This is a genomic window from Antarctobacter heliothermus (genome assembly GCF_900188425.1).
GTDB lineage: Bacteria > Pseudomonadota > Alphaproteobacteria > Rhodobacterales > Rhodobacteraceae > Antarctobacter > Antarctobacter heliothermus.
In genome coordinates this window covers 1-56778 of the sequence record NZ_FZON01000030.1, presented here as the reverse complement: position 1 = coordinate 56778, position 56778 = coordinate 1, and the positions used below count along the sequence as shown (strand labels likewise).

49 protein-coding genes, 1 tRNA gene and 1 pseudogene are annotated in these 56778 nt (G+C 62.2%); 24 read left to right on the top strand and 27 right to left on the bottom strand.

The window, feature by feature from the left end; all coding sequences use genetic code 11:
• Positions 1-299 (top strand): annotated as a pseudogene (locus CHB90_RS26585) (hypothetical protein); the annotation flags it as partial.
• Here CHB90_RS26585 and CHB90_RS15300 read toward each other — a convergent pair.
• From CHB90_RS15300 to cysQ, 8 genes are all read right to left on the bottom strand, one after another.
• Complete coding sequence (locus CHB90_RS15300; protein WP_089278735.1) at positions 283-1713, bottom strand: sulfotransferase family 2 domain-containing protein; 1431 nt, start codon at positions 1711-1713, stop codon at positions 283-285. The pseudogene CHB90_RS26585 and the gene CHB90_RS15300 sit on opposite strands and share 17 nt — an antisense overlap.
• Positions 1714-1719: 6 nt before the next feature.
• Positions 1720-3420 (bottom strand): DUF5927 domain-containing protein, encoded by a 1701-nt coding sequence (locus CHB90_RS15295; RefSeq protein WP_089278734.1) that lies wholly within the window; start codon positions 3418-3420, stop codon positions 1720-1722.
• Complete coding sequence (locus CHB90_RS15290) at positions 3417-4397, bottom strand: glycosyltransferase family 2 protein (RefSeq protein ID WP_170941081.1); 981 nt, start codon at positions 4395-4397, stop codon at positions 3417-3419. Before CHB90_RS15290 ends, CHB90_RS15295 begins: the two co-directional genes overlap by 4 nt.
• 82 nt (positions 4398-4479) lie before the next feature.
• Entirely contained in the window at positions 4480-5667 is a 1188-nt protein-coding gene (locus CHB90_RS15285; protein ID WP_089278732.1) for a glycosyltransferase family 4 protein, read from the bottom strand.
• Positions 5648-6631, bottom strand: coding sequence for a UDP-glucose 4-epimerase GalE (galE, locus tag CHB90_RS15280; RefSeq protein ID WP_089278731.1), 984 nt, complete (start codon positions 6629-6631; stop codon positions 5648-5650). The genes CHB90_RS15285 and galE overlap by 20 nt, the downstream gene beginning before the upstream one ends.
• A gap of 5 nt (positions 6632-6636) precedes the next feature.
• Positions 6637-7527 carry a UTP--glucose-1-phosphate uridylyltransferase GalU gene (gene galU, locus CHB90_RS15275; protein ID WP_089278739.1) on the bottom strand — a complete coding sequence of 297 codons (891 nt, stop codon included), beginning with the start codon at positions 7525-7527 and terminating at the stop codon, positions 6637-6639.
• Positions 7528-7668: 141 nt separating this feature from the next.
• A complete protein-coding gene (locus CHB90_RS15270) occupies positions 7669-8892 on the bottom strand; it encodes a glycosyltransferase family 2 protein (protein WP_089278730.1) in 1224 nt (407 codons plus the stop codon).
• An 8-nt stretch (positions 8893-8900) separates the two neighbouring features.
• Complete coding sequence (cysQ, locus tag CHB90_RS15265; RefSeq protein ID WP_089278729.1) at positions 8901-9698, bottom strand: 3'(2'),5'-bisphosphate nucleotidase CysQ; 798 nt, start codon at positions 9696-9698, stop codon at positions 8901-8903.
• A 126-nt stretch (positions 9699-9824) separates the two neighbouring features.
• Here cysQ and CHB90_RS15260 point away from each other — a divergent pair, with 126 nt between their 5' ends.
• The 3 genes from CHB90_RS15260 to CHB90_RS15250 are packed head-to-tail and all read left to right on the top strand — an operon-like array spanning position 9825 to position 11914.
• Positions 9825-10655, top strand: a complete 831-nt coding sequence (locus tag CHB90_RS15260; RefSeq protein WP_089278728.1) for an ABC transporter permease — start codon at positions 9825-9827, stop codon at positions 10653-10655.
• Positions 10656-10703: 48 nt separating this feature from the next.
• Positions 10704-11297, top strand: a complete 594-nt coding sequence (locus tag CHB90_RS15255) for a COG3650 family protein (RefSeq protein WP_089278727.1) — start codon at positions 10704-10706, stop codon at positions 11295-11297.
• A gap of 17 nt (positions 11298-11314) precedes the next feature.
• The gene (locus CHB90_RS15250; protein WP_170941080.1) at positions 11315-11914 is read left to right on the top strand and encodes an SH3 domain-containing protein; all 600 of its coding nucleotides are present in this window, start codon (positions 11315-11317) and stop codon (positions 11912-11914) included.
• Between the two features lie 45 nt (positions 11915-11959).
• Here the strand turns inward: CHB90_RS15250 and CHB90_RS15245 are convergent, their stop codons facing one another.
• A complete protein-coding gene (locus CHB90_RS15245; RefSeq protein WP_089278725.1) occupies positions 11960-12562 on the bottom strand; it encodes an alpha-ketoglutarate-dependent dioxygenase AlkB family protein in 603 nt (200 codons plus the stop codon).
• 225 nt (positions 12563-12787) lie between these two features.
• On the opposite strand from CHB90_RS15245, the gene dnaK reads away from it, so the two are divergent.
• From dnaK to radC, 3 genes are all read left to right on the top strand, one after another.
• Entirely contained in the window at positions 12788-14710 is a 1923-nt protein-coding gene (gene dnaK / locus CHB90_RS15240) for a molecular chaperone DnaK (protein WP_089278724.1), read from the top strand.
• A gap of 80 nt (positions 14711-14790) precedes the next feature.
• Complete coding sequence (dnaJ, locus tag CHB90_RS15235) at positions 14791-15954, top strand: molecular chaperone DnaJ (RefSeq protein ID WP_089278723.1); 1164 nt, start codon at positions 14791-14793, stop codon at positions 15952-15954.
• A 75-nt stretch (positions 15955-16029) separates the two neighbouring features.
• Positions 16030-16791, top strand: a complete 762-nt coding sequence (gene radC / locus CHB90_RS15230; protein ID WP_089278738.1) for a RadC family protein — start codon at positions 16030-16032, stop codon at positions 16789-16791.
• Between the two features lie 10 nt (positions 16792-16801).
• Here the strand turns inward: radC and CHB90_RS15225 are convergent, their stop codons facing one another.
• From CHB90_RS15225 to secA, 3 genes are all read right to left on the bottom strand, one after another.
• Positions 16802-18361, bottom strand: a complete 1560-nt coding sequence (locus tag CHB90_RS15225) for a phosphate ABC transporter substrate-binding/OmpA family protein (protein WP_089278722.1) — start codon at positions 18359-18361, stop codon at positions 16802-16804.
• A gap of 20 nt (positions 18362-18381) precedes the next feature.
• On the bottom strand, positions 18382-19356 hold the full coding sequence (locus tag CHB90_RS15220) for a translocase (RefSeq protein WP_089278721.1): 975 nt from the start codon (positions 19354-19356) through the stop codon (positions 18382-18384).
• Positions 19357-19527: 171 nt separating this feature from the next.
• Positions 19528-22242 carry a preprotein translocase subunit SecA gene (secA, locus tag CHB90_RS15215; protein ID WP_089278720.1) on the bottom strand — a complete coding sequence of 905 codons (2715 nt, stop codon included), beginning with the start codon at positions 22240-22242 and terminating at the stop codon, positions 19528-19530.
• 174 nt (positions 22243-22416) lie between these two features.
• On the opposite strand from secA, the gene CHB90_RS15210 reads away from it, so the two are divergent.
• From CHB90_RS15210 to CHB90_RS27340, 4 genes are all read left to right on the top strand, one after another.
• Complete coding sequence (locus CHB90_RS15210; protein WP_089278719.1) at positions 22417-23277, top strand: peptidylprolyl isomerase; 861 nt, start codon at positions 22417-22419, stop codon at positions 23275-23277.
• Positions 23278-23281: 4 nt separating this feature from the next.
• Positions 23282-24499: a bifunctional glutamate N-acetyltransferase/amino-acid acetyltransferase ArgJ gene (gene argJ, locus CHB90_RS15205; RefSeq protein ID WP_089278718.1), complete on the top strand. Its 1218-nt coding sequence runs from the start codon at positions 23282-23284 to the stop codon at positions 24497-24499.
• A gap of 63 nt (positions 24500-24562) precedes the next feature.
• On the top strand, positions 24563-24961 hold the full coding sequence (locus CHB90_RS15200; RefSeq protein WP_089278717.1) for a (deoxy)nucleoside triphosphate pyrophosphohydrolase: 399 nt from the start codon (positions 24563-24565) through the stop codon (positions 24959-24961).
• Between the two features lie 175 nt (positions 24962-25136).
• The gene (locus CHB90_RS27340) at positions 25137-25259 is read left to right on the top strand and encodes a hypothetical protein (RefSeq protein ID WP_089278716.1); all 123 of its coding nucleotides are present in this window, start codon (positions 25137-25139) and stop codon (positions 25257-25259) included.
• Positions 25260-25419: 160 nt separating this feature from the next.
• Here CHB90_RS27340 and infB read toward each other — a convergent pair whose 3' ends face one another.
• From infB to CHB90_RS15125, 14 genes are all read right to left on the bottom strand, one after another.
• On the bottom strand, positions 25420-27915 hold the full coding sequence (infB, locus tag CHB90_RS15190; RefSeq protein WP_089278715.1) for a translation initiation factor IF-2: 2496 nt from the start codon (positions 27913-27915) through the stop codon (positions 25420-25422).
• Between the two features lie 9 nt (positions 27916-27924).
• The gene (locus CHB90_RS15185) at positions 27925-28557 is read right to left on the bottom strand and encodes an RNA-binding protein (protein ID WP_089278714.1); all 633 of its coding nucleotides are present in this window, start codon (positions 28555-28557) and stop codon (positions 27925-27927) included.
• A 7-nt stretch (positions 28558-28564) separates the two neighbouring features.
• Entirely contained in the window at positions 28565-30193 is a 1629-nt protein-coding gene (gene nusA, locus CHB90_RS15180; protein WP_089278713.1) for a transcription termination factor NusA, read from the bottom strand.
• Between the two features lie 5 nt (positions 30194-30198).
• On the bottom strand, positions 30199-30777 hold the full coding sequence (gene rimP, locus CHB90_RS15175) for a ribosome maturation factor RimP (RefSeq protein WP_089278712.1): 579 nt from the start codon (positions 30775-30777) through the stop codon (positions 30199-30201).
• Between the two features lie 196 nt (positions 30778-30973).
• Positions 30974-32611 carry an alpha-D-glucose phosphate-specific phosphoglucomutase gene (locus CHB90_RS15170; RefSeq protein WP_089278711.1) on the bottom strand — a complete coding sequence of 546 codons (1638 nt, stop codon included), beginning with the start codon at positions 32609-32611 and terminating at the stop codon, positions 30974-30976.
• A complete protein-coding gene (gene malQ, locus CHB90_RS15165) occupies positions 32608-34596 on the bottom strand; it encodes a 4-alpha-glucanotransferase (RefSeq protein ID WP_089278710.1) in 1989 nt (662 codons plus the stop codon). The genes CHB90_RS15170 and malQ overlap by 4 nt, the downstream gene beginning before the upstream one ends.
• A complete protein-coding gene (glgX, locus tag CHB90_RS15160) occupies positions 34593-36698 on the bottom strand; it encodes a glycogen debranching protein GlgX (protein ID WP_089278709.1) in 2106 nt (701 codons plus the stop codon). Before glgX ends, malQ begins: the two co-directional genes overlap by 4 nt.
• A complete protein-coding gene (gene glgA, locus CHB90_RS15155) occupies positions 36695-38131 on the bottom strand; it encodes a glycogen synthase GlgA (RefSeq protein ID WP_089278708.1) in 1437 nt (478 codons plus the stop codon). The genes glgX and glgA overlap by 4 nt, the downstream gene beginning before the upstream one ends.
• A 1-nt stretch (position 38132) precedes the next feature.
• Positions 38133-39392, bottom strand: coding sequence for a glucose-1-phosphate adenylyltransferase (gene glgC / locus CHB90_RS15150; protein WP_089278737.1), 1260 nt, complete (start codon positions 39390-39392; stop codon positions 38133-38135).
• A 29-nt stretch (positions 39393-39421) separates the two neighbouring features.
• The gene (glgB, locus tag CHB90_RS15145) at positions 39422-41632 is read right to left on the bottom strand and encodes a 1,4-alpha-glucan branching protein GlgB (protein ID WP_089278707.1); all 2211 of its coding nucleotides are present in this window, start codon (positions 41630-41632) and stop codon (positions 39422-39424) included.
• A complete protein-coding gene (locus tag CHB90_RS15140) occupies positions 41629-44007 on the bottom strand; it encodes a glycogen/starch/alpha-glucan phosphorylase (protein ID WP_089278706.1) in 2379 nt (792 codons plus the stop codon). The genes glgB and CHB90_RS15140 overlap by 4 nt, the downstream gene beginning before the upstream one ends.
• 209 nt (positions 44008-44216) lie before the next feature.
• A complete protein-coding gene (locus tag CHB90_RS15135) occupies positions 44217-45044 on the bottom strand; it encodes an ATP-binding cassette domain-containing protein (protein WP_089278705.1) in 828 nt (275 codons plus the stop codon).
• Complete coding sequence (locus CHB90_RS15130; protein WP_089278704.1) at positions 45020-46090, bottom strand: ABC transporter permease; 1071 nt, start codon at positions 46088-46090, stop codon at positions 45020-45022. Before CHB90_RS15130 ends, CHB90_RS15135 begins: the two co-directional genes overlap by 25 nt.
• 133 nt (positions 46091-46223) lie before the next feature.
• On the bottom strand, positions 46224-47249 hold the full coding sequence (locus CHB90_RS15125; RefSeq protein ID WP_089278703.1) for a sugar ABC transporter substrate-binding protein: 1026 nt from the start codon (positions 47247-47249) through the stop codon (positions 46224-46226).
• 213 nt (positions 47250-47462) lie between these two features.
• On the opposite strand from CHB90_RS15125, the gene CHB90_RS15120 reads away from it, so the two are divergent.
• The 13 genes from CHB90_RS15120 to CHB90_RS15060 all read left to right on the top strand — a co-directional run bounded on the left by CHB90_RS15120 (position 47463) and on the right by CHB90_RS15060 (position 56057).
• Complete coding sequence (locus CHB90_RS15120) at positions 47463-48683, top strand: ROK family transcriptional regulator (RefSeq protein ID WP_089278702.1); 1221 nt, start codon at positions 47463-47465, stop codon at positions 48681-48683.
• A 179-nt stretch (positions 48684-48862) separates the two neighbouring features.
• Entirely contained in the window at positions 48863-48919 is a 57-nt protein-coding gene (locus CHB90_RS27020; RefSeq protein ID WP_245823262.1) for a hypothetical protein, read from the top strand.
• 459 nt (positions 48920-49378) lie between these two features.
• The gene (locus CHB90_RS15110; RefSeq protein WP_141135895.1) at positions 49379-49735 is read left to right on the top strand and encodes a hypothetical protein; all 357 of its coding nucleotides are present in this window, start codon (positions 49379-49381) and stop codon (positions 49733-49735) included.
• Positions 49736-49746: 11 nt separating this feature from the next.
• Positions 49747-50184 carry a cupredoxin domain-containing protein gene (locus tag CHB90_RS15105; RefSeq protein ID WP_089278700.1) on the top strand — a complete coding sequence of 146 codons (438 nt, stop codon included), beginning with the start codon at positions 49747-49749 and terminating at the stop codon, positions 50182-50184.
• 21 nt (positions 50185-50205) lie between these two features.
• Positions 50206-50460: a PepSY domain-containing protein gene (locus CHB90_RS15100; RefSeq protein WP_089278699.1), complete on the top strand. Its 255-nt coding sequence runs from the start codon at positions 50206-50208 to the stop codon at positions 50458-50460.
• A 102-nt stretch (positions 50461-50562) separates the two neighbouring features.
• Positions 50563-51540 (top strand): ABC transporter substrate-binding protein, encoded by a 978-nt coding sequence (locus CHB90_RS15095; RefSeq protein ID WP_089278698.1) that lies wholly within the window; start codon positions 50563-50565, stop codon positions 51538-51540.
• A 13-nt stretch (positions 51541-51553) separates the two neighbouring features.
• Positions 51554-52306 (top strand): ABC transporter permease, encoded by a 753-nt coding sequence (locus tag CHB90_RS15090; RefSeq protein WP_089278697.1) that lies wholly within the window; start codon positions 51554-51556, stop codon positions 52304-52306.
• A complete protein-coding gene (locus CHB90_RS15085; protein ID WP_170941079.1) occupies positions 52303-52920 on the top strand; it encodes an ABC transporter ATP-binding protein in 618 nt (205 codons plus the stop codon). The genes CHB90_RS15090 and CHB90_RS15085 overlap by 4 nt, the downstream gene beginning before the upstream one ends.
• Before the next feature lie 27 nt (positions 52921-52947).
• Positions 52948-53667 carry an ABC transporter ATP-binding protein gene (locus tag CHB90_RS15080; RefSeq protein WP_089278695.1) on the top strand — a complete coding sequence of 240 codons (720 nt, stop codon included), beginning with the start codon at positions 52948-52950 and terminating at the stop codon, positions 53665-53667.
• Complete coding sequence (locus CHB90_RS15075) at positions 53664-54455, top strand: ABC transporter permease (protein ID WP_089278694.1); 792 nt, start codon at positions 53664-53666, stop codon at positions 54453-54455. The genes CHB90_RS15080 and CHB90_RS15075 overlap by 4 nt, the downstream gene beginning before the upstream one ends.
• A 253-nt stretch (positions 54456-54708) precedes the next feature.
• A tRNA-Met gene (locus CHB90_RS15070) sits at positions 54709-54785 on the top strand.
• Positions 54786-55035: 250 nt separating this feature from the next.
• Positions 55036-55770: a hypothetical protein gene (locus CHB90_RS15065; protein ID WP_425426631.1), complete on the top strand. Its 735-nt coding sequence runs from the start codon at positions 55036-55038 to the stop codon at positions 55768-55770.
• Between the two features lie 86 nt (positions 55771-55856).
• Positions 55857-56057: a hypothetical protein gene (locus CHB90_RS15060; RefSeq protein ID WP_089278693.1), complete on the top strand. Its 201-nt coding sequence runs from the start codon at positions 55857-55859 to the stop codon at positions 56055-56057.
• 9 nt (positions 56058-56066) lie between these two features.
• On the opposite strand, the gene CHB90_RS15055 is transcribed toward CHB90_RS15060, so the two are convergent.
• Positions 56067-56708, bottom strand: coding sequence for a hypothetical protein (locus CHB90_RS15055; protein WP_089278692.1), 642 nt, complete (start codon positions 56706-56708; stop codon positions 56067-56069).
• Between the last annotated feature and the right edge of the window lie 70 nt (positions 56709-56778).

Sequence of the window (56778 nt, the reverse complement as noted above, 5' to 3'; positions counted from 1 at the left end):
TGGTGGACACTATCAGCCGAGGGTTCCGCTCGTCAGAGCGGCGACAGCGGACGGATACCGCGCGCTGGGGGGCGTATGCGGTTGTTGTGCGGGCCGAACGCTCACAGCACCAGAACCGTCGGCTGGCGCTTGCCCGCCTTCAGGCGCTGGCCGATGCTGACGCGGCAGAGGCACAGGCCGCGCGGGACGGACAGGCGCATTGGCTGCACCATCAGGTCCAGCGTGGAGACCCGGTGCGTGTGTTTGACGGGCCGGGTTTTGTCGAAAAGGGGCGCGTGAAGCTTATGCCCAGTCGTTGAAACCGAACATCACATAGTCGCGCTGATAGGCGTCGCGGGCCAGTGCCTCGATCTGGTTGTCGTAAATTTCCGCCAGCGAATACGGTGCGCTGTTGGCGACGGCCACCGGATCGGGCGGGTTTTCATGACCAACCTGCAGAGCGAGCGCGGGCAGATAAGCCTCCATCTCATCCTCGCGCACGATCATGTCCGGCAAGGTAAACTCTGCCATCCCCTCAAGGCATTGGGCCTGCGTGGCCCAATGGCCATCGACGCGCAACGCAGTCTGTCCATTCAGGTTTGCCCGGACCCAGGCCAGCCAGGCGCTGAACGCCTCGCGGTGGGCGGTCACGTCATAGTTCAGTCCCGGCTCTCCCTCGGGGATGGGAAAGTTATGCGCCCGGCGCAGCACCTTGCGAATACCGGGAAAGCTGCCCTTTTCCGTGGTCAGGATCTTGGAGCAAAACGCATCATGCGCGCGCGCCAGAGGATGGCGGATCACGGTAAAGCTGCGGTGGCCGGGGCGGTCGCGTTTCCAACCGCGCAGCGAGCCTTGGGTGAATTTGTCGGCCAGCTTGCCCGGTCCGACGCCGTCCAGCGCGCCCAGCCATTGCCGGACTGCGCGTTCCGGCCCGGACCGGATTGGCATATACAACAGCGGTGTGTCCCGCGCGGCGATATAGGTCGGCACCACGGGGCCGCGCCGGGGTTCGAAATTCGGCGTGCGCGACAGGTTGAACCGATCGAGCCGCGCCAGCGAGGCCGACATTTCGGCGTAGTTTTCAACCTTTTGCGCGGTAGATTGCGGGTTTTGCCGTTTCAGGGCGGTGTTCAGGCTGTCCAGTCGCGCCGAAATGCCCAGCCATTGCGCCAGCCCGTTCATGACCTCGACGTCCTGCAAATCCTCGTAGGCGACGTAAAAGGCGGTCTGGCCGGTGGTCTGCAGCGCGCGCAGCAATGTCACCTGAAATGCCTGCAATTCGGCCAGATGGCTTTCGAACTCTTCGGCGTCAAAGCGCGCCTGTGCATCCTTGCGCCGTTTGACGTTGGTCAGTTTCCACTGGCCGGTGGCCTGCGCGATCTTCCAACTGATATAACTGTCGACCGGGTTCCGAGTGAGAACGATCTTGGCGGTGCGCGGGTCCGCCAGCAGCGGGTCCAGAACACGCGGATCGTGGTCGTGGAAATAGCGAAACCCGCCCAGACCCTCTGGTGTGCCGGTGCGGATACGATCCAGCAGGGCGGCGGGATTGCGGTCACGCTCTTCCAGCGTGACGTCCAGGATATGATCGGTGTTCGGATAGCCGATGAAATGCGGGTTGAACGCCTCACCGTGGCAGGTCATCCCGTCAAAGGCGTTCAGGTTCGCCTCTAGGAAATTCGAGCCTGTCCGCATCTCGGCGAAGATCACGAAACAGTCGAAACGCTGGGACATGGGGAATCATTTCCTGACGAGATAGGGTTTTCGGGAGCTGCCGGGGCGGTTGCGGGGGATCGGGTCCACCGGGAAATCACCCATAAGATAGGGGTGCATCCCCTGATTCTTGAGGTTTTGCAGGAACTGGCCAAAGCCGGACAGGTCCACAAGGCGCGGCGCCTCTGCCAGACGGCGGGCGTTCTTTTGTCCGATCTCGTCGATCAGGGTCTGCAAGGGTTCCATCGGGGCCTCGATGAAATCGGCCATTGTCCACGTCCGGATGCGCGCCTTGACGTCGGGTTTGCGCAACTCGTCCAGCATCTTGGCCTCTATCCGTTGCAGGCGCGCGGCCTCTGCCCGGATCTCGGCAAAGTCGGAATTGGACTGATACAGCGGCACCGCCCAAGCGCCCGATATCACGCTGATCTGCGCGTTCGGGTCCAGCGTCATGTGACGCAGCACCTTTGGATTGTCCGCAGGCCCGTACTGAAAACACTGACGCTCACCGCGCGTGTTCCACAGCAGGTTTGTCAGAAACGCCTTGGGGTTGCCGTCCCGCGCCAGCGCATTGTCGGGCAAAGCCCCGGCGATAACCGTTTCGCCGCCCGCAAATTCAGCCCGGTCCGGGGCATACAGGTGGCCGTGCACCTGCGCGCCGGTGGATTTGGCCAGCCAGTCCTCAAACCCCACAAACAGCTCGGCGAAGCCTTGGAACACCGAGTATTTCCCGGCCGTGACGCCGTTTTCCCAGCCCATGCGCGGGAACCGGCTTTGCATGTACAGGCCGGGGCGGCCACGGGTCCGGCGGTCCACCGCCTTGGCAAAGATGCGGTCGATCTTGCCGGGATTGGGCTCTTGCCGTTGCTGGGCTGTGTTCGGGTCGGTCAGGAACGCCTCATAGAGGCGATTGGCCTGTGGCCAGATCTTGCGCGCGACGAAACAATCCGACCGCCGCAAAAGTTGCAGGTGATCGTCGTAAAAGATGTGCGGTTTGCCCTGAAAGTCGAATTTCGACAGCGTCAGTGACCGGCTTTCGATCTGGGTTGAGTAGAGCCGCGCAAGGGTCTGGAAATAGCTTTCGTCCGGTATCCAGACGCGGCGGAAATAGCGGTCGTGGCGCGGGCGTTCGGGGTCATTCAGGATGGCGGAGAGGGTTTTGCGCGTCAGGCACCACCACTGGCTGCCCATGTGGGGCGTCAACCCTTCGGGGATGCGGCGCGCATAGCCAGTGGCGCGTTGCAGGTCCACGAATTTGTCAAAGAGATAACGGTGTTTGCGCCAGGAAAACGGGAATTGCAGGGTAAAGCGTTCATGGTCCAGCCCGCCAACCGTCCAGGGCACATCTGCGGTTGTCGCGCTTTCGATGAAATCGGTGCGCGGGCGGTCCGCAAGGTAAGCCCGCAGTTCATCCACCGGACGCAGCGGCAGACAGGACCCGGACGACAGGTAGACATGCTGCACGTCGGCAAAACGCTCCAGCATCAGTTCGGACGCGTCCTGACTGGCGGCGACCAGCCCCCAGGTGCCCCATTCACAACGGTGGCGTCTGGAAAACAACACGTCGGGCAGATCGGCCAGCGCCTGTTGGAAGGTCCGAAAGCGGTCCTTGGGCACCTTGGCGTCGACGTGGATCACCACCGGACGGCCGCCCTGTGCCCAGTGCCGGGCCACCTGTTCGGCGCGGTCAAAGGCGGTGTGGACCAGCAGGATGACGCCCACGCTCATGCCCAGTTGCCCTTTGACATCAGGCCGAGGATCTCAAGCTGGCGCCAGTTGATGTATTTCTCTGACCATTTGCACCACAGGTCCGGTTTGTCCCTGACCGCCTCGGCATAGGCGATGTATTCGCGGCTGGCGCCGTAGTGCTGGCCGCGGTCCAGCTCTTCTTCGGCCTTTTCGGAAAAGGTCGACAGGAATTTGGTGTGCAGCAGCAGGCCGCTGGCCTTTTCGCCGCCCCATTCGTCATAGACCTGATTCAGACCGCGCGGCAGCAGGTTGTGGGTGGAGGACACATAGGCATAGCGGCGATCCCATTTCACCAGCGGGATCTTGTTCAGCGCCGGGGCCAGTTTCGGCTTGTCGGCAAAGAACACCCGCGCGCGCGGTCCGCCCTGAATCCACAGGTTGCCGAATTGCGGGTTTTTCTGAATCGAATAATTGCCAGCGTCGAACCAGCTGGCAATCTCCAGCGGGTCTTGCCCGGTGCGGTAGGGGTGCTGATCAATCCGGCCCTTGGGGTACATGTCCAGCAGCATGGCCGAGAATGATTTGATCGAAGAGGCATCCAGCCAGTCGGTCAGCGCGCTAAGGGGGCGGGTGTCGCAAAACGGGTATAAAAAGAGCTCATCCGGGTCGACGGTCAGCGCCCAATGGCCATGTGCGTGCTGCATCAGCAGCCAGTTGAGCCAGTCGACCCCAAACCGTGCGCGTTTATAGCTGGCGCGCGTGGTCCAGACAGAGACATCCGGCTGTTCGGCCAAGTAGTTGAGCGAGCCGTCCGTGCTGTCATTGTCGACAAAGAAAAAGTGGCTGACGCCCATGTCGCGGTAGTAGCGCAGGAAATAGGGCAGGCGGATGCCCTCATTGCGCTGGGTCGAAAACAGCAGGATGTCAGAAGCGCGGATCTGATCGGTTCGATTGGCGACCGGGCGCAATTCGCGCCGTTTGCGAAAGGCACGGATGCGCCAGCGTTTCCGCTGCATCCTCAGACGGTATGCCTGCCATGCGCCCAAATGTCTGCCTCATGTCCCGCGCCCCAAGGGCCGCTTTTGCGAAACGCAGCTATCAGGTCAGGGTTAAAACCGTCTTGAAATGCGCCTCCCATGTGGGGGGTGCGAAACGCAGGGCCTGTTCTGCGTCGGTCTGTCCTGCCCGATGGATCGCTGCCAATCGGTTGATTTCTTTGCGCCAAAGATAACGGTCGGAAACATTTGCGTAAACGGGAATGTCACCCAATACTTCCCGATATATTGCCAAATCGTTCACCAGAACGGGCACGCCCAGGGCTGCGGCCTCGACCGGGGGCAGGCCATAGCCCTCAGCGAAGCTGGGAAACAGCAATCCCGCCGACCCTTTCAAGAGCGCCGCGACCTGCCCGTCGTCCAGCCCGGGCAGTTCATGAATGCGCGGGGGCTTGCGGTCGAGCTGGTCAAAGACAGCGTGATTTTCCCAGCCGCGGCTGCCGCAGATCAGCAGATCGGCGTCGGGGATGTCGGCCCAGAGATCCAGCAGCAGGGCGTGGTTCTTGCGGGGCTCAATCGTTCCAAGGGTGACGAAATAGGGTTTGGCCCACGGACCCTGTGGGGCACTGGTTGGCTGTGTCAGGTCCAGACCGAGGGGGGCAGAGATCGTCGGGGGCACGCGGCCCCCCGCCAGATGGCGGCTAAGATCGGCCTCGGTCTGGTGTGAGTTGCAGATGATCAGATCGGCGCTGCCTGCGACGCGTGTCAGGAAATGGCGAAATTTCTCGACGGTGCCGGGGCGCTGGTACTGCGGCACGTCCAGCGGGATGGTGTCGTGCACAAAGACCGACACGCGCGCATCGATGCCGCGCAATGCTGACAGCACGCGGTCCGTCAGATTGGTGTGGCCGGTGTTCACATAGGTGATGCCGCGTGGCAGGTGGCGGCGCAGCATGGCCGACAGCCGGAGAGGTAGGCAGCGCGCGGTGCAGATCCGGCGCAGATCGGATTCCGCCTTCGCGCGCATCGGGTCCAGCCCGCGTTTGATCCGCGACAGCCGGTCCGCCGGTCCCCAGTCACCGGACAGCATCCGGTCCCGGAACGCGGCGCAGCCCGTGGCATCCAGCAGGACATAGCCCAGAGAGGTCCGCACCAACCCCCACAGCGGCCCATGTCGCAACAGATGGGTCAGATAGGCAAATTCGACACGGTCGACCCCGGTCAGGGGACGGCCCGCCCGGCTGGTCAGCCGGGTCAGGTCCAGAAGGCGACTACGCTGCGTAGTGACCATTCTTGTGCCAGCGCCACGCATCGGCGATCATCTGCGGCATGGTCGAACGGTGCGGCGTCCAGCCCAGCTCCTCGTCCGCGCGGGTCGAGCCGGAGACGAGTTTCGTGGCATCGCCTGCGCGGCGCGGACCATCGGTGCAGGGAACGGCCATGTTGGTGACATGGCCCGCCGCGTCGATCACCTCACGCACGGAAAAGCCGCGCCCGGTGCCAAGGTTGAAGACCCGGCTGCCCTTGCCATCTTGTAGCCACTTCAGGCCCAGCACATGCGCATCGACCAGATCCATCACATGCACATAATCGCGGATGCAGGTGCCGTCAGGCGTGTCGTAGTCGGTGCCATGCACGGTCAGGCCGGGGCGTTTGCCATCGACCGCCTCCAGCATGACCGGGATCAGGTGTGTTTCGGGGCGGTGATGTTCCCCGACCTCGCCTTCGGGATCGGCGCCTGCCACGTTGAAATAGCGAAACACCACCGATTTCAGGCCGTAGGCGGCGCCAAAGTCGCGCAGGATGTTTTCCACCGCAAGCTTTGAGGCGCCATAGGCGTTCAACGGCTCTTGCGGAGTGTTTTCGTCCAGCACGACGTTGTCATGTTCCCCATAAGTGGCGCAGGTCGAGGAGAACACGAAATCGAGACACCCGGCAGCGCAGGCGGCCTCGATCAGGGTCAGCGACCCGTCGACATTGTTGCGCCAATACAACCCCGGTTTGGCCATCGCCTCACCGACCTGGCTGAGGGCGGCGAAATGCATCACCGCCGTCGGTTGCCACTTGGCGAATACCTCGTCCAGCCGGGCGCGGTCTGTCAGGGAGCCTTGTTCGAAAGGCCCGAACTTGACCGCGTCCTGCCAGCCTGTCGACAGGTTGTCAAAGGTGACGGGCGTATGGCCCGCCGCCCTGAGCGCCTTGCACGCGTGGCTGCCGATATATCCTGCGCCACCTGTGACCAGAACATGCGCCATCTGGCCTATTCCGCCGCCTTGCGAGAAACCGCGAGTTCGTCGAGATAAGCGCCCAGATCGTCCTTGAGCTCATCGCGCGCCAGACCAAAGGCAACGGTGGCCTGCAGGAAACCGGCCTTGGACCCGCAGTCGAACCGCTGCCCGTTGAAGCGGTAGCCATACACACCGCTGGCGTTGATTTCCTTGTCGATCGCGTCGGTCAACTGGATCTCGCCCCCGGCACCAGTCTGGGGATTTTCCAGATGCTTGAACACCTCGGGGGTCAGGATGTAGCGGCCGATCACCGCCAGGTTTGACGGCGCTTGATCGGCGGGCGGCTTTTCGACCATGCCCTTGACCTTGACCAACCGGCCCATGTCCTCGGAGATATCCAGAACGCCATAGGCGCTGACACGCTCTTGCGGAACCTCCATCGCCGCCACCATGCAGCCGCCGGTCTGCTCATAGGCCTCGACCATCTGCTGCAGGCAGGGTTTTTCGGCGGCAATCACATCGTCGGGCAGCATGACGGCAAAAGGCTCATCGCCAACCAGACGGCGGGCGCACCAGATGGCATGGCCCAGACCCAGCGCCTTGTGCTGGCGGATGTAGGCAATTTCACCGCTGTCCATGTTGGTCGACAACAGGATGTCCAGCAGTTGATCCTTGCCCTTGCGACGCAGCTCTTCTTCCAACTGTGGGGCGACGTCGAAATAATCCTCCAGCGCGCCCTTGCCGCGCGAGGTGACAAAGATGAACTCTTCGATCCCGGCGGCGCGGGCCTCGTCAATCGCGTATTGCACCAGCGGGCGATCAACCAGCGTCATGATCTCCTTTGGAACGGATTTGGTGGCCGGAAGAAATCGGGTGCCAAGCCCCGCCACAGGAAAGATCGCCTTGGTGACCTTTTTTTTCATTTCAGTCTCCATCTGTTCTTGCCGTCCGGTCCCCTTGGCCGCTTATTGCGGGGGCCTTATCGAACGGGATGGCAAAAAACCTAGGTAAAAGTGTGTTCCCAATATGTCGTCTTGTCGGGTGTTTGACCCGCGAAATCCGCGCTATCCGCGCTGTTTCTGCACTCGCATAATCTCTGATGAGAGGCGAGAAGAAAAGTGCTGCAGGCGGATTGCCGGGCCATTGCGATGGCTCTGCCCAAAAAGTCCGCCAGATTGTTCCCAGACCCCTTCAGAGGTAAAGGTGACGCGATGGCGGCGGGCTGTCGGTGAAAACAGGAACAGGCTGACGATGGCGCCGTCGCGGACCGCCTTGGCCGCCTTGGCGCGCAACCGCGCGGCCTGCCACGGTCTGCCGGAAAGGCGCACACGCGGGGCGTCCGGACGTCCGGGATAGGGACGAAACCCCTGGTCGAGGTCGGGCTGGGCGAGGGTCGTTCCGAAGGCGCGGCTGGCACCGTCCTTTGCGCCGTGCTGCAAACCGCGCATCAGGCGCGCCACATCCAGCGGGTCCAGCGGGCCGCTTTGCATGAAGCGCAAAAGACGCGCACGCTGTCCGTCCGCAAAGGTCCGCCATGCGGCGGTCCTGTCGGCCTCGGGGCCATGCTTGCGCAAGAAGACCATTTGCGAGGCGCCGATCTCTGTCAGGTCGCGCGGGCTGCGGTCGCGGTCGCGTCGGGCGCTTTGGGCAAATCCGTGATGGACTTGTGCCAAGGGCACCAGCGCCGTCCGATGGCCCGCAGCGGCCAGCCGCAGGTTCAGATCGGTTTCATCCAGATAAAAGCGGAACGCCGGATCGAACCCGCCAATCGTGGACAGCACATCGCGGCGCACCGCCATGTTTGTGCCTTCGGTCTTGATCGCCTGCCCTTGCGGTGGGGCGGGTGTTGCGGGGGCATCACCGGACAGGGCCAGCGGGTGCGCCGTGCCAGTCGTGTCGACGCTGCGCGATGTCCACTGATAGGAAATGCCGTTGCGCCCGATCACATAGCCGCCGGTACAGGCCACTTGCGGATCGCCGAACGGGTCGGTCAGGTGCCGCAGCCACAGCGGTTCCGGCACCGCGTCGTCGTCGATAAAGGCCACGATCTTACCGGATGCAGCAGCACTCCCCAGATTGCGGGCGGCCGAGATGTTGGGGTCATCAAAACGGATCAGCTTGATGTGGTCGGCGTCGGGGCGGGCCGCCGTGGCATCGGCGCCTGCGGGACAGGCGACGACGATGATCTCAAACGGGGCGTAGTCCAGTTGGCCGACCCCGGTCAGGCAGCGCATCAGCGCGGCCGGTCTATCCCGGCTGACGACGACGATGCTGACCGGCAGGGTCATGTTGGGACTCAGCCCTCTTTCAGATCCACACCTGGAGCGTAGGCGATGAAGAACGGGTTGGCGAAGCCTTCCTTGCCGTAAGCCAGCGCTGTGTGATCGTCAAAGCGCACCACGCGCCCGCCTGCGCCGTTCAGCACGGCGTGGCCCGCAGCGGTGTCCCATTCCATTGTGCGGCCGAGACGCGGATACAGATCTGCCTCGCCCGTGGCGACAAGGCAGAATTTCAGCGACGACCCGGCGCTGGTCATGTCCTTGACATCGTATTTGGCGATGTAGTCGACGGTGGCCTGATCACGGTGCGATTTCGACGCCACGACCATCAGCGCCGCGTTGTCGGGATCGGTGACTTTGATCGGCGTTGTCTCGCCGCGCGTTTCAAGGTCAAAGGGGCCGGTCTCTTCGACCGATTTGCCGACGCTGTCGGTGTAGAACATGCGGCCCTTGGCGGGGGCATAGACCACGCCGCGGGTCGGCACACCGTCCTCGACCAGCGCGATGTTCACGGTGAAATCGCCGCGCCGCTTGATGAATTCCTTGGTGCCGTCCAGCGGATCGACAATCAGAAAGGTCATGGCGGTGACGTCATGGCTGTCTGCCTGTTCCTCCGTGACCAGCGCGGTGTCCGGAAATGCGGCGCGCAAACCGTCCGAGATCAGCGCGTCGGCGGCCTGATCGGCAACGGTGACGGGGCTGTCGTCGGATTTGACCATGACCTCAAAATCATCGGAGTTGTAGATCTCCATGATCTTCTCTCCGGCTTCCAGAGCCAGACGGCGCATCACGGTGGTCAGTTCGGAATAATTCATTTCATGGCTCCAAGACGCGCGGCCTGCGCGGATTTATTGATTTGAAAGCTCGCGCGCCTTATGGTGCCGGACAACAAGAACAGCAAGTGTGCGGCCTGTCGCGGGCACGCATCCGGAGCAGGCAGCATGTTTCAGGTTACTCGACCCCGGTCCCGGCTGGAATCCTTCGTCTACATCCTTGAACTGATCTATCACAATTCAGTCCGTTCAGTGCGCAAGACGCATGGCAATGCCTTCATGGCGATCTTCATGAACATGTTGCAGACGATTATCTTTGTTCTGGCGTTCTATTTCATGTTCCAGATCCTGGGGATGCGCAGCGCCGCCCTGCGCGGCGACTTCATGGTCTACATCATGACCGGCGTGTTCCTGTTCATGACCCACACCAAGACGCTGGGCGCCGTGTCCGCGTCCGAGGGACCGGCCAGCCCGATGATGCAGCACGCGCCGATGAACACTGCCATTGCCATAATCTCTGCCATGGTCTCGACGCTGTATATCCAGATCCTGTCGCTGTTCGCGATCCTGTTCGTCTACGACGTGGCCTTCAATCCCTTTGTGATGGAGGACATTCACGACCCCATCGGCTGCCTTGCCATGGTCATCCTGTCGTGGTTTTCCGGCGCCGCGATCGGGTTGGTCTTTCTGGCGGTCAAGCCGTGGTTCCCGACGCCGGTCAGCATCATTTCAACGGTGTACCAGCGCGCCAACATGATTGCCTCGGGCAAGATGTTCGTGGCCAATACGCTGCCCAGTTCCATGCTGGCGATGTTCGATTGGAATCCCCTGTTCCACACCATCGACCAGTCGCGTGGATACGCTTTTGTCGATTACAACCCCCGGAATTCTGACTGGGAATATGCATTTTATCTGAGTATCATTCTGGTGATGATTGGTCTCATGGGTGAGTTCTACACCCGCAAACACGCCTCGGCCTCGTGGAGCGCGCGCCGCTGACGCGCCCGCTTTCCCCGCGGTTTTCCGGCGGACTTAGGGAAGAGTGAAATGAATAAATTTGCAGCACTACTGATTTGTCTCGCCGGGGCGGCCTCGGCACAGGAATTTCCGGCGCTCTACCATGTCATGGGCATTGAAGAGGGCGACGTGCTGAACATGCGCACCCGCCCGACGGAAAACGGCACGGTGATCGGCGCGCTGGGGTTCGACGCCAAACATGTCGAGGTTGTCGAAGAAGACGACGGCTGGGGCCGCGTCAACGTCGAGGGCCTGTCAGGCTGGGTTCCGCTTGATTCGATGGAGCGGCAGGAAGGCACTGAGCTACCCTCTGGATACCAGTACAAATGTTTCGGCACCGAACCGTTCTGGAGCGCGACAGTGGTCGGAGAAAACCTGACATTCACCCGCCCCGACGATGACGACAAGGCGTTCAAGGTGGGTGAGCTGGCGACAGCGATCAGCCGCGACGCGCCGCACGCCCTGCTGGGCAGCAAGCTGGGGGAGAATGTCACGCTGGTCCTCAACCATACGCAATGTACCGACGGCATGTCGGATTATGTCTTTGGCTTTTCCGGCTCGGCGGTGATCGGCGGTTATGACACGCAGGTCTATACCGGGTGCTGTTCGCTCGACATGCAATGATGCGCGCGGTTGGGGTGATGCGCCTTTTGTGCGGTCTGCTGCTGCTTGGCACGGCCGCCGCCGCCCAAAGCGACTATCCACGCCTGCACGATGTTGTGGGCGTGGCGTCGAACGATGTCCTGAACGTGCGCGCGGGTCCGGGTGCCAGTCACCCGATTGTCGGGGAACTGGCCTATGACTCCCGCGCGGTCGAGGTGATCCGGGTCGAAGGCAACTGGGGGTTGGTGAATGTTCACGAGCTGCCGGGCTGGACGTCGCTGCGGTATCTTGCGCCGCGCGTGGACGGCGACATCGGCAATGTGCCGCGGCTGATCTGCGGCGGGACAGAGCCGTTCTGGGACATCGACATCCGGCCGGGCCAGAGCGCCACGGTCAAGACGCCGGTCAATTACGAGGTCGGCGACACCTTTTCCGTCGGGCTGATGAAACGGGCGTACAACCCGTTGGAGAAATGGGTGCTGCAAGGTGGCGCCGGTGCGCGCGACCTTTCGGTCGTGGTGGTCAAGGCGTATTGCGACAATGGCATGTCCGACAATGAATACGGCTTTGACGCGACAGTGATCGTGACGGGCACAGACGGCTATGTGCTGTCAGGCTGCTGCGAATTGGCAGACTAGCGCGAAACAGGCCGGGTCCACGCCGCTTTGAAGCGGCGTGCCCGCTCATGTCACCACCCGCAGTGTCAGGTTGATGCGACCGCCGTTCGGCAGCAATGTCGATGATCCGAACCGGATGCGATCAACGCCGTGATGTGCCAGTCGCGCCGCGCCGCCCATCACCACCACGTCGCCGGATTTCAACCAGATCGATTCCGTCCGCCCGCCGCGCGCGACATTGCCCGTGCGGAACAACGCGTCATCGCCCAGCGATACCGACACCACTGGACAGGACAGGTCCGCCTCGTCCTCATCCCGGTGCAGGCCCATGCGGGCGGCGCTATCGTACCAGTTGATCAGACAACATTCTGGCGCACGGGTGCAGCCCGACACCGCGTTCCAGATCGCCGTCACCTCATCGGGAATTGGTGGCCAGACCAACCCGTCCGGGTGCCGCGCATCATAGCGATAGCCGCGTGTATCGCTGATCCAGCCATAGGCCCCTGCCGCGCTCATCCGGACTGACATTGGTCCGCGTCGTGTGCGCGGCGTGAACAGCGGGGCATTGTCCAGTACCTCACGCAGCCGCACCACCAGCGCGTCTTGCGCTGCGCGGTCCAGAAAGCCGGGGTGAATGACAAAGCCCTTTTGCCGGATCGGTTCGGTCATAAGCCAGTTGTCAAGGATTGCCCTGTAGATGCCAAGCGACCAGAGACGGAAAACCGCAGAATTGCCGCCATCACGACGCTTGCAGCCTCAAGGACCCCTCCTTATATGTCCTCCGAACGCCGGGCACGCCCTTTGCGGAGTGCCCAGCGACAATCCTACGGGGCTGGATGCCGTAACGGGTCCGCGGCCTCGTGACATCGCCTTGAGAATGAAAGGGATCGAAACATGGGAAAAGTGATCGGGATCGACCTCGGCACAACCAACTCCTGCGTTGCCATCATGGACGGCAGCCAGGCACGCGTTATCGAAAACGCAGAAGGTGCACGCACTACACCCTCTATTGTCGCCTTCACAGAGAATGAGCGACTGGTGGGTCAGCCAGCCAAGCGTCAGGCCGTGACCAACCCGGAAAACACCGTCTTTGCGGTCAAGCGTCTGATCGGACGCCGCGTGACGGATGGCGAAGTCACCAAAGACAAGGACATCGTTCCTTACAAGATCGTCGATGGCGGTAACGGTGACGCGTGGGTTGAAATCCGCGGTGAGAAATACTCGCCGTCGCAGGTTTCCGCCTTCACGCTGCAAAAGATGAAAGAAACCGCCGAGAGCTATCTTGGTGAGGAAGTGACGCAGGCGGTTATCACCGTTCCGGCCTACTTCAACGACGCCCAGCGTCAGGCTACCAAAGACGCGGGCAAGATCGCCGGTCTTGAGGTGCTGCGCATCATCAACGAGCCGACGGCGGCTGCGCTGGCCTACGGCCTCGACAAGAAAGAGGCGCGCACCATCGCGGTCTATGACCTTGGCGGCGGTACGTTCGACGTGACCATCCTTGAGATCGACGACGGTCTGTTCGAGGTCAAGTCGACCAACGGCGACACCTTTCTGGGTGGCGAAGACTTTGACATGCGGATCGTCAACTACCTGGCGGCCGAGTTCAAGAAAGAGCATTCGGTCGACCTGACCAAGGACAAGATGGCCCTGCAGCGCCTGAAAGAGGCGGCTGAAAAGGCCAAGATCGAACTGTCCTCGGCCACGCAGACGGAAATCAACCAGCCGTTCATCTCGATGGGTGCCAACGGTCAGCCGCTGCACATGGTCATGAAGCTGACCCGTGCCAAGCTGGAAAGCCTTGTCGGCGACCTGATCAAGAACTCGATCAAGCCGTGTCAGGCCGCGCTGAAGGATGCTGGCATCTCCAAGGATGACATCGACGAGGTTGTCCTTGTCGGTGGTCAGACCCGTATGCCGAAGGTCATGGAAGAAGTGACCAAATTCTTTGGCAAGGAGCCGCACAAGGGTGTGAACCCGGACGAAGTGGTTGCCATGGGGGCCGCCATTCAGGCCGGTGTTCTGCAGGGTGACGTCAAGGACGTCGTGCTGCTGGACGTGACCCCGCTGTCCTTGGGTATCGAAACGCTGGGTGGCGTGTTCACCCGCCTGATCGACCGGAACACGACGATCCCGACGAAAAAATCCCAGGTCTTTTCGACCGCCGAGGACAACCAGTCGGCCGTGACGATCCGCGTCTTCCAGGGTGAGCGTGAGATGGCTGCCGACAACAAGATGTTGGGCCAGTTCAACCTTGAGGACATCCCGCCGTCGCCGCGCGGCATGCCGCAGATCGAAGTGACCTTTGACATCGACGCCAACGGCATCGTGTCGGTCGGCGCCAAGGACAAGGCGACCGGCAAGGAACAGCAGATCACGATCCAGGCGTCGGGTGGTCTTTCGGACGACGACATCGACCGCATGGTCAAAGAGGCGGAAGAGAACGCCGAAGGTGACAAGGCCCGCAAGGAACTTGTCGAGGCCAGAAACCAGGCCGAAAGCCTTATCCATTCGACCGAAAAATCGGTCGAAGAGCATGGCGACAAGGTCGATCCGTCGACTGTAGAGGTGATCGAACTGGCGCTTGCGGCGCTGCGCGATGACCTTGAAAAGGACGATATCACGGCGGACAAGCTCAAGAGCGGCATCCAGAACGTGACGGAAACCGCGATGAAGCTGGGTGAAGCGATCTACAAGGCGCAAGCCGACGAAGGCAGCGACGAACCGCATGGCGCCGATGCGTCTTCGGGTCCGGCGGGTGACGATGACATCGTCGATGCGGACTTTGAGGATCTCGACGACAACAAGCGGGCCTGAGGCCATCGCCCTCGGAACCAATCTGGGGCCGGTCCGGACACCGGGCCGGCCCTTGACGTTCCGCAATGAGGAGGACAGCCATGTCCAAACGTGATTATTACGAGGTGCTCGGTCTCCAGCGCGGCGCCTCGGCGGAAGAGATCAAGAAAGCCTATCGCGCCAAGGCGAAAGAGCTGCACCCCGATCGCAATGCCGACAAGCCCGACGCCGAAGCACAGTTCAAGGAAGCCAACGAGGCACATGAGGTCCTGAAGGACGCCGAGAAAAAGGCGGCCTATGACCGGTTTGGCCATGCCGCGTTCGAAGGCGGCATGGGCGGCGGCCCGCGTCCCGGCGGGGCAGGTGGCATGGGCGGCAACGGCGATTTCGCCAGCGCCTTTTCCGACGTCTTCGACGACCTGTTCGGCGACTTCATGGGCGGCCGTCAGGGCGGCCGTCAGGGCGGCCGTCAGCGTGCGGCGCGTGGGGCAGACCTGCGGTACAACCTGCGGGTGACGCTGGAGGATGCCTATAACGGGCTGCAAAAAACCATCAAGGTGCCGACCTCGGTGCAATGTGATGAATGCAACGGATCGGGTGCCGAAGGCGGCGCAGAGCCTACAACCTGCCCGACCTGTTCCGGCCTTGGCAAGGTGCGTGCGACGCAAGGGTTCTTTACGGTAGAGCGGACCTGTCCGACCTGTTCGGGCCTGGGCCAGATCATCAAGAACCCGTGCAATGTCTGTAGCGGTGCAGGCCGTGTGCAGAAAGAGCGCGCTTTGTCGGTGAATATTCCGGCAGGGGTCGAGACAGGCACCCGAATCCGGCTGGCCGGTGAGGGCGAGGCCGGGATGCGCGGCGGTCCTCCGGGCGACCTGTATATCTTTATCGAGGTTGAGCCACACGGGATCTTTGAACGCGACGGGGCGGAACTGCACTGCCGCGTGCCGGTCTCCATGACGGTGGCGGCCTTGGGTGGCGACATCGAGGTGCCGACAATTGACGGCGGGCGCAGCCGGGTCAAGATCCCCTCGGGCAGCCAGTCGGGCCGTCAGATGCGCCTGCGCAGCAAGGGCATGCCTGCGCTGAGGGGCGGGGCGACGGGGGACATGTTCATCGAACTGGCGGTGGAGACCCCGGTGAACCTGACCTCCAAGCAGAAAGAACTGCTGCGTGAGTTCGAATCGCTGGCCGAAGACAACAACCCGGAAAGCTCCAGCTTTTTCCGCTCGGTCAAAAGTTTTTGGGATTCGATGAAAGGCTGACGAGTCGGCCGCTGCCCGCACGAAAGCGCGGTGCTTGTTAACCTGCTGTTCACCATGACGGGCCACGATGTCACCATGACTCGTGGCCCGCATTTTTCCGACTCGCAAGCCGCCCTCTTCGATCTGGATGAGGCGGAGCGCCCCGTGCCGGGCGCGACCAAGCTGCCGTCTTATATCCGCGATCATCGGGCCCGTTTACGCGAGCGGTTCCTGATCGGCGGGTCGGATGCGTTGCCGGACTACGAAATGCTGGAACTAGTGCTGTTCAGGGCCATTCCGCGCCGGGATGTCAAACCACTGGCCCGCCAATTGCTGGAAACCTTCGGCGACTTCAACGGCGTGCTGTCTGCCCCACCGCACCGGCTGCGTGAGGTCAATGGTGTCGGCGACGCTGTGCTGACAGAGCTCAAGATCGTTGAGGCCGCAGCGCACCGTCTGGCGCGCAGCCGGGTTCTGGGCAAACAGGTGCTCAGCAGTTGGGATGCGTTGCTGGACTACTGTCAGACCAGCATGGCGCACCGGGATACCGAACAATTCCGCATCCTGTTTCTGGACCGCAAGAATGTGCTGATCGCGGATGAGCCGCAGGCGCGCGGCACGGTCGATCATGTGCCGGTCTATCCGCGAGAGGTTGTCAAACGCGCTCTGGAACTGAATGCCTCGGCGATCATCCTTGTCCACAACCACCCATCTGGTGATCCGACGCCCAGTCAGGCGGATATCGACATGACCGCGCAAATCCAGATGGCGGCGGATGCGCTGGGGATCACCCTGCATGACCACCTAGTCATCGGAAAATCGCAAGAGCTGAGTTTCCGCTCCGAAGGGCTGCTATAGCCGTCGCGACCTACTGCACCCAGACCTCGACCCGGCGGTTGACCTGCCGGCCCCATGCACTGTCGTCGCAGGCCATGGGCAGCGCCTCTCCAAATGCCTCGACCGCAATGTCGATCCGGTCCAGATCGGCAGTTTCGGCGGCGGTCTGAATCGCCTCGCGCACCGCCTCGGCCCGTCGCTCTGCTATGTCGAGGTTGGCGGAGGCGGGGCCAACCCCATCGGAAAAGCCGACAAATACCAGACGCCTGCCGTCGTAGACACCTGATTCCAGCGCGCGCGCCAGCGCCAGCACGTTTGACCGGGACTGGGCGTCAAGCCGGGCAGAACCTGCCTCGAACCGGAACGTGACTGTCAGGCGGCGCATGGGGGCCAGCGCCTGGACCATACCCTGCAAGGCAGCCAATCCTTCAGGGCCTTCGGCCACCGCCACCGCGTTGGCCAGCCGGTCCCCCTGTAGATCCACGGCGATTTCTTCAGGGGATTGATCAACAAATCCGGCGCGGCGGATCACGATCTGAGCGGGTGGGCTGTGGGTATAGGCCAGAAATTCGCGCGCCAGTCGCGGCAGGCGCCGGGCCGGGACATACAGGAACATCGGCGCGGTCAGCGGGTAATCCTCTGTCTTGATACTGCGCCGCGCCGCGCGCAGCCGGAACCCGCAAGGGCCGGTCAGCACCAGCGGCTTGGTATTGCCGATCTCCGAGTAGTTCGCCATGCCCAACCCAAAAGGATCATGCGCGACCGCCCGTGTCAGAGCGGGGTTGCTGTCGTGGCGCGTGGCCCCGGCGGCCAGCGATTGTCGGACCGGGCGCAGCAGCCGGTCCTGCAGCCCCTGCACCATGCCTGAACCATCGTCACGCAGATGCACGGTGATCGGTGCATCCGGGCCACCGAGCGCCTTCCAGTTGTCGATGCGGCCAGACAGGATCTCGGCCAGTTGGACGATGGACAGCGTGTCGACCGGATTGTGGGACGACACGATGGGCACCATGGCATCCAGCGCCAGCACGCGAGAGCGGTTGGGCTGTGTCAGGTCGCCCAGCCCCGCATTCTTGGCGGCTGTGACCTCTTCGGGGCGGATTTCACGCAGGGCCATGACAATGTCCGCATCGTCGGCCGCGAGATCGGCAAAGCCTTTGTCGGTGTTGCTGACGCGAAAGGTGAACTCCCCCACCAGCGGTCCGCCGCCCGCCTCTTGCAGGGCGTAGATCGGGTCGCCGTCCGGGGCGGTTGTGCGTCGGGCCTCCAGCCCGTTGCGCCGGGCAAACCCCTCTATCAGGGCGGGCATCAGGACACGGCCCAGCGTGGCCGACCCAGAGATGGTCACCCGCGCGACATAGCCGGTCAACGAGGGACAGCCGACACCGGTACAGGACACACCGGAGCCGTCGACCGTCAGTTCACCGAACCGCGTTTCGATCCGGTAAAATTCGCCGTCAAACCCCAGAAGCGTCCCGCTGAGCGAGATCGTACCATCCCGCGATTTCAGCGTGATGTCCTGTGCAAAAGCAGAACCGGCCTGCACCGCAAAGAAAAGTGCGGCGAAAACCGCCGCACGACCAATCCACATAAAGTCCCCGTCACCCGCTACTATCTAGCGGCGATAGTCAGGTCTTCGACGAGGTTTTTCAACACAAGAAAGTCACCAACCGCGTCGCATCCCGGCATCTCCAGCGTCAGATCATGGGTTCGCAGGGGGCCGCCTTCGCGAATTTGCAGCGTCTGCGCCTCAACTGCGGCATCGCAGTTCTTGGCCGTGACCTCGGCCTCGACCGAAAGCAGCACTTCGCCGCTGCGCTGCGCGGTTCCCGAAGGGAATGAGTACACTTCGACGACCAGCGCATCGGGCGTGTCCATCTGGCCCAGACGGGTCAGGAATCCGCCTTCGCCTTTGGCGGCGGCGGTCAGATTGCCGGCACTTGCGGCCCATATATGGCCTTCGGTGAAGTAGTCGGCAGAAAACTCGCGGGCGTGCAATTGCAGCCCTGCCTCGCCTTTCCACTGCACCGCCACGCGGTCGTAGAAGGGCAGGGAAGACACATTCGTTGTGGCCATGGCGCCGTCGCCGCTGGCGAAGGAGGCGATAAAGATTGCCTGTTCCGCAAGCGCCGGAATGCTGACTGACAGCGTTCCGTCAGGCTGCATGACATCGGAGAACATCATACCCTGATGGTGCAGGGTGACCCGCTCACTGGCGTTGCATGGGGCGGACAGGGCGACATTGACCATGGCGCCAGCGATTGGGTCGGCGGTCATGGAGATGCCGCAGTCAAAGCCGGTGTCCGCCGGGGCCTTGGGCAGGTCTGCCTCGGGCAAATCGGTTTCAACGGCGGCTTTGACCACCACTGGCGCGTCGGGCAACGGTTCGGCCATGGGCTGGTCCATCGGGATCAGCGGGACCACCACCGCCGATGAGGTCGGCGTAATCGACGAAATCTCAAGCTGGATCTCCGCAGGCGGCGTTTTGGAGTGCGGCAGGCCAAGAACGTACTGCATCACATAGCCGGTCCCCAGTGCGCAAAACAGTGTCGCGCTTCCTAGAATGTAGCTGCTTAGCCGGGCCATGACGGACTCCTGTTGCGAAAACCTTGTTTCGGAACCTGCATGGAAAACATGGCGCACTTGGGGCGCATCGGGGGAGTCATTTGGGCCAATCCGGGGCGCCGACGTGCAAAACGCGACGCAGGCCAATTGGCTTGCGTCGCGTTTTTCAGCGTGCTGTGGACCGTGCTCAGGTCAGCTCAACCGGCCGTGGCAATGTTTGAACTTCTTGCCCGATCCGCAGGGGCAGGCATCATTTCGGCCTGGAGTTCCCCAGGTTTCCGGATCGTTTTCGTCGAACCCTTCGGCGGCCTGCCCCTCTGGCGCGACGGCTTCTCCCGCAGGGGCGGGGGCGGCGGCGGCCTGTTGCAGGTTGCGTTGCATCTCTTCCTGCTGACGGCGCATTTCCTCGACCATCGCCTTTTGTTCCTCTTCGGACATCGGGCGCACTCTGCTGAGCTGTTCGGTCACCGTCTCGCGCAGGCTGTCCAACATGTTCTCGAACAGCTGGAAGGACTCGTTCTTGTACTCGTTCAGTGGATCACGCTGGGCATAGCCACGGAAGCCCACCACTGACCGCAGGTGTTCCAGCGTCAGCAAGTGGTCGCGCCATTTGGCGTCGATGGCCTGCAACAGCACCTGTTTTTCGATCTGGCGCATGGTCTTGGCGCCAAACGCCTCGGTCTTTTCATCCATCGACTTGTCGCTGGCGTCCGCAAGGCGCTCGCGCAGCACGTCCTGATCGACGCCGTCCTCTTCGGCCCAGCCGATGATCGGCAGGTCAAGATCCAGCTGTTCCATCGCAGCGGCATACAGCCCCGGCATGTCCCACTGGTCGGCGTAGGCCTTGGGCGGGGCATAGGTGTCGACCAGATCGTCGATCACCTCATGGCGCATGTCCGTAGTGATCTCGCTGACGTCGGCGGATTCCATGATCTCGCGGCGCTGGCTAAAGATCACCTTGCGCTGGTCGTTCATCACATCGTCAAATTTCAGCAGTTGCTTGCGGATGTCAAAGTTGCGGCCCTCGACCTTGGCCTGCGCGCGCTCCAGTGATTTGTTGACCCAAGGGTGAACGATGGCCTCGCCCTCTTTCATGCCAAGGCTGGACAGCACCTTTTCCAGACGCTCGGAGCCAAAGATGCGCATCAGGTCATCCTCAAGGGAGAGGAAGAAAGATGAGCGCCCCGGGTCACCCTGACGACCGGACCGGCCGCGCAACTGGTTGTCGATGCGGCGGCTTTCGTGCCGTTCGGTGGCCAGAACAAACAGGCCGCCCGCGTCCTTGACCGCCTGTTCGTCGCTCTTGTGCTGTTCTTCGATCTCTGCCCGGATCTCATCTGGGTTGCGGTCGGGATTGGCGGTGATGGCTTCCATCACCTTGAATTCCACGTTGCCGCCCAGTTTGATGTCGGTGCCGCGTCCGGCCATGTTGGTGGCGATGGTCACCGCGCCCAGCTTGCCCGCGTCGGCGATGATCTGCGCCTCTTGCTCGTGCTGACGCGCGTTCAGGACGTTGTGTTTCAGACCGGCCTGCGTGAGCATCGCGCTCAGCATTTCGGATTTGTCGATCGAGGTGGTGCCGACAAGAACCGGCTGGCCCTTTTCGTGCGACTTGTGGATCTCGGCCACGATGGCGGCGTATTTCTCGGCGCCGGTACGATAGACGGCGTCGTCGTCGTCGATCCGCGAAATCGGCACGTTTGTCGGCACTTCGACAACACCCAGACCGTAGATCTGGCCAAATTCCTCGGCCTCGGTAGAGGCGGTGCCGGTCATGCCGGACAGGCGGTCGTACAGGCGGAAATAGTTCTGGAAGGTCACGCTGGCCAGCGTCACGTTCTCGGGCTGGATGTCACAGCCTTCCTTGGCCTCGATCGCCTGATGCAGACCGTCGGACAGGCGGCGACCGGCCATCATGCGGCCGGTAAATTCGTCGATCAGCACGACCTCGTTGTCGCGGACGATGTAATCCTTGTCCCGCGTGAACAGCTTGTGCGCCCGGATCGCCTGGTTGACGTGGTGGACGATGGTCGTGCTTTCGGGATCGTAGAGGCTCTGCCCCTCTTCCAGCAGGCCGCGGCCTTGCAGTTGTTCCTCGAGAAACTCGTTCCCCTCATCGGTAAAGGTCACGTTCCGGGTCTTTTCGTCGACGGTGTAATGCTCGTCGGTCAGGTCCGGGATCAGCTTGTCGACGGCGACATACAGTTCCGACCGGTCCTGCGACGGGCCGGAGATGATCAGCGGCGTCCGTGCCTCATCAATCAGAATCGAATCGACCTCATCAACGACGGCAAAAAAGTGATCGCGCTGGAAAATCTGGTTCAGCTCGGACTTCATGTTGTCGCGCAGATAGTCGAAACCCAGCTCATTGTTGGTGGCGTAGGTGATGTCGCAGGCATAGGCCCGCTGCTTTTCGTCGTCGGGCTGGCGGGGATAGATCACACCCGTTGTCAGGCCAAGCGCGCCATAGACGTTGCTCATCCATTCGGCGTCACGTTTGGCGAGGTAGTCGTTGACCGTGACGATATGCACGCCCTTGCCGGTCAGCGCGTTGAGATAGGCCGGGAATGTGGCGACCAGTGTCTTGCCCTCCCCCGTCTTCATCTCGGCGATATTGCCCTGATGCAGAAAGATCCCGCCCATAAGCTGCACGTCAAAGGCGCGCAGGCCCAAGGCGCGTCTGGCACCCTCGCGGCAGTTGGCAAAGGCCTCTGGCAGCAGATTGTCCAGGCTTTCGCCTTTTTCGATCCGCTCGCGGAACTCTTGGGTCTTGGCGATCAGGCCGGCGTCGTCCAGGGCTGCGAACTCCGGCTCCAGCGCGTTGATCTTTTCCACCAGCGGGCGGACCGCTTTGATCTTACGGTCATTCGGGGAGCCGAATACCTTACGCGCTATTTTTCCGAGCATGGTCTGATGTACCTGTTTCCAGCGTCAAGTGCGGCATCTGCTTGCCCGCCTCGCACATGAGCCATATGACGGAACGAAAAGACCGGCCTCGCAGAGCCTTTCGGGCATGTAAGGGGACGGCCGAACAGTGTCAACGCCGCCCAGGGACGCGGCACCGATCAAGAGGAACTAACGATGTCGAAAACCCTCATGAAACTCTCCGCCGCAGCGCTAGCGCTGTGCGTCGCATTTCCGGTGCAGGCCCAGGATACGCCTGCCGAAATCACTGTCGATACCGTGGTCGCCACGGTCAACGGCACGGACATCACCTTTGGCCACATGCTGATGGCCCGCGCCTCGCTGCCGGAACGGTTCCAGGGCGCGCCGACGGCGGAACTCTGGGAAGGTCTGCTGGAACGTCTGATCCAGTATGAGGCACTGTCGCAGTCCGACAAGGCCGAGGAAACCGACCGGGTCGCCCTGGCACTGGACAATGAAAAGCGTGAACTGATGGCCGCAGAGGCGATGCAGACCATCGCCGACGGTGCCGTCAGCGATGAGGCCATCGCAGAGGCCTACAAGACCGGCTATGTCGATGCGGTGCAGGGCGTTGAATACAATGCGTCCCACATCCTGGTCGAGACCGAGGCAAAGGCCAAGGAACTGGTCGTGGAACTGGAAGGCGGTGCCGATTTCGCCGAACTGGCCCGTGCCAATTCGACCGGACCGACCGGTCCCAATGGCGGACTGCTGGGCTGGTTCGGCAAGGGGCGCATGGTCGCGGCCTTCGAAGAGGCGGTTGCCACGATGGAACCGGGCGATCTGTCTGCGCCGGTCCAGACGCGGTTCGGCTGGCATGTCATCAAGCTGAACGAGACCCGCGCCGTCGATGCGCCGCCGCTTGAAGAGGTGCGTGCCCAGCTTGAACAGCAGATCAAGCAGGAGGCGGTACAGTCCTACATCAAGGATCTGGTCGAGAGTGGCGAAGTGACGCGCCTTGACTACAAAGAGATCGACACGTCGGTCATCAACAATCTCGGCCTGTTGGCGGACTGACCAGATGCCCCCCCGGTGCCCGCTTGCCCCCGCTGAATTTCCCGCGCTCCCGGTTATCGGGGGCGCACGGTTTGCCATCGCCGAGGCGGGGGTCCGCTACAAGGGCCGCCCGGATGTGATGCTGGCCTTGCTCGATCCGGGCAGTGTGGTGGCGGGGGTATTTACCCGCTCCGCCACGCGGTCCGCCAACGTGTTGGATTGTCAGGCTAAAATCGCAACGGACAGCAGTGACGGGGCTGCCATCATTGTCAACTCGGGCAACTCCAATGCCTTCACCGGCCGTGCCGGTGAGGGCTCTGTCGCGGCCATCTGCGAGGCCGTGGCAGAACAGACCGGCCTGCCTGCGGAGCGGGTCTTTACCTCGTCCACTGGGGTGATCGGCGAACGCCTGCCGCACGACCGCATCACCGCCAAACTCGAAGAACTGACAGGCAAACTTGACGCGGCCTCGCTGCCCGATGCGGCCCGTGCGATCATGACCACGGACACCTTCCCCAAGGCGGCCACGGCACAGATCGAAGTGGATGGCAAACCCGTCAAGATCGCCGGGATTGCCAAGGGGTCGGGCATGATCGCCCCGGACATGGCAACGATGCTGGTCTACATCTTCACCGACGCCAAGATCGGGCGGGCCGAATTGCAGGCGATGGTGTCAGAGCTCAACGCCAAGACCTTCAACAACATCACCGTCGACAGCGACACCTCGACCTCGGACACGCTGCTGATGGCAGCCACCGGGGCCTCTGGCGTTGATGTGGCGTGGAACGCCGAGTTCACGCAGGCGCTGTACGGCGTGATGCTGGACCTTGCGCATCAGGTGGTCCGCGACGGTGAGGGGGCGACCAAGTTTGTGACCGTCCACGTCAACCATGCGGCGTCTGAACAGGACGCGCGCATCCATGCGCTGTCCATCGCCAATTCACCTTTGGTCAAGACCGCGCTGGCGGGAGAGGATCCCAATTGGGGCCGTATTGTCATGGCGGTGGGCAAATCGGGCGCTGCCGCCGACCGCGATGCGCTGTCGATCAGTTTTGGCGAGCTTTTGGTGGCGGAAAAAGGCTGGGTCGCGGAAAGCTATCGCGAAGCAGACGGCGCGGCCTATTTCAAACGCCCAGAGATCGAGATCATCGTCGACATCGGATTGGGACAAGGCCACGCTACCGTCTGGACCTGCGATCTGACGCACGGCTATATCCAGATCAACGCCGACTACCGGTCCTGACAGGGGCCATGGCAGAGACGATTTTTCGACGAAAAATCGTCTCTCGCTGCCCGGAGCACTGCTATGAAAATCATCCTTGTTTCCGCCGTGGCCCTCATAGACCCGGATGGCCGCGTTCTTTTGGCGCAACGCCCCGAGGGCAAGAGCATGGCCGGTCTCTGGGAGTTTCCCGGCGGCAAGGTCGAACAGGGCGAAACCCCAGAGGCCGCGCTGATCCGCGAATTGCATGAGGAACTGGGGATCGAAACCTGGTCCAGTTGCCTGGCGCCACTGACCTTTGCCTCACATGCCTACGATGATTTCCACCTGCTGATGCCGCTGTTTGCCTGTCGCAAATGGGGCGGCATCGTGCAATCGAACGAAGGCCAGGCTCTCAAATGGGTCCGAGCGCAAGACTTGCGCGATTACCCGATGCCGCCTGCGGATATACCGCTGATTCCGATCCTGCGCGATTGGCTGTAGGCAAGCCCGGTTTGCCGGTTTTCGGGGTGTTTGGCGGGTAAATTGCCGAAAGCTCAAATCCGTTGCGGTCTTTCACCGGCTCTGTCTGGAATTTAGGCAAACTATCGTTAGGGAATCGTGGAATTGTTTCTGGTCCGTCCCTAGACTTTGTCACAATGAGACATTGGGGGGTAAAATGCTCAAGACAATTGTGATTGGCAGCTGTGTTTCCGTTCAGGGGCTGCTGGAGAACACCTATCCGGATGGACGCATTTCGGTGCGGGTGGGCAACAACGTGTTTGTGGGCAAACCTGCCTGAGCGCGTTCACCCGGGCGGCGCGGCACGGTCGTTAGTGCCGCCATCACTCTGTTCGGATGGGAAAACGGGTGGGGATGTGTGAACACCTTTTCGGAACAACCCAAACCAAAACGGCCGGTGCAATGCACCGGCCGTTTTCAATTGCAATCGCCTGACTGGATCAGGAGAGCGAGCGCTCAATCTCTTGCCGCTCAAAGATCTCGATGACGTCGTCGGGACGAATATCATCGTAGTTCTCAAAGGCCATGCCGCATTCCTGACCGGACTGGACCTCGGACACTTCGTCCTTGAACCGCTTGAGGGTCTTCAGCGTACCTTCGTGGACCACCACATCGTCGCGCAGCAGGCGCACACCGGCAGAGCGGCGCGCGATGCCTTCGGTGACAAGACAACCGGCAACCTTGCCGACGTTCGACACCTTGAAGACTTCCTTGATCTTGGCGTAGCCGATAAAGTTTTCGCGGATTTCGTTCGACAGCAGGCCCGAGGCCGCCGCTTTCACATCGTCCACAAGGTCGTAGATCACCGAATAGTAACGGATCTCCACGCCTTTCTGGTTGGCACTGTTGCGGGCCGGAGCGTTGGCCCGCACGTTGAAGCCGATGACCGGGCAACCTGACGCTTCGGCCAGACCAACGTCGGTTTCCGTTATGGCACCCACACCGTAGTGGATCACCCGCACGCGGACCTCGTCGTTGCCGATCTTTTCCATCGCCTGAACGATGGCCTCGGCAGAACCCTGCACGTCGGCCTTGACGACAATCGGCAGCTCGGAGACGTTTTCGTCTTCCTTGGCCTTTTGCATCAACTGGTCCAGCGTGGTTGCTGCACCAGCCGCTGCGCGCTTTTCCTTGGCCAGGTTGGCACGGTATTCGGCGATTTCACGCGCCTGCGCCTCGGTGGAGACGACGTTCAGCACGTCGCCCGCCTCGGGTGTGCCGTTCAGGCCCAGAACCTCGACCGGAACCGAGGGACCGGCCTCTTTGACGCGCTCGCCCTTGTCGTTGATCAGCGCGCGGACCTTGCCGAACTGCTCACCGACAACAAAGATGTCGCCCTGCTTCAGCGTGCCGTTCTGCACCAGAACCGTCGCCACGGGACCGCGACCCACGTCCAGCTGCGCCTCGATCACGGCACCTTCGGCGGCGCGGTCGGGGTTGGCTTTCAGCTCGAGGATCTCGGCCTGCAATGCAATTGCCTCCAGCAGGGCATCAAGGCCCTGACCGGTGACAGCGGACACTTCGACATCCTGCACGTCGCCCGACAGTTCTTCGACGATGACTTCGTGCTGCAATAGATCGGTACGGACCTTGGTGGGGTTCGCGCTGGGTTTGTCGACCTTGTTGATCGCCACGATCATCGGCACTTTGGCCGCCTTGGCGTGGTTGATCGCCTCGATGGTCTGCGGCATCACGGCGTCATCCGCCGCAACCACCAGCACAACGATGTCCGTCACCTGAGCACCACGAGAGCGCATCGAGGTAAAGGCCGCGTGACCCGGCGTATCGAGGAAGGACAGCACCGCGCCATTGTCGGTTGTCACCTGATAGGCGCCGATATGCTGCGTGATTCCGCCAGCCTCGCCCGCCGTCACCTTGGCGTTGCGGATGGCGTCCAGCAGCGATGTCTTGCCGTGGTCGACGTGGCCCATGATCGTGATCACGGGCGGGCGACCGATGAGGTCTTCGGGCTTGTCCTCGACCTCTTTGATGACATCCTCGACGTCCGCATCAGAGACGCGGGTGACCCGGTGGCCGAATTCCTCGATCACCAGTTCCGCGGTGTCCGCGTCAATCGACTGGTTCTGCGTCGCCATGATCCCGGCGTTCATCAGCGATTTCACAACGTCGCCGACACGCTCGGCCATCCGGTTGGCCAGTTCGGCCACCGTGATCGCCTCAGGCAGGCGGACTTCGCGGACAACCTTTTCACGCTGCTGAACCCCGCCCATGGCCTTTTGCCGGGCGCGCTCCTGCTTGCGCTTCATTGCTGCCATGGATTTCTGCCGACCGCCTTCGCCGCCAGTCAACGCCTGGTTCAGGGTCAGCTTGCCAGAGCGGCGGCCACCGTCGTCCCGACCACGGCCGCGATTGCGGTTCTGGTCGTCGCGTTCGGGGGCGCGTCGCGGCGCATCGCTGCCCTTTGTGGGCTTGGCACGGGCCGAATCGTCGGCCTTGGGCGCGGGTGCGGCAGCAGCCACAGCCGCCGCCTTGGCGGCGTCCTCGGCCTCGCGCTTTTCGCGTTCCTCATTTTCGGCCTTGGCCTTGGCGGCTTCCTCGGCTTCGCGCTTTTCGCGCTCTTTGAGTTCCTTCTCGGCGCGCATCCGCTCACGCTCTTCGGCGCGGGCTTTTTCGTCCGCCTCACGTTTGGCGGCTTCTTCGGATTCGCGTGCCTTGGCGGCTTGCAGCGCCTTCAGGCGACGCTCCATCTCGGCAACAGAAATGCCCGCCGGGCGTTTGCCGCCCGACCCGCCAACCTGACCGCCTTTGCCGCCACCCGCACCGCTACCGGCACCGGGTTTGGGCACGACGACCCGCTTGCGCTTGGTCTCCACCACGACGTTCTTTGTGCGTCCGTGGCTGAAGCTCTGCTTCACGCTGCCCGAACGGGCCCCGCCACGCACACCCAATGTCTTTTTACCGTCGTTATCGCTCATGAAGTTTCTTCATCCTTTCCGGTGGCCCCTGCCACCGCGATCCGCGTCTGACACGACGCGTACACCCTTCAAGCGTTGGGCTTCCTCTACAATACGCGGCACAAGACCACCAGAGCCAAGCGCGGCGTGTATCACAGTTTGTCGGCCAAAGGCCATGCCCAGTTCATCTGCCGTCAGCCACCCGATGTAATTGCCACCGTATGGCGTCGACAGTTTCGACTTTCCACGGCCAGAGCCGTCTTCCGCCTGGATCAGAACCCGGGCTTCTTCGGACTGTAGCCAAGACTTAACCTTCTCATACCCCGAGACGGCCTCGCCCGATTTTCGTGCCAGAGAGATCAGGTCCACAACCCGCTTCACCAGCATTTGTTCGATCAGATCAGCCAACCCATCCGGTGCTTTCACGGGCTGTTTCATGGCCCGACTGAACAGCCCCTTGGCAGCGGCCTTTTCTATCGCCGCGCGGTTGGCCGCTACATATAGGCCCCGTCCCGGCAATTTACCAGCCAGATCCGGCACCATGCGGTCGTCCGGTCCCAGCACAAAGCGGATCAGCCCGTCCTTGGGCTGAACTTCGCCAGTGGCGATGCACTTGCGCTCCGGTCCGTCGGAATGGTCTTTGGCCTGTCCGCCCCGCGTCATGCTGGTGTCACGCCTCCTGCTCGTCTTTGTCGGTCAGGTCGTCGCTGGTGTCTTCGTCCGCGTCGTCCGGCTCTGTCTCGGTGGGATCGACCCACCCCAGCAGGACGCGCGCTGTCATCACCATGGTTTGCGCTTCTTCCAGATCGACCTCGAATTTTTCCAGCAACCCGTCGTCCTTGACGCGCTTGCCACCCTCGGTGGTCCAGCCGCCGGCCAGTTCCCAGTCCGCACAGGTGGCGAAATCCTCAAGCGTCTTGATGCCGTCCTCGGCCAGTGCCTCCAGCATCTGCGGAGTCAGTCCCTCGAAGTTCACAAGGCTGTCGTCCACACCCAGTTCACGGGCGCGTTCCAGCGCCTTGCGCGCCAGTTCTTCAAGGTTTTCGCGGGCACGGGTCTGCAGCTCTTCGGCGGTGCCTTCGTCGACGCCGTCGATCACCAGAAGTTCTTCAAGCTCGACATAGGCGACCTCTTCGAGGTTGGTAAAGCCTTCGGAAACCAGCAGTTGGGCAAAGAATTCGTCGACGTCCAGCGCGTCCATGAACAGCTTGGTGCGCAGTTCGAACTCGGCCTGACGGCGCTTGGACTCTTCCTCTTCGGTCATGATGTCGATGTCCAGCCCGGTCAGCTGCGACGCCAGGCGCACGTTCTGACCGCGGCGGCCAATGGCCAGCGAAAGCTGCTCATCGGGGACGACAACCTCGATCCGCTCGGCGTCTTCGTCCAGAACAACCTTGGACACTTCGGCCGGTTGCAGCGCGTTCACAAGGAAGGTCGGCATGTCCTCGTTCCACGGGATGATGTCGATCTTTTCGCCCTGCAGTTCGTTCACCACGGCCTGCACACGGCTGCCGCGCATACCGACGCAGGCGCCGACGGGGTCGATGCCGCTGTCGTAGGACACAACGCCGATCTTGGCGCGCGAACCCGGGTCACGGGCGACGGCCTTGATCTCGATGATGCCGTCATAGATTTCCGGCACTTCCATCTTGAACAGTTCGGCCATGAACTGCGGATCGGTGCGCGACAGGAAGATCTGCGGCCCGCGGGCCTCGCGGCGCACGTCCTTGATGTAGCAGCGGATACGGTCGCCGGGACGATAGCTTTCGCGGCCGATCTTTTCGTTGCGGCGCAGAATCGCCTCGCCACGGCCCACGTCGACGATGACGTTGCCGTATTCCTCGCGTTTGACGACGCCGTTGATGATGGTCCCGGCGCGGTCCTGAAATTCCTCGAACTGACGATCACGCTCTGCTTCGCGGACTTTTTGCAGAATCACCTGCTTGGCCGACTGCGCCGCGATTCGGCCCAGTTCCACAGGCGGCACCTCTTCGGAATAGACATCGCCAATCTGCGGGTCGGCCAGATACTGCTTGGCCTGCTCGACGGTTAGTTCGGCCTGATAGTTCTCAAGCTCTTCTTCCTCGACGACGGTGCGCACGCGGGTAAAGGTCGCCTTGCCGGTGCGGCGGTCGATGTTGACACGGATGTCCATTTCGGCGCCGTAACGCGACTTGGCCGCGCGGGCGAGGCTCTCTTCCATCGCTTCGACAACCAGACCGGGGTCGATCATCTTCTCGCGCGCCACCGCCTCGGCGGTTTGCAGCAGTTCCAGCTGGTTTGCAGAGGTGATTGCCATTGGTCTTAGTCCTCCTCGCGAGACGCATCGGCCTCGGTCTCGATTTCATCGAATTTCTTTTCGTCCAGCGCGGCTGCGGATTTGCGCGCCTTCAGCATCTCACGAATCAGCTCATCGGTCAGCACCAGCTTGGCGTCTGTCAGCCAGTCAAATTCCAGCCCAACGGTGCCCTCGTCCAGATTGACCAGAACCTCATTGCCCTCGACCCCGGCCAGAATGCCGCGAAAGCGTTTGCGCCCATCGATCATCTCGGACGTTTCCAGCTTGGCCTCATAGCCCTCGTAGGTGTCGAAATCCTTCAGCCGAGTCAGCGGACGGTCGATTCCGGGGCTGGACACCTCCAGCGTGTAGGTATCAAGGATCGGATCCTCGACATCCATCACCGCGCTGACGGCAGTCGAGATCTCGGCGCATTCATCCACTTCGATTCCGCCCTCTGGGCGTTCGGCCATGATCTGCAACGTTGGCACCTGTCCGCCCATCAGGCGGATGCGCACCAGGTCAAAGCCCATGTCCTCGATCACCGGCTGGACGATCTCGGCCAGTCGGCGGTCCATGCCGGTCTTGGCGATCAGCTCGTTCATTGGTCTCTTGCCTTTCGGGCACAAAAAAACGGGCCAGCGGCCCGTTGTCGAAAGCACGATGGGCGCTGAGGCTGGACCCCAGCGCGCCGCTGTTGATCGGCGTATATGCGAGCGGGTTGGGGGACGCAAGCAGATTCGCGATGCTCCATCATGAACACGCCTCCATACATGGTTTGTGCGTGCCGCCTTCAGCGTTTCAGGTCATGACGTCCGGCGCATCCCGCCCGGTGCGTTCCGGCAGCCCGGTCAGCAGGTTCACAGCTGTGGCCAGATCACTGAGAGCTGCCTGAGTCTCTACGTTCAGGTCGCCATCGGCGGGTTCATGGCGTTCCAGATAGACGCGAACCGTTGCACCCTCGGTTCCGGTGCCGGACAGGCGCATCACCGCGCGGCTGTCATCGGCAAACAGCAGGCGGAGACCCTGGTTGTTGCTGACCGACCCGTCCACCGGATCGGTGTAGGAAAACTGATCAGCGGCAGCGATGGTTTTGGACGGATTGCTCACCTGGGTACCGGGCAGATCGGCCAGACGCGCGTTCATGTCCGCCATCATCGCCTCGGCTGCTGCCGCATCGACGGCCTCGTAGTCATGCCGGGAATAGTAGTCGCGCCCATAGGTCTGCCAGTGGTCCTGCAAGATTTCTTTTACCGAAACCTTGCGCTCTGCCAAAATGTTGAGCCACAGGATCACCGCCCACAGACCGTCCTTTTCGCGTACATGGTCGCTGCCTGTTCCGGCGCTTTCCTCACCGCAGAGCGTGGCCTTGCCCGCGTCCAGCAAGTTTCCAAAGAACTTCCACCCGGTCGGTGTCTCAAAACTGGCGATGCCCAGCTTTTCCGCCACCCGGTCCGCTGCGCGGCTGGTCGGCATCGACCGTGCCACGCCCGCCAGCCCGCGTTTGTAGCCGGGGGCCAGATGCGCGTTCGCCGCCAGCACGGCAAGACTGTCCGAGGGGGTCACATAGACGCCCTTGCCCAGAATCATGTTGCGGTCGCCATCGCCATCAGAGGCGGCGGCAAAATCCGGGCCATCGTCGGACATCACCAGATCAACCAGCGGCTTGGCCCAGATCGGGTTCGGATCCGGGTGTCCTTTGCCGAAATCCACCGACGGCGTACCGTTCATCACCGTACCTTCTGGCGCGCCCAGCATCCCCTCAAGGATCGTCTTGGCGTAGGGGCCGGTGACCGCATGCATTGCATCGAATCGCAGGGTGAAACCGCCTGCGATCAGATCGGAGATTGCCTTGAAATCAAAAAGTTCCTGCATCAGCGCGGCATAGTCCGTCACCGGGTCCACGATCTCGACCGTCATGCCGCCCAGCGCCGCGTCGCCCAATGCAGACAGGTCCAGATCCGCGGTGTCCAGCGTGGTGTACTCTGACACTGTCTTGGTCTGCTCGAACATGGCCGCCGTCACGCTCTCGGGCGCGGGTCCACCGTTCGAGATGTTGTATTTCAGACCGAAATCCGCGTCGATGCCGCCCGGGTTGTGGCTGGCCGACAGGATCAGCCCGCCATCGGCCTTGCGCTGGCGGATCAGGTTCGACGCGGCAGGTGTAGACAACAGCCCGTTCTGACCGACGATGCAGCGCGCAGCGCCTTGCGCCGCGGCCATACGCAGGATGGTCTGGATCGCCTCGGCGTTGAAAAACCGACCATCGCCGCCGACCACAAAGGTCTTTCCTGCAACCCCGTCGATGGCATTGAAGATCGCCTGCACAAAGGCCTCAAGATAGCCGTCCTGCATGAAAACACGGGTCTTTTTGCGCAGACCGGAGGTGCCGGGCTTTTGCCCGTCAAAGGGCGTCAGGGCGCGCGTGATGGGCGTCATTGGGTCGGTCCTTTCTGATCGGTCCCGCTGCGATCTGCGGGCATGAAAGCGCGAATGCGGTCACGGGGCAAAGCCTCTGACAGCCGTTCGACGGTGACGGGATTGCGACGGCGCCAGTTGGGGTGCTGGTCCACGGTGCCGGGCAGGTTCTGCGCCTCCAATCCACCCAGCAGGTCGTCCAGTTGCAGTGCCACCAGCGCGGACGGCGCGGTGCAGAGCTTTGCCTGCACCGCCTCGGCGATTCTCTTTGGTGTGGCGAGCGGCGGCAGCGCGCACATGGTGCGCAGACCCTGGCGTTGCCGCGCGCGCAGGTCGTGCCGTGCGCTGGTTTCCCCACCAGACAGCCAGCCCATACGCTGCCACCATGCGATGTCCTGCCCGTACCAAAAACCCTTGATCGTCGGCGTGTCATGGGTGCCGAAACAGGCCAGCGCAAAGGGCCGCAGGTCGCGGGGCTGGCACAGCTGTCCGTCGCCGGGCGTTTCATATTGCCAGACCGCATAGCTGAGCAGACCCGCGCCGTTCAGTTTTTCCCGGAACCCGTCGGGGACAAGGCCCAGATCCTCACCGACCACGACACAGCACGCCTGCGCCGCCTCGATGGCGATGACGGCCAGCAGGCTGTCAAACGGCTGGGAGACATAGCCGCCGGGGCTGCCGTCATCGGGTATCCAGAAGCTGCGCAACAGGCCCAATGCGTGGTCGACTCGCAGGATGCCCGCCTTGGCCATCAGCTTGCGCAGCATGGCGCGCAGCGGTTTGTACTGGGCTGCGCGCAGCCGTGCGGGCGCATGGGCGGCCAGGTTCCAGGACTGGCCTTCGGGGTTCAGGTGATCCGGTGGTGCGCCGACGCTGACTCCTTGGGCGATGGTGTCGCGGTGCATCCAGACCTCGGCCCCGCCGGGGCGTGCGCCCACTGCCAGATCCAGGTAGAGGCCGAAATCCATGCCCGCATCCAACGCGGCCGCCTGCGCGGTGTCGATCTGCCTTTCAGCACGCCATTGCAGCCACTGGTGGAAACCAACGTCCGCCGAGGCCGCCCGCGCTGCTTCGGCGCCGGGTTTGCGCAGGGCCTCGGGCCACTTGCGAAAATCCTCACCGTGGATCGCGCTCAGCGCCTCGAACTGCGCAAAGGTGTCCAGCACCGGACCGCCTTGTGCGCGAAACACCTGAAACGCCTTGCGCTCGGGCGCGGGGGCGGCGTCAAACCGGGCATATTCGGCGCGCAGCGCGGCGCGCTGACGGCGGCGAAAGGTGGGGTAATCGACCAGATCGCCCTTCGGCGTCGGACCCAGCCCAGCGCGTGGCGCAATGTGATCCGTGCTGAAAAACCCCCGGTGCGTGGGCGAATAAGGGCTGATCATCTCGTCCGCCGCCCAACCCAGCGCGTGGATCGGGTTCAGGCCAAAGAACTGCGCGCCGCTTTTGGCAAGGGCGCGCAGGGCGGCGGGCAGATCGGCATAGCTGCCAAGGCCGCCGTTATGCCCCGACCGCAGCCCGTACAACGTGCCGCAAACCCCCCAGCCTTTGGCCCGCCCGGTCACGTCCGCCACGGTTGGCGCATGCGGCGGGGCCGACAGCACCAGCGATTCGGTCCGGCGGTCCGGGGTGGCGGCGTGCAGGGTGAAATATCCGACCGGCAGCGGCTCCAGGTCAATGCTTTGGCCGGCGCGCCCGGCCATCACCTCGGCACCCGTCTCGTCCAGCACCAGCCAGTCGCAGGGGGCCGACACCGGCAAAGAGACGCGCGTTCCGGCGGTGGCGATGAGTTCATCGGGCACATGGGCCTCATTCCCTTGCGTACGGGTTTCGGCCAGTGCCTCTGTCACAGCACCCGCAGTTGAGGCATCGACGCCCATGCCGCCCAGAAGGGCCCGCAGCGTGTCGGGAGACGCGCCATGCTCTGCCCCCTGAAGATCGTGGAATCCAAGGTGGACTCCGTAGGCCCGCGCCAATTGGCGCAGGGCGTCATCGGGGGCGATCATGTCTGGCTCTCCGGAAGGCGGACAAAGCCCGCGACACTGAACGCGGCGACCGTCACGGTCGCCTCGGTGATCTCTATCGGCGTCTGCGTCGCGGTTGAGGTGTCGATCTCGCGCCGCCAGGTGCCCGCCTCCGGCGTCGGCAGTTCAAGCGTCTGTGGCGTGCCTTCGCGGTTAAATGCCAGCAAGACCTCTTCGGCATCGGCGCAGCCTGCCGGGCTTTCGGCGCACCCGCGCAGCAACAGGCACAGGCTGGACAGGCCCGGATCGCGCCAGTTCAGCGCGCTGCCGTCAAAGGCGCGCCACTCGACATCGGGCTGGCTGTCCATGCGCTCTACCCCGTGCAGGAACCGGGACTGGCGCAGCGCGCCATGGGCCTGACGAAAACGAGACAAGGCCGCCGTGAACGCGATTTGGTCCGCGTCCATCGTGTCCCAGTCCAGCCAGCTGATCTCATTGTCCTGGCAATAGGCATTGTTGTTGCCGCCCTGACTGTTGCCGCCTTCGTCGCCGGCCAGGATCATCGGCGTGCCCTGCGACAGCAATACGGTGGCCAGCATGTTGCGGCGGCGCTGTTGACGGGCGGCAAGGATTTCGGCGTCATCCGTTTCACCCTCCGCGCCCATATTGTCGGAATGGTTGGCGTGGTGGCCGTCCCGGTTGTTCTCGCCGTTGGCGTGGTTGTGGCGCAGCGCATAAGAGGTGACGTCAGCCAACGTGAAGCCGTCATGTGCAGCGGCAAAGTTGACAGAGGACCAGGCACGCCGCCCCCGGGTGTCAAACAGGTCGGCGGTGCCCAGCAGCGCAGACCCAAGATCCTGCGCGGCATGACCATCCCCGCGCCAGAACCGCCGCAGCGTGTCGCGAAAACGGTCGTTCCATTCGGCAAATTCAGGCGGGAACTGGCCAAGGCGATAGCCGCCGGGGCCCAGATCCCAAGGTTCTGCGATCAGTTTGACCTGGCTCAGCACCGGGTCCTGCCGCAGCGCATCCATGAACCCGCCATGCCGATCAAAGCCGTGTTTTTCACGCCCCATGGTGGTGGCCAGGTCAAAGCGGAAACCGTCCACGCCCATGCATTCCACCCAGAACCGCAGGCTGTCCAGGACCATCCGCAGGACAAAAGGATGCTGAATGTTCAGTGTGTTGCCGGTGCCGGTGTCGTTGACGTAAAACCTCGGCTGCCCCTCGACCAGCCGGTAGTAGGACGCATTGTCGAGGCCGCGAAAGCCGAATGTCGGCCCCAGATGATCGCCCTCTGCCGAATGGTTGTAGACTACGTCAAGGATCACCTCGATCCCGGCGTCATGGAAACGCTCGACCATTTTGCGGAATCCGGCGACGCCCTCTGGCCCAAAGTAGCGCGGTTCTGGCGCAAAGAAGGCGGCGGTGTTGTACCCCCAGTGGTTTACCAGCCCGCGCGCGGTCAGCGCGTTCTCAGACCGGATCGCCTGCACCGGCAACAGCTCCACCGAGGTGATGCCAAGGCGCGTGAGATGATCCAGCATCGGCTGCGAGGCCAGGCCTTCGTAGGTGCCGCGCACATCCTTGGGCACGTCGGGGTGGCAGATCGTGCTGCCCTTGACGTGGGCCTCATAGATCAGGGTGCCGTCCCAGCCGCGCCGCAGCCCCTTGGCGTCGGGCGGGAAATCGGCAGGGTCCCAGACAACGGCCTTGGGGACATGCGGGGCGCTGTCAGTGGTGCTGAACGACAGGTCCCCGTCACTTGTGCCGACCGCATAGCCAAAGGTTTCGGGATTGGTGGTGAACTTGCCGTGCAGGATCCGCGCATAGGGATCAAGCAACAGCTTGTTAGGGTTGAAACGATGGCCTCGCTCGGGCGCAAATGGGCCATGAACCCGGTAGCCATACAGGGCGCCGGGCCGCAGGCCGGGGACATAGCCGTGCCAGACCTCACCGCTGCGTTCGGGCAGGGGCAGGCGTTGCAGCTCGGTCTTGCCGTCGGGCGAAAACAGGCACAGGTCGACCTGATGCGCATGGTCTGAAAACAGCGCGAAATTCGTGCCTTCGCCGTCAAAGACCGCGCCCAGGGGAGTGGGTCTGCCGGAGGAGATCCCGTGAGGGCCGCGGGCCGTCGAAGTCATGCGATCAGCGTCTCGTACATCTGGACATATTGGCGGGCCGAGTTTTCCCAGCCCACGGGTTGCCGCATCGCTGCGGTTTGCATCTTTTGCCAAAGCGCGCGGTCCCTGTAGGCGTCAAAAACGCGGTCAAGGACGGCTTCGATCCCGGCCACCGACACGTCGTCAAAGACGAACCCGGTGGCCACCTCGGCGGCGAGCGCCGCGTGATTGGCGTCGATCACCGTATCGGCCAATCCGCCGGTCCGCGCAACCACCGGCAGCGTGCCATAACGCAATCCGTACAACTGCGTGAGGCCGCAGGGTTCAAAGCGCGATGGGATCAGGATGGCGTCCGAGCCGGCCTGTATCAGATGCGAAAACGCCTCATCATAGCCGATGTGAACGCCGACCCGGCCCGGAAACTGTTTGGCGGCCTGCTGAAAGGCCTGTTCCAGTATCGGATCGCCCGACCCCAGCAAGGCCAGCTGCCCGCCGCCCTCAACCAGTGCCGACAGGGCACCGGCTAGCGCATCCAGTCCCTTTTGCAGGGTCAGCCGACTGACGACGCAGAACATCGGGCCATCGTGATCTGGGTCAAGATCCAGCCGTTTTGCCACCTCGGCCCGGTTCTTTGCCTTGGCGCCCAGCGTTTTCGCGCCATACCCGGCGGCCAGTGCCGGGTCCGTCATCGGGTTCCAGGCGTCCAGATCAATGCCGTTCAGGATACCGGACAGGTCACTGGCGCGCTTGTTGAGCACGCCGTCCAGACCCATGCCGAATTTCGGCGTCAGGATCTCACGCGCGTAGGTCGGGCTGACGGTTGTGATGCGGTCGGCGTAGACCAGTGCGGCCTTCAGGAAACTCACGTCGCCGTAGTATTCCAGACCGTCGGGATGAAACCAATCGCTGCTCAACTGCAGATCGCCCATGACATGCGGACCGAACCGGCCCTGAAAGGCGATGTTGTGGATCGTGACAATAGAGACGGGCGGCGTGCGACCGTCCTGCCGCAGGTAGACCGGGGTCAGTCCGGCCTGCCAGTCATGCGCATGAACAACGTCCGGCACCCAGCCGGACAACCCGTCAAAGCTGATCCGCGCGGCAGCCTGGGCCAGCGCGGCGAACCGGATATGATTGTCTGGCCAGTCCTTGCCATCGGGGCCGGTGTAAGGCGCGCCGGGACGGTCGAACAGTTGCGGCGCGTCCAGTAGCAAAAGGGTTACACCCTCTGCCGTGACCTCGACCAACCGGCCAGAGCCACCGGGCAAATCACCAAAGCTGGCCACCTCCTTGCCCTGTGCCAGCAACGGGAACAGAGCCGGGTAGGCGGGCAGGACGGTCTTGACCTCGACCCCCAACGCCGCCAGCGCACCCGGCAAAGCGCCCGCCACATCCGCAAGCCCGCCCGTCTTGACGAAGGGCGCGCATTCCGAGGTGACCATCAGCACCTTCATGTCACAACTCCAGCTTGTGGATCATCTCGTTGGTGATCAGGCAGATGCCGTTTTCGGTGCGGCGGAACCGCTTGGCGTCCAGTTCGGCATCTTCGCCGACAATCAGCCCCTCGGGGATCTTGACCCCGCGGTCGATGATGGCGTTCTTGATGTTGGCGTGGCGGCCGACCTCTGCGTAGGGCAGGGCAACGACGCCCTCCAGTTGCGCATAGGAATGCGTCTTGACCCCAGTGAACATCAGGCAACGTTCCAGTGTGGAGCCTGAGATGATGCAGCCGCCCGACACCATCGACGACACGGCCTGCCCGCGGCGGCCCTCTTCGTTGTGGATGAACTTGGCCGGGGCGGTCAGCTCGGAGTAGGTCCAGATCGGCCAGTTGGTGGCGTAGATGTCCAGTTCCGGTTCAAAATCGGTCAGGTCGATATTCGCCTGCCAATAGGCGTCCAGCGTGCCGACATCGCGCCAGTAGGGTTTCTTTTCCAGCCCGGACATGACGCAGGACCGACCAAAGGGATGCGCCACCGCGTCGCCAGTGGCCACCAGACCGGGGATGATGTCCTTGCCGAAATCATGGGTCGAGTCGGGGTTCTTGGCGTCGGCCTCCAGCAGGTCACACAAGAATTCGGTCTCGAAGACATAGATGCCCATCGACGCCAGAGAGCGGGTCGGATCGCCGGGCATTGTGGGCGGCTCTGCCGGTTTTTCGACGAACTCCAGGATCTTGTCGGTGTCGTCCACTGCCATCACGCCAAAGCCCTTGGCCTCTTCGCGCGGCACCTCGATACAGCCCACGGTCACCTTGGCGCCCGAGGTCACATGCTGTTCGATCATGAACGAATAGTCCTGCTTGTAGATATGGTCCCCTGCCAGGATCAGGATGTATTTCGGACCGTATCCCCGAATGATCGAAATGTTCTGGGTGACCGCGTCAGCAGTCCCCTTGTACCAGTTTTCCTCGTCCAGCTGCTGTGACGCAGGCAGGATATCCAGCCCCTCGTTGCGTTCGGCCCGGAAAAAGGACCAGCCGCGTTGCAGGTGGCGGATCAGGCTGTGCGCCTTGTACTGGGTCGCAACACCGATCCGGCGGATGCCGGAGTTGACCGCATTGGACAGCGCAAAGTCGATGATCCGGGTCTTGCCCCCGAAATAGACCGCAGGCTTTGCCCGGATGTCGGTCATTTCCTTCAGGCGCGACCCGCGCCCACCCGCAAGGACATAGGCCATCGTTTGCTGGGCCAGCGTGAACCTGTCGTTGTGCATGTGATCCTCCCCCGTGATCAGGTGTCCGGTCAATTCTCGCCGGTCAGTTTAAAGAACACCGTCGCCAGCGGCGGTACGGTTATCTTGATCGAATGGTCGCAGCCGTGTGAGGCCACCGGCTCGGCGGTGACGCCGCCGCCGTTGACCTGACCGCTGCCGCCATAGACCGGCGCGTCGGTGTTCAGGCGTTCCTGCCAGTGACCGTCGGCAGGCACGCCGATACGATACTCAGTCCGGGTGACAGGTGTGAAATTCGACACCACCAGAACCGGCGCTTCGCCCTCCTCGCCCAGGCGGACCCAGGCAAAGATCGAGTCTGCCGCATTGCCGCCGTCGATCCAGCGAAAGCCCTGGGCCTTGCTGTCCAACTGATACAGCGCAGGGGTCTCACGATACAGGCGGTTCAGGTCCCGCACGAGGCTTTGCATACCCTTGTGGCGGTCGTCGTCCAGCAGGTGCCAATCCAGGCTCTGGTTGTGGTTCCACTCTTCGGGCTGTGCAAACTCGCAGCCCATGAACAACAGCTTCTTGCCCGGATGACCAAACATGAAGCCAAAGTAGGCGCGCAGGTTGGCAAAGCGTTGCCAATCGTCGCCCTGCATCCGGCCCAACAACGATCCCTTGCCATGCACAACCTCGTCATGGCTGATCGGCAGCACAAAGTTCTCGGAAAAGGCGTAGTGCAGGCCAAAGGTCATCTTGTCGTGGTGGTATTTGCGGTTGATCGGGTCCTCGCTCATGTAGCGAAGCGTGTCGTTCATCCAGCCCATGTTCCACTTGAACCCAAAGCCAAGCCCGTCATGGGACGTGGGCGCGCTGACCCCGGGAAAGGCGGTGCTTTCCTCGGCCAGGGTCATCACGTCGGGGTGCATGCCATAGACCTGATCGTTCATGCGCCGCAGGAAGGAAATGGCCTCAAGGTTCTCGCGGCCGCCGTGTTCGTTGGGAACCCATTCGCCGTCCTTGCGGGAATAATCGCGGTACAGCATCGAGGCCACCGCATCCACGCGCAGCCCGTCGATGTGAAATTCTTCCAGCCAGTAGCGGGCGTTGGCGATCAGGAAATTGGACACTTCAGAGCGGCCATAGTTGTAGACCAGCGTGTTCCAGTCCGGGTGGAAGCCCTCTTTCGGGTCGCTGTGTTCATACAAGGCGGTGCCGTCAAACTGCGCCAACCCGTGCGAGTCGGTCGGGAAATGGCCGGGCACCCAGTCGATGATCAGGCCCAGTCCGGCGTCATGGGTGGCCTCGACCAGCGCGCGGAAATCATCCGGCGTGCCGAACCGCGACGTCGGCGCGTACAGGCCCACCGGCTGATACCCCCACGACCCGCCAAAGGGATGCTCGGACACCGGCGTCAGTTCGATATGGGTGAACCCCATGTCAGCGGCGTAGCTGACCAGTTGATCGGCCATTTCGCGGTAGGTCAGTGACCGGTTGTCATCTTCCGGCACGCGCCGCCAGCTTTCGAGGTGGACTTCGTAGATCGAGATCGGCTGGTCGATGCGGTGTTTCTGCCAGCGAGTCGCCATCCACGCGTGGTCCTGCCATCCGAATTGGGTCAGGTCGCGCACGACAGAGGCGGTGAGCGGCGGCACCTCGGAGCCAAAGCCGACCGGGTCGGCCTTGAGCGGCAAAAGTTGGCTGTTGGAATCCAGAAGCTCGAATTTGTAGACGGCGCCTTCGCCCACGCCGGGGACAAAGATTTCCCAGATGCCGGTGTCGCCGCGGCGGCGCATGGCATGGCGTCGCCCGTCCCAGTCGTTGAAGCTGCCGACAACAGACACGCGTGACGCATTGGGCGCCCAGACGGCAAAGTGCACACCGGGCGCACCGCCCAAGGCGGTGAGATGCGCCCCAAGCGCGCGCCACAACTGGCCGTGCGTGCCTTCGCCCAACAGGTATTCATCCATCTCGCCCAGGATCGGCCCATATGCGTAGGCGTCTTCTTCTTCCCAGGTCGCGTCGGCGTTGGACATCCGCAAGCGATAGTCATAGCGCCCGACGACGCCCGGCAGGATGCCCTCATACAGATCCGGAGCGCCGTCTACCGGAGCAAGTGTCCCCAAGACCAGGTCACTGCCACTGGCCAGCACCTCGACCAGATCCACGTTCGGGCGAAAGACACGCACCGATTGCGTGCCATCCGGCAGTGTGTGCTGTCCAAGTACCGAAAAAGGGTCGCCGTGGCGGCCTTCTACGATCTGGCGTGCGGTGGTTAGGTCCAGGGGGGCTGTCATGCGCTCTGCTCCAATTCGCCGTCGATGGCGCTACCGACATTCCAGATGTCGCGCGCGTAACCGCGAATCGTTCGGTCCGATGAGAACCAGCCGACACCGGCAGTGTTGTTCAACGCCATTGCAGCCCATGACGACGAATGAGTAAAGGCTTCGTCGGCGCGGCGCTGCGTATCGAAATAGGTGTCGAAATCGCAGGACACGAGGAAATGGTCGTGATCCCACAGGTTGGCGACCAGATCGTGGTAGCGGCTGGGTTCCTCTGGTGAGAAACGACCCTCGGCGATCTGGGCCAGAACCTTTTGCATGCGCGGGCTTTGTTCGATGGCGGCGCGGGCATAGCCGTGGTGGCTGCGCCGCTCTGTCACCTCGGCGGCGGTCAGGCCGAACAGGAAGAAGTTTTCCGGCCCCACATGGTCGCGGATTTCGACGTTGGCACCGTCCAGCGTGCCGATGGTCAGCGCGCCGTTCAGGGCAAACTTCATGTTGCCGGTGCCCGACGCCTCTTTGCCTGCGGTCGAGATCTGTTCGCTCAGGTCCGCCGCCGGGATCAGCATTTCGGCCATCGTCACGTTGTAGTTGGGCGGGTAGACGATCTTGAGCAGATCCTTTGTCACCGGGTCGTTGTTGAGAACACCGCCGACGTCGTTGATCAGGCGGATGATTTGCTTGGCGACGTGATAGCCCGGTGCTGCCTTGCCGCCAAAGATCTTGACCCGTGGCGTCCAGTTGCCGTTCGGGTTGGCGTGGATTTCATTCCAGAACGCGATGGTTTCCAGAATGTTCATCAACTGGCGTTTGTATTCGTGGATGCGCTTGATCTGCACGTCGAACATGGCGTCCGGGTCGATGGCGATGCCGCAATGCTCCTGAACCCAGTTCGACAGGCGTTCCTTGTTGACGCGCTTGGCGGCCATGAATTCCTGCAAAAAGCCCTGATCACCGCTGCGGTCCCGAAGGCGGCTGAGCTGGTCCAGATCTGCGGGCCAGGCATCGCCGATTTCACGGGTGATGAGGTTCGACAGGGCCGGATTGCATTCATACAGCCAGCGGCGCGGCGTGATGCCATTGGTCTGGTTCACGATGCGCGTCGGGTGGATGCGGTGCAGATCGGCAAACACGGTCGATTTGACAAGATCGGTATGCAGCGCCGATACGCCGTTGACCTTGTGCGCCATGATAAACGCAAGCTCACCCATGTTGACGTTACCGTGGTCAAGGATGCGCGGGCTGTCGGGGTGTTGCGCCTGCTGGCCGTCCTCGATGGCGCGGATGATTTCCAGATGGCGGGGCAGCACACGGCCCAACAGCCATTCCGGCCAGCGTTCCAGCGCCTCTGGCAGCAGGGTGTGGTTGGTGTAGCCCAGGCAACGGCGGGCCAGTTCGATCGCCTCCGCCATGTTCAGGCCGTGAATGTCCACAAGAATGCGGATCAGTTCCGGTCCCGCAATGGCGGGGTGCGTGTCGTTCAGCTGAATCGCGGCGGCATCGGGCAGGGCGCGGATGTCGTCATGGTCGATAAAGAACCGGCGCAGAAGGTCGTGAATCGAGGCGGCGGTAAAGAAATACTCTTGCTTGAGGCGCAGTTCCTTGCCGCTTTCGGTGGTGTCGTCAGGGTACAGCACACGACAAATGGTCCGCGCCAGCGCCTCTGACCGGCTCGCGGCCAGGTAGTCGCCCCGGTTAAAGCTGGCGAGGTCGAATTCTTTTTGCGGCCGCGCAGACCACAGTCGCAAGGTGTTGCCCCAGCACCCCTGCCAGCCGACAACCGGCGTGTCAAACGCCGTCGCCAGTACGGTTTCATGCGGGTGCCATTTGGCCTTGCCTTCGTGGTGCTGCACATGACCGCCAAAGCCGATCTTGTAGCTGACCTCGGGGCGCTCAAATTCCCAGGCGTGGCGCTGGGCCAGCCAGGTTTCCGGCTTTTCGATCTGCTGGCCTTCGACAAAGTCCTGTTCGAACAACCCGTGTTCATAGCGGATGCCATAGCCCATCGCCGGGATGCCTAGCGTGGCCAGGCTGTCCATGAAACAGGCGGCAAGGCGACCAAGGCCACCGTTGCCAAGGGCTGCGTCGGGTTCGTCATGGACAAGTGTGTCATAGTCCTGACCCAGTTCCGTCACGGCGGCGCGCGCTTCGTTTGTCAGGCCGATATTGGCGGCGACGTCCTCGATCAGGCGACCGATGAGGAACTCCATCGAAAGATAGTAGACCCGCTTTTTTCGGCCGACATAGCTGGCCTTGGTGCTTTGATACCAAGAGTCCACCATCCGGTCGCGCAAGCTGAGCGAAAGGGCCATGCGCCAGTCATACAGCGCGGCGTGTTCGGCATCTTTGCCGAGCGAATAGCGCAGATGCGCGAGAATTTCGTCTTTCATAGGGTCGGTCCTGTCCTGTCTTTCGGGCCGCGAAACGCGCGCCATCGACCGGTCCTCCCGCTGACCGTGACACGCCTGTTATCGCTAACGGCAGTTGTGTACCAAAGGCCATACCTGATTTGCGATTAGTGTAACCCGGGCGTTTGCTGTTGCAAGCGTGTGCCAGTCAATGGCGGCCCGCCGCCCGACGGCGGAGCGCCATTAGGGTGCTACGCTGCGGCCTTTGGCGTAAGTTGTTGCTCTTCAATCGGCGGCGGTTCCATCGCGCCGGTCATGATCGCCACCGCGTCCGACATCGAGATCTTGGCCGGATCGACCACCGCGTGACGCTTGCCCAGCCGGTGAATGTGGACCCGGTCAGCCACCTCGAAGACATGCGGCATGTTGTGGCTGATCAGGATGATCGGAATACCCTTTGCGCGCACGTCCTGGATCAGTTCCAGCACCCGGCGGCTTTCCTTGACGCCAAGGGCGGCGGTTGGTTCATCCATGATGATGAACTTGCGGGCAAAGGCTGCGGCGCGGGCCACAGCCACGCCCTGACGCTGGCCGCCGGACAGGGTTTCGACCGCCTGATTGATCGACTGGACGGTCATCAGGCCCAGTTCCGTCAGCTTGTCCCGGGCGAACTTTTCCATCGCCTTCTTGTCGAGTTGACGAAAAACCGTGCCCATGAAGCCGGGTTTGCGCAGCTCGCGCCCGGCGAACATGTTGTCGGCAATGGACAGCGATGGCGACAGGGCGAGTTGCTGATAGACAATCTCGATCCCCATGTCGCGGGCTTGCAGCGGTGAGGTGAAATGCACCGGCTTGCCCTCGATCCTGATTTCGCCTTCGTCGGCCTGAACCGCGCCGCAGATCGCCTTGACGATCGACGATTTCCCAGCGCCGTTGTCGCCGATCACGGCCAGCACCTCACCCGGGTATAGGTCAAAATCCGAATGGTCGATGGCGGTGACGTGGCCGTAACGCTTCACGATTCCGCGGCCTTGAACGATGGGTTGCACAGACATTATCCCGAAACCTTCCTGATCCATTGATCGACAGAGACCGCCGCGATGATCAGCACACCGATCAGCAGGTAGGTCCATTGCGCGTCCGCCCCCATCAGGCGCAGACCCAAGGTGAACACACCAACGATCAGCGCCCCAAAGAGCGAGCCCAAAACTGAGCCGCGCCCGCCAAACAGCGAGATGCCCCCGATCACCACGGCGGTGATGGATTCGATATTGGCCAACTGGCCAGAGGTCGGAGAGACCGACCCGATGCGCCCGATCAAGGCCCATCCGGCAAAGGCGCAGATCAGGCCGGACAGCGCGTAGACGGACACCAGAACCTTGTTCGCCTCCATGCCGGACAGTTCCGCCGCCTCCTTGTCATCGCCCACGGCGTAGACATGTCGCCCCCAGGCGGTTTGCGTCAGCGCATAGGTCAGCACGCCAAAGAGCAGCAGCATGAAGATGATGCCATAGGTCAGGCGCGCGCTGCCCAGTTGCAGAGTGGTGCCGAAGAATTGCAGGATCGCGGCGTTCTGTTCGATGTCCTGAGAGCGGATCGTCTCGTTCGCCGAATACAGAAAGTTGGCCGCCAGAACGATCTGCCACATGCCCAGCGTCACGATGAAGGGCGGCAGTTTCATCCGCGTCACCAGCAGGCCGTTGATCGCGCCGATGCCGGTGCCCACGGCCAGGCCGCACATCACAGAGATGAACGGCGGGATGCCATAGCGAAAGGTGAACTGGCCCATGACGACTGAGCTCATGACCATGATCGCGCCCACGGACAGGTCGATGCCCGCGGTCAGGATTACCAGCGATTGCGCGGCTGCCACGATGCCAACGATCTGAACCTGTTGCAGGATCAGCGTCAGGGCAAATGGCGAAAAGAACTTGGACCCCAGCAGCAGGCCAAAGACCACGATGGACATTACAAGGACGATGAGCGGGACAAGGGCGGGGTTCGTGTGCAGGGCGTTTTGCACCTTGTGAACGAAACCTTGGGGCTTTTCGAACTCGGCAACCTGATTGGTGGCTGCGGACAACGACGATTCGTAGTCCGACCCCTTCGAGGCAGACTCGGTCATGTGGGATCCTCCCAGATCAAGTTTGTGGGTGCGTTCTGATGCGCGTTTCAGACCAGCCTAGGCGACAAGGCGGCAACGCGTCCATGACGAAGGGGCGGCTGCCGCCCCTTCGCTGTAGTTCAGAAGCTCGGGATCAACCCCAGCAGCGATCCATGCCCTCTTGCACAGTGATCGAGTCGACGCCGTCGACAGGCTGATCGGTGACCAGCGACACACCCGTGTCGAAGAAGTTCTTGCCTTCGGTCGGCTCTGGCTTGACGCCCTCGTCGGCCCATTTCTTGATCGCCTCGATGCCCAGCGACGCCATCAGCAGCGGATACTGCTGCGAGGTCGCGCCGATCACGCCGTCGGCCACGTTCATGACACCGGGACAACCGCCGTCGACCGAGACGATCAGAACGTCGTTTTCACGCCCGATGGATTTCAGCGCCTCATAGGCCCCGGCGGCTGCGGGTTCGTTGATGGTGTACACCACGTTGATGAAGGGATCCTGCGCCAGCAGGTTTTCCATCGCGCGGCGGCCGCCCTCTTCGTTGCCCTGCGTCACGTCGTTGCCAACGATGCGCGGGTCGGTTTCATCGCCCCACTTGGTGACATCCATGACGTCGATGCCAAACCCGGTCAGGAACCCCTGATCGCGCAAAACGCCAACCGACGGCTGCGACACGGCCAGATCCAGCATGCCGATCTTGGCGTCGGCGGCGGCATCGCCCAGCTTGCCGGCGGCCCACTTGCCGATCAGTTCACCGGCCAGAAAGTTGTCGGTGGCAAAGGTCGCGTCGGCGGAATCGATCGGCTCCAGCGGCGTGTCGAGCGCGATGACAAGGATGCCCGCGTCGCGCGCCTGCTGCACGGCCGGAACGATGGACGATGTGTCGGAGGCGGTCAGCAGAATGCCTTTGGCGCCATCCGCGATGCAGGTCTCAATAGCCTGAACCTGGGTTTCATGGTCGCCGTCGATCTTGCCGGCAAAGGACTTCAGCTCGATTCCCAACTCTTCGGCCTTGGCGGTCGCGCCTTCTTTCATCTTGACGAAAAACGGGTTGGTGTCGGTCTTGGTGATCAGGCACGCGCTGATCGAATGGCTTGCGGCGCTTGCGCCGGTTGCCAGTGCGGCGGCAGTCAGGGCAATGGCCGTGCCAGTCAAAAGCTTTTTCATGGTATCCTCCCAAAATCCGCGGGGTCCAACGCGGCAGTATTATCAGACCCAAGAGCCGCGATTTACGCCGACCCTTCGTCATCTAGAGAACAGATTCGAGCGGTCAAAGTCAATATAAATCAATCCGCGTTATTTATTATTGACAGGCGGCGCCGAAAGGGGAAATCTGACAAGAGAGGACGCGAAATGCTCAGTGCCTCCAGAAGGAACAACATGGACAGCACCCGGAAAGAAGACGATCCGGCGAGCCTGCCGTCAGACAGCGTGCGCGGGTCCAATCAAAGCGGTGTTCGGGCCCATAACGAACGGCTGGTCCTGTCGCTGGTTCGGCAATTCGGGCCGCTCCCCAAGGCCGAAATTGCCCGTCTGACTGGCCTGTCGGCGCAGACCGTGTCGGTGATCATGCGCGCGCTTGAAAAAGAGGGCTTGCTGCAAAAGGGAGAGCCAGTGCGCGGCAAGGTCGGCCAGCCGTCGGTGCCGATGAGCCTTGCGCGCGAGGGGGCGTTTTTTCTGGGGCTCAAGGTCGGGCGTCGGTCGCTGGACCTGTTGTTGACCGATTTCCACGGACACGTCGAAGGCCGCGTGCACCTGCCCCATCGCTATCCCACCCCCGATGGCGCGGTGACGTTTGCAAACGGCGCAATTGCGCAGTTGCTTGGCCAGCTTTCACCAGAGCATCGCGACCGTGTCGCCGGGTTGGGCATCTCCATTCCGTTCAGGCTGTGGGACTGGGCCAAGCCGCTTGGCCTGCCCACCACAGAGATGGAGGCATGGCGCGACCGCAAGATCGCAGACGAACTTGCCGAAAACTGGGCTTTTCCGGTCTACCTGCGCAATGATGGCTCTGCGGCCTGCGGTGCGGAGTTGGTCTTTGGCGATCAGAGCAAACCCCGCGACTTCCTCTATTTCTTTGTCGGCTTCTTTGTCGGCGGCGGGTTGGTCATCGACAACACGGTGTTCACCGGCCACAGCGGCAACGCCGCGGCCGTGGCGTCGATCCCGATCGGGATCAAGGGAACCAAGGTCAGCCAGTTGGTCGATGTGGCGTCCATATACACTCTGGAACGTCTGGTGACCGATGCGGGCGGCGACAGCGGCATGATCTGGGACAATCCGACCCAATGGGACTTGCCTGACGGTGTTCTGGATGCGTGGATGTCCCGTGCCGCCGATGGGTTGGCCTATGCGATCCTGTCCGCGTCCTGCCTGATCGACTTTCAAAGCGTGGTGATCGACGGCTGGCTGCCGGACCCGGTCCGTGCGGCCCTGGTCGCCCGAACCGCCCGCCGTCTGAACGAGATCAAGGTGCCGGGCATAGAGGTGCCGGACTTGCGCCAAGGCAGCATTGGGCGGGATGCGCGCGCGCTGGGCGCGGCGAGCCTGCCATTGTCCGACAAGTTTCTGGTCGATCGGAATGCCTTTCTAAAGGGCTGACACGATTGCGCGATCGCTGACCCGCCGCGCCGTGGCAAGGGCCGCGCACGCCGTCGGACACGACCTTGCGCCCTTTCTGACCGGTCAGGCGGCACACGACGTTGAGGCGCTGTTTGAGGCGATGCAATCCATGTGCATTGCGTCGCGCGCGGGGGTACGCGTCTTTTCCAATCTCGGCGGTGGATATCGCCCTGTGGGATCTGCCCGGCCAACGCACGGGCCAGCCGCTGTGGTAGATGGCGTGCGGGGCAGGGGACCGCTGTCAGGTTTGCGCGCGTCAAGGGCGGGATCGGGCAGCTGACCAAGGCGTTGGCCAACGAATGGGCGGACAAGATTATGTCAACGCACTCTGATTTTCAAACTGAGACACTCCCCGGTCAGATCAAGGTTTGCGAGGGTGCGAACTGATTGGCCATCGTCAAAGGCCGCCGGTTGCCTGCTCATGTCCTGAACGCTGTCGATGGAGGCCTGTGGGCCAGTGCCTGTCCGGAAAGGGACAGCGCCAGACAAGCATCACCAATACCGCGTGCGGGGTGTTTCCTGCAAACTGAGTCGCAAAGCTCGGCGCAGGCAGGGCTCGTCATTCACACAACCCAGCCAAAGGTCCCGGTTGCGAAACGCCCCCGGTTTGATTGGGATATCAAGAACGCACCCGGGACGACAAACCGGGCAAGGGAGGGGGCAATGTGCAACGGATGATCGCTCTGCTTATGGCCGTGATGCTGTTCCTCGGCATGGATGGCCCGGCTCTGGCATTGGATGTCAAGACAGAGGTTCCGCGTACCGATCATCCGCGCTTTTTGCCAAGTTTCCGCGATGGCTCTGATCCTCAGGATCGTCGCCTTGCCGGGACCGATCAGCTCGCGGAGGCGCTGGATCAGCTTTTGACGGACGGTAGCAGGCTGATAGTTGAGATGGCTGACAGCCAAGACCTGCCAGCCACTCACGGCGCTTCCGATGACACCACCATTGCCGATGTCGCCCGCGACAAGGCGATCAAAACGGCGCAAGTCGGCCAGCAGCGCCGGGGCATGGCCGAGACCCTGAATTGAAGGAGACCCTGATGAGATTTCTGACTGCCGCCGCCTTTGCCTGCGGCCTTTCTGCTCCGGCCTTGGCTGCGCCGCTGTGCGATGATCTTGGCTTTGCCGGGCTGCTGGCCTCTTGCAACCGGGGAGAGCCGATCCAGCTGACCCTCGCCTCTGGCCAACCATTGGGCGAGGATGTCACCCTGCAATCCGGGGCCTACTATAAAATGTTCATCACCGCTGATGGTTCTGCCGAACTGGCCATCACCGGGTCAGAGTTCTTTCGCGCAATCTGGATGAATGAGATCGTCATAAACAAGATCGAAATCCGCCCGATGGCCATCGACTCGATCGAATTTGACGCGGAAGGCGTGGCGGAGTTGTCCTTTATCGCCATCAAGCCCGGTACTCATATCCTGCGTATTCCCGGGTCAACCGGCGAAACCCAGCAGATCCGCATCAGCATTCAATAACCCCGACCGGAACCATTGAACATGACCCGCACCCTTGCCGTCGCCTTCGCCGTTGTCATTGCCGCCCCGTCCTTTGCCGGCAGTCACGAGATCCCGCAGGACACCGTGGACAAGATCACCGCCATGCTGGCCGAAATGAAATGCCAGATGGACCCCGACGACATCAAGACGGAAGACGGCGGGTATGAGCTGGACGACGTCATCTGCGAGGGCGGCCATCAGTTCGACATTGAACTGGATGCAGACCTGAATGAGGTCGGCCGTCGCGCCGAATGACACGCAGGGCCGCGACCAAAGGCCAATGGTCAGCGGCGCGACAATGCCCACAATGCACCAAAGCGGACTGCAAGGTCCAAGTAGCCAACCGGGAGACATCACATGATCCGATCCATCACACGCCGGGGCGCCTGCGCCCTTCTGGCGATGATCGTTGCCGCCCCCGCCTTTGCCCAGGATTTGCCGGTCATTCGTGCCGCCGTGCTGAAGATCGGCACCGTGAACTGGGAACTGGCAACCATCGTCGAGCAGGGCTTTGATGAGGCGCGTGGGTTTACTCTGGACATCGCGCCCTATGCCGACAATGGCGCCACGCGCGTCGCGGTTGAGGGCGGTGAGGCGGACGTGGCCGTTGCCGACTGGATTTGGGTTGCGCGGCAGCGGGCTGCTGGCAAGGACTATGTCTTTGTGCCCTACTCCAAGGCGGTTGGCGGCCTGGTCGCGCCGAAAGGCAGCGGCGTGGCCTCGCTCAAGGATCTGGCAGGCGGCAAGATCGGCATTGCCGGTGGGCCGCTGGACAAATCCTGGCTGATCCTGCGCGCCTATGCGCAACAGGAATACGGCATGGACCTGAAGGCTGACACCGAACAGGTCTTTGGCGCGCCGCCGCTGATCTTCAAATCCGGCCTCGGCGGCGATCTGCAAGGGGCGATCAACTTTTGGCATTTCCTTGCCAAGATGAAAGTGGCGGGTATGGAAGAGGTGATCTCGGTCGAGACGGCGGGTAAGGCGCTGGGATTGAACACCGACACGCCGCTGCTGGGCTACTACATGAAGGAAAGCTTTCTGGCAGAGAACCCCGGTCTGGCGCAGGCCCTGTATGACGCCAGCCGTGACGCCAAGGATCTGCTGGCCAGCGACGATGCCGCATGGGAGACGATCCGCCCGATCATGAATGCCAAGACAGACGCGCAGTTCGATCAACTTAAATCCGACTGGCTGGCCGGCACGCCCGCGCGCGGCCCGGTTGACATCGACGGCGCGAACAAGATGCTGGCGTTGATGAATGACCTTGGCGGGGCTGATCTGGTCGGCAAGGCGACCACCGTGCCTGATGGCCTGTTCGCCGACCTGAACTGAAGCAGGTCGCCCGATGAAAGACATGCACGCGGTCACGCCAATCCTGTCGATCATCGGGCTGTTTCTGCTGTGGATCCTCAGCGCGACACTGACGGCGGACCCGACGGTCCTGCCGCAGCCATGGGCCCTGATCGGCCCGGCAACGCGGGAGATCGGGTCAGGCGAATTGCCCTTCCACCTTGGCGCCACGTTGCTGCGAGTGATCTGGGCTTTTGCGCTGGCGATGTTCATTGGTATCGCGCTGGGTCTTGCCATGGGCCGGTCAGAGGCGCTGAACCGCTGGTTGGACCCTTGGCTGGTGATCTTTCTGAACCTGCCCGCGCTCGTGCTGATCGTGCTGTGTTACCTGTGGATCGGCCTGAATGAGACGGCGGCCATTCTGGCGGTGACGCTGAACAAGATCCCCAATGTCGCCACCGTTATCCGAGAAGGCGCGCGCGCCCTTGATCCGGATCTGGACGCCATGGCGCGGGTCTACCGGATGTCGTGGCTGGCGCGCATGCGCCATGTCACGCTGCCGCAACTGGCGCCGTTCATCACCGCCGCCGCGCGGTCCGGCGTGGCGGTGATCTGGAAAATCGTTCTGGTGGTCGAATTCCTTGGCCGCTCAAACGGCGTTGGCTTTCAGATTCACTTGTATTTTCAATTGTTTGATGTCGCGATGGTGCTGGTCTACGCGCTATCCTTCATCGCGGTGATGCTGGCGGTGGAATGGCTGGTACTGCAACCTTGGGAACGCCGCATCCGGCGGTGGAGGGCCGCGTGATCCGGGCCGACATCACAGCGAAATTCTTTGGCGATCAGCAGGTTCTGGGGCCGGTCCGCTTTGACATCCGGCCGGGGGAAACCGTTGCGCTGCTGGGGCCGTCCGGTATTGGCAAATCCACCGTCCTGCGGATCTTGGCCGGGATCGACACCCGGTTTGAGGGCACCGTGACGCGCCCCGACAATATGGCGATTGTCTTTCAGGAACCGACCTTGCTGCCGTGGCGTAGCGCGCTCGACAATCTGCTGATCGTGCGGCCGACGTTGGGGGCAGAGGCGGCGCGTGCCGCGCTGGCGCGGGTTGGCCTGGCGGGCCGCGACGATGCCTTTCCGGGGCAGTTGTCTCTTGGGCAGCAACGTCGGTTGGCGCTGGCGCGTGCCTTTGCCGGAGCGCCGGAGTTTCTGGTGATGGACGAACCGTTCGTGTCGCTGGACCCGGAGATGGCCGAACAGATGCTGACCCTCACAGAGGCGTTGATTGCCGAGGCAAAGCCCGCCACCCTGTTTGTGACCCACGCCCGGGCAGAGGCGGACCGTCTGGCCGACCGCACGCTGGTTTTGTCGGGAAAACCGGCCACGTTGCTAGATGAGGACGCTGAACATGATGTTTTGTGACGGCGTCTTGTCAGCCGCAGGTCAGCCATGACTGAGGGCCTCTCTGTCCAGAACCTCAGCTTTGCCTATGGCCCGAAACAGGCATTGGCTGACGTGTCATTTGACCTGCAAAAGGGCCGCTTTTGCGCTTTGCTTGGCCCCAATGGCGCGGGCAAGTCGACGCTGGTGTCACTCCTGACCCGGTTGCTTGTCTCACCCACCGGCACGATCCGCATTGCCGGGCATGACCTGCGCCAGGCACCCAGTCAGGCGCTTGCGAAACTGGGGGTGGTGTTTCAACAGCCAACGCTGGATCTGGACCTCAGCGTGCGCCAGAACCTCTCCTATTTCGCCGCACTGCACCGCTTGCCACGCAAAGGGTTGAACGCGCGAATCGACACGGTTCTGGAGCGGCTGGACATGGCCGAGCGTGCGCATGAAAAAGTCCGCGCGTTGAATGGCGGCCACCGGCGGCGCACCGAACTGGCGCGCTCCCTGCTGCATGAGCCGCAGGTGCTGCTGCTGGACGAACCCACCGTCGGGCTGGATGCGTCCTCTCGCGCCGGGATTGTCGCCCATGTGCATGACCTGGCCGCGCAGGGGATGTGTGTGCTCTGGACCACTCACCTGACCGATGAAGTGCGCGATACAGATGACCTGCTGGTGCTGCACCGGGGGCAGATCCTGACCCACGGCCCGGCGGGTCAGGTGCGCGGTGATCAGGCCCTGTCGGACTGGTTCCTGAGCCAGACAGGAACCCCGGTATGACGGGTTGGCTGATCGCCCTGCGCGCCATAGTCGGGCGCGAATTCCTGCGCTTTATCCATCAGCGCGAACGCTTTTTGTCGGCGCTGGTGCGCCCCCTGGTCTGGCTGCTGATCTTTGCCGCCGGATTCCGCGCTGCGCTGGGCCTGTCGATCATCCCGCCCTATCAGACCTACATAACCTATGAGACCTACATTGTTCCCGGCCTCTGCGCGATGATCCTGCTGTTCAATGGCATGCAAAGCTCTCTCTCGTTGGTCTATGACCGCGAAATGGGGTCGATGCGGTTGCTGCTGACCAGCCCCCTGCCGCGTTGGTGGCTGTTGTTGTGCCGTCTGCTGGGGTCCAGCGCGATTTCCGTGCTACAGGTCTATGCCTTTCTCGCCATCGCGGCGCTGTTCGATATCACCATGCCGATTTGGGGCTATGTCGCCGCCCTGCCCGGCCTGTTTCTGGGTGGCATCATGCTGGGCGCGCTTGGCCTTGTGTTGTCCAGCTTTGTTCGCCAGTTGGAGAATTTCGCCGGTGTCATGAACTTTGTCATCTTCCCGATGTTCTTTCTGTCCTCGGCCCTCTACCCGCTGTGGAAAATGGCCGAAAGTTCAGAGCTTTTGTACGGCATCTGCGCCCTCAACCCATTCACCCATGTGGTAGAGCTGATCCGCTTTCTGCTGTACCTGCAATTCAACTGGATCGCGCTTTTTTGGGTCGTCGGGGCGACCGCCATCTTTGGGCTGCTTGCCTTATGGGGCTATGATCCGGCCCGCGGATTGATGAAGCGCAAGGCTTGAAGACGTCAGGCGTGTCGCCCCGCGAAACGGACAGGCTTTCACGTCCAGCGTTGGTCTGACCGCGCCATCGACGGGCTCACCCCGTGTGAGGATCACCAACGGTGAAATAGGGACCAAATCCAGAACAGAGCAACTTCATGGCGCGGACTCCACGGGGAACAGGTCAGGGCGTCAAAACGTCGAAAAACTTTTTCTTTTCGGCCTCACTTACCCTTGCAGTCCTCCGCACGGCGATATAGGACACGCCTACTGTCGCGGGGTGGAGCAGCCCGGTAGCTCGTCAGGCTCATAACCTGAAGGTCGTCAGTTCAAATCTGACCCCCGCAACCAAAAAAACTAAATATACCAAATAGTTAGAACCTGACTTAATCAGTCGGGTTTTTGCGTTCGCAAAACGTGTCAACGCCATGTCAACGTTTGCAGAGTCGCCCCCCCCCGCCAGCCACAACCGCCGACAATCACCCGCGCTCAGTGACAGTCGGTGACATTCGCTGATGTTGAGCGAGACTGCCCGAGATCATGGCGAGGCCTCCCCTCGGTCCACTTGGCATCCCCGTTCTGCCTGTGGCATGAAGTGGACATGATCGAATTCCGCCCGCTCCTTGATGACCATCCCGATCTCGCGCATTCGCCCCTGCTGCGCGCAGCGCTCCTGACGCTGCAGAACGTGCAGGAGCACGGCTCGATTGGCCTGACCAAGACCAAGGCGTTCAAGCGGGTCTTCGTCCATCGGGCGGTCGAGCGCTTCGGCTGGCCGGGAAAAAGCGCGGAAGAGATGTTCCGCTACAACAAGGTCATCAACGAATACGAGTTCCCGCCGCTCGAGGTGTTACACTACCTGCTGATCTCCCTTCGCCTGGGGCGGCACTTCAAGGGCGAGTTCCGGTTGACCAAGCGGGGCGCCGAGCTGGCGCAGGCCCCGGGCCGGCTGTTCGCCGAACTGATCCCACACTTCGTCCTGCGCATCGATCACGCCTCCTATGCGCGCTTCGATGATCGCCCCTTCGGCAAGTGGGATGTCTGGATGAACGTCATCAATGTCGAGGCCGACCACGGCACGACCGAGGCCGCCTTGTTCGAAGCTTTCTACGGTGAGCCGAAGGATTGGCACACGGCCGGCTGGCGCGAGATGTCCGCGTTCTCCTGTTGCGTTCTTCTGCCCCTGGAATGGGCGGGACTTCTGGTCGAGACCCGCGAGGACAGCTCCGGCAAGCGTGTCTGCCATGTCTTTAAGACACCGCTCTGGCGCAGCGGACTTGGACACCGACGAGATGCTCAGGCCGATGGCCGTGCAGTAAATGCGCCTCCCTGCTGACGCCGGACCCGAGCACATGCCCAATGGCAGGGCCCGCTCTTTCCAGGATGACGCATTTACTGCACGGCGACGGTTAAGCTCCGCCAATGCTTTTCGCCTTTTACGATCTTGAAACCTCCGGCATCTCGCTCGCCTTCGACCAGCCCCTGCAGTTCTCCGCCATTCTGGCAGAGCACCTGCTCCTTTCACAAAACCCTGAACTTCGCCCCGGTGGACGGGCCGCAGAAAATCTGAAGACGCGCGAGCATGACCACAATCTTTGGTCTATGCCTTGTCATTTCCCATGATAACGACCCTCAAAGAGGAGACCGATCAAGCCGCGCTGCATCTGTGAGCCCGGTTTCCGCAACGGACGGCGGAAGATCGGGGACCGGTGTCCGACCAACAGACATCCGACGAGTCCAGCTGCGCCCCTGTTCTTCAAGACGCTGGTCAATCGCGCGGGTGGTCACCCTGTCGCTATGCGGAAAGCCGCCAAGCTGCACCGCGAGCGTGTCGATACTATCGGATTGCTGCCCGGCCCAGATGCACGACAGGTTATCCCCGTTCCAGAGGATCAGCGCGTATTGGTCGCCAGATGCTAGGAACGCGGCATCAGCGCCATTAGCGGCACTCTCCACCGCATCCGTTAGCGGTTCGAAGTTGGCAACCCGGTCAGCAGAAAGATAGTTGGGCAGGAACGACCACATGTGCGCTGCGCTGAACGCGGCCAGAGCGGCGCGGCGCTTATCCTCCGGCACCTCTGCCCAGCCCCGCGCAACCAAGCCATCCCGGATTGCGGCGCCCTGCGCCGTGGTCGGGGTGCAGGCCGCCATGAGGGCCGAGACCTCAGGCGCGGCGGTCACAGTGATCTGCTGAGCGACGAGCCGCGCCGGCGACGCCAGCACGACAGCAAGGGCCGCAGAAAGAATGGTATTGCGTGCGATAAGCGTGGTCATTGGAAGAGTCCTCTGTGCAGGTGATGTAGTGGCAACCGAAATACCCTTGGCAGATTTGTCCAGGCTCGAG

Excerpts from the sequence above, each read along its gene's own strand:
- CHB90_RS15255 (WP_089278727.1), top strand. The coding sequence starts at position 10,704 with ATGAATAAATTTGCAGCACTACTGATTTGTCTCGCCGGGGCGGCCTCG.
- CHB90_RS15055 (WP_089278692.1), bottom strand. The coding sequence starts at position 56,708 with ATGACCACGCTTATCGCACGCAATACCATTCTTTCTGCGGCCCTTGCT.
- CHB90_RS15290 (WP_170941081.1), bottom strand. The coding sequence starts at position 4,397 with ATGCAGCGGAAACGCTGGCGCATCCGTGCCTTTCGCAAACGGCGCGAA.
- dnaJ (WP_089278723.1), top strand. The coding sequence starts at position 14,791 with ATGTCCAAACGTGATTATTACGAGGTGCTCGGTCTCCAGCGCGGCGCC.
- secA (WP_089278720.1), bottom strand. The coding sequence starts at position 22,242 with ATGCTCGGAAAAATAGCGCGTAAGGTATTCGGCTCCCCGAATGACCGT.
- cysQ (WP_089278729.1), bottom strand. The coding sequence starts at position 9,698 with ATGAATTATTCCGAACTGACCACCGTGATGCGCCGTCTGGCTCTGGAA.
- CHB90_RS15285 (WP_089278732.1), bottom strand. The coding sequence starts at position 5,667 with ATGGTCACTACGCAGCGTAGTCGCCTTCTGGACCTGACCCGGCTGACC.
- CHB90_RS15250 (WP_170941080.1), top strand. The coding sequence starts at position 11,315 with ATGCGCCTTTTGTGCGGTCTGCTGCTGCTTGGCACGGCCGCCGCCGCC.
- CHB90_RS27340 (WP_089278716.1), top strand. The coding sequence starts at position 25,137 with ATGCTCAAGACAATTGTGATTGGCAGCTGTGTTTCCGTTCAGGGGCTG.
- CHB90_RS15295 (WP_089278734.1), bottom strand. The coding sequence starts at position 3,420 with ATGAGCGTGGGCGTCATCCTGCTGGTCCACACCGCCTTTGACCGCGCC.
- CHB90_RS15120 (WP_089278702.1), top strand. The coding sequence starts at position 47,463 with ATGGACAGCACCCGGAAAGAAGACGATCCGGCGAGCCTGCCGTCAGAC.
- CHB90_RS15210 (WP_089278719.1), top strand. The coding sequence starts at position 22,417 with ATGTCGAAAACCCTCATGAAACTCTCCGCCGCAGCGCTAGCGCTGTGC.
- glgA (WP_089278708.1), bottom strand. The coding sequence starts at position 38,131 with ATGAAGGTGCTGATGGTCACCTCGGAATGCGCGCCCTTCGTCAAGACG.
- CHB90_RS15225 (WP_089278722.1), bottom strand. The coding sequence starts at position 18,361 with ATGTGGATTGGTCGTGCGGCGGTTTTCGCCGCACTTTTCTTTGCGGTG.
- CHB90_RS15300 (WP_089278735.1), bottom strand. The coding sequence starts at position 1,713 with ATGTCCCAGCGTTTCGACTGTTTCGTGATCTTCGCCGAGATGCGGACA.
- CHB90_RS15185 (WP_089278714.1), bottom strand. The coding sequence starts at position 28,557 with ATGACGCGGGGCGGACAGGCCAAAGACCATTCCGACGGACCGGAGCGC.
- CHB90_RS15090 (WP_089278697.1), top strand. The coding sequence starts at position 51,554 with ATGAAAGACATGCACGCGGTCACGCCAATCCTGTCGATCATCGGGCTG.
- CHB90_RS15100 (WP_089278699.1), top strand. The coding sequence starts at position 50,206 with ATGACCCGCACCCTTGCCGTCGCCTTCGCCGTTGTCATTGCCGCCCCG.
- dnaK (WP_089278724.1), top strand. The coding sequence starts at position 12,788 with ATGGGAAAAGTGATCGGGATCGACCTCGGCACAACCAACTCCTGCGTT.
- CHB90_RS15080 (WP_089278695.1), top strand. The coding sequence starts at position 52,948 with ATGACTGAGGGCCTCTCTGTCCAGAACCTCAGCTTTGCCTATGGCCCG.
- glgB (WP_089278707.1), bottom strand. The coding sequence starts at position 41,632 with ATGACAGCCCCCCTGGACCTAACCACCGCACGCCAGATCGTAGAAGGC.
- nusA (WP_089278713.1), bottom strand. The coding sequence starts at position 30,193 with ATGGCAATCACCTCTGCAAACCAGCTGGAACTGCTGCAAACCGCCGAG.
- argJ (WP_089278718.1), top strand. The coding sequence starts at position 23,282 with ATGCCCCCCCGGTGCCCGCTTGCCCCCGCTGAATTTCCCGCGCTCCCG.
- CHB90_RS15125 (WP_089278703.1), bottom strand. The coding sequence starts at position 47,249 with ATGAAAAAGCTTTTGACTGGCACGGCCATTGCCCTGACTGCCGCCGCA.
- CHB90_RS15060 (WP_089278693.1), top strand. The coding sequence starts at position 55,857 with ATGCTTTTCGCCTTTTACGATCTTGAAACCTCCGGCATCTCGCTCGCC.
- glgX (WP_089278709.1), bottom strand. The coding sequence starts at position 36,698 with ATGACTTCGACGGCCCGCGGCCCTCACGGGATCTCCTCCGGCAGACCC.
- CHB90_RS15270 (WP_089278730.1), bottom strand. The coding sequence starts at position 8,892 with ATGACCCTGCCGGTCAGCATCGTCGTCGTCAGCCGGGATAGACCGGCC.
- CHB90_RS15140 (WP_089278706.1), bottom strand. The coding sequence starts at position 44,007 with ATGAAAGACGAAATTCTCGCGCATCTGCGCTATTCGCTCGGCAAAGAT.
- galU (WP_089278739.1), bottom strand. The coding sequence starts at position 7,527 with ATGAAAAAAAAGGTCACCAAGGCGATCTTTCCTGTGGCGGGGCTTGGC.
- galE (WP_089278731.1), bottom strand. The coding sequence starts at position 6,631 with ATGGCGCATGTTCTGGTCACAGGTGGCGCAGGATATATCGGCAGCCAC.
- CHB90_RS15095 (WP_089278698.1), top strand. The coding sequence starts at position 50,563 with ATGATCCGATCCATCACACGCCGGGGCGCCTGCGCCCTTCTGGCGATG.
- glgC (WP_089278737.1), bottom strand. The coding sequence starts at position 39,392 with ATGCACAACGACAGGTTCACGCTGGCCCAGCAAACGATGGCCTATGTC.
- CHB90_RS15245 (WP_089278725.1), bottom strand. The coding sequence starts at position 12,562 with ATGACCGAACCGATCCGGCAAAAGGGCTTTGTCATTCACCCCGGCTTT.
- CHB90_RS15260 (WP_089278728.1), top strand. The coding sequence starts at position 9,825 with ATGTTTCAGGTTACTCGACCCCGGTCCCGGCTGGAATCCTTCGTCTAC.
- CHB90_RS15130 (WP_089278704.1), bottom strand. The coding sequence starts at position 46,090 with ATGACCGAGTCTGCCTCGAAGGGGTCGGACTACGAATCGTCGTTGTCC.
- CHB90_RS15170 (WP_089278711.1), bottom strand. The coding sequence starts at position 32,611 with ATGACGCCCATCACGCGCGCCCTGACGCCCTTTGACGGGCAAAAGCCC.
- CHB90_RS15065 (WP_425426631.1), top strand. The coding sequence starts at position 55,036 with ATGATCGAATTCCGCCCGCTCCTTGATGACCATCCCGATCTCGCGCAT.
- rimP (WP_089278712.1), bottom strand. The coding sequence starts at position 30,777 with ATGAACGAGCTGATCGCCAAGACCGGCATGGACCGCCGACTGGCCGAG.
- CHB90_RS15105 (WP_089278700.1), top strand. The coding sequence starts at position 49,747 with ATGAGATTTCTGACTGCCGCCGCCTTTGCCTGCGGCCTTTCTGCTCCG.
- CHB90_RS15075 (WP_089278694.1), top strand. The coding sequence starts at position 53,664 with ATGACGGGTTGGCTGATCGCCCTGCGCGCCATAGTCGGGCGCGAATTC.
- infB (WP_089278715.1), bottom strand. The coding sequence starts at position 27,915 with ATGAGCGATAACGACGGTAAAAAGACATTGGGTGTGCGTGGCGGGGCC.
- malQ (WP_089278710.1), bottom strand. The coding sequence starts at position 34,596 with ATGATCGCCCCCGATGACGCCCTGCGCCAATTGGCGCGGGCCTACGGA.
- CHB90_RS15135 (WP_089278705.1), bottom strand. The coding sequence starts at position 45,044 with ATGGATCAGGAAGGTTTCGGGATAATGTCTGTGCAACCCATCGTTCAA.
- CHB90_RS15200 (WP_089278717.1), top strand. The coding sequence starts at position 24,563 with ATGAAAATCATCCTTGTTTCCGCCGTGGCCCTCATAGACCCGGATGGC.
- radC (WP_089278738.1), top strand. The coding sequence starts at position 16,030 with ATGACTCGTGGCCCGCATTTTTCCGACTCGCAAGCCGCCCTCTTCGAT.
- CHB90_RS15110 (WP_141135895.1), top strand. The coding sequence starts at position 49,379 with ATGATCGCTCTGCTTATGGCCGTGATGCTGTTCCTCGGCATGGATGGC.
- CHB90_RS15220 (WP_089278721.1), bottom strand. The coding sequence starts at position 19,356 with ATGGCCCGGCTAAGCAGCTACATTCTAGGAAGCGCGACACTGTTTTGC.